The organism is Streptomyces sp. NPDC047453 (assembly GCF_040643155.1).
In the GTDB taxonomy this organism is placed as follows: Bacteria; Actinomycetota; Actinomycetes; order Streptomycetales; family Streptomycetaceae; genus Streptomyces.
In genome coordinates, this window is record NZ_JBEYTS010000007.1 from 1 (window position 1) to 57240 (window position 57240).

Below are 57240 nucleotides of genomic sequence, written 5' to 3' on the forward strand. Positions count from 1 at the left end.
TTCCGCGCGCACCGTCACGTCGACCTTGGGCGCGTCGGCCAGGGCATAGGGCTCGTGGAACCAGTTCCACCACACCCCCGCGGTGATCCCGACGATCAGCAGGCCACTGCCGAGCGAACCAACCAGCTTCCTCATATGCACCTTCCTTCAGTACCAGTTGGACTTGACGCGGTGAACGAGCAGTCGGTTCCCGCATACTGAGACGGCTGGCCGGCTCCGGAGCCGCTGTAGTACAGCACAGATGTACAGCAACCGTGGCGTCCGCAGCCGACCGTCACCAGCGCTCGACGACCGATTCACCAGCCCGGCAGACCTCAACGACCGTCCCGCCCAAAGTTCGCATCGAGGGGAAACTCGACGCAGGGCATCTCAGGCCGCGGGCAGGGGAAGCGCCACCCGTTGCCCCAGGCCGAACTCCTCAGCCTCGTCGTTGCTGACGACCGCGAAGGTTCCCGCAGGCACTCCGGGCAGCCTGGCCACGCGGGAAGCTGCCGCCAGGAGACGGTCTTCGCCGGCTCCGGTGATGAAGAAGACGTGGGCGCCCTCGTCCTCCTCTCCGTCGTCGAAGACCTCTACCTCGCCTTGGTCTTCGAGATCGGTCAGGAACTCCTCAAGCTCCTCGATCCATGGGAACGGGTAGGCGCCGTCCGCCAGGTTCGGCGTCGGCAGCAGCGGTACGTGGATCTCAACAACCATGGTGGGCACGGCGCCCATCCTGCCCCGGGTGCCCCCGTCTGCCCCAGCCAGGGGTGATCTACGTCAGCGATCCTGCCGAGGTTGGAAAGAGCTCACTGGTACAGCCATGCCTAAGCCCGGAGAACTGACCAGGGCCACCCTCGCTGTACAGTCCGCCCATGGACAAGGGCGCCGTGGGAACTCCCGAGCCGTGTGATTGGTGCGGCCGTCCCGGTCAGGTGATCGAGCACAGCTACTGGGAGGAGGATGGGCGTCTGGCGTATCGCGACCCGGCATTGTGCTCCGTGTGCGAACTTTTGCACGACGCCGATGTGGGCGATATCGCGGATGCCTACTACGAGCAGGTACCGGACTTCGACGTACGCCTTACAAGGTTCGAGGCCGGCCTTGCGGACCGTTGGCGCGAGAAGGTGCGCCGGGGACAGCGGCCACCCCAGGCTGCCGACGAACGACCCCCGGGCTTCGGTTACTCCTGGTCCACCGAGGCTGAAGCCGAGCTATAGGGACGGCACGCGGCTCTGGGTCCGAGAGCTCAGACAGACCCGTAGGATTCCCCTCATGGTGACTGCGACTGTCCGCGAGTGGAACGATGAGGAAGGGTGGGGAGTGCTCGACTCCCCCGAGACGCCCGGTGGCTGCTTCGGCCACTACTCCGACATCCAGGCGACCGGCTACCGCACACTGTCGCCCGGGCAGCAGGTGGACCTCACATGGGAAGCCCCCGGCTTCAAGCGGGATGGCTACGACTACCGTGCGGAAAGCATCGTGCCCCAGCCCGCCTGACATCCACACCTGACATCAACGTCGGCGAACGCTGCCACACCGAAGCGGCCACAGCCGGACCAACGACGAGCCGTTCAACGCCGTTTCCGCACCCTGCACCGCACGGTGATCGAACTCCTAAAGCGGTGCTCACCCTACGGCGAGTTCAAAGCGAGGGAGAGAAGCCGGCGGACTGGTCGAGGTGGAACGGTGATCCCGCACGCGTGGGAATCCAACCCTGCCGTAGGGCGGCCCCGATGGCGTCGGCAACCCCGGAGGGCAGTACCGGGCTGCCCGGGCGTCGGAGCCAATTGCCAGTGTGAGGCTGATTCGTGGTGACGACGAGGGTCGTCCCAGGGCGCTCCGCATGCTCCACGGCGTAAGTGCACGGCGACCAGCAGCCGTACGACCCGACGCCGCCGGGCCTGACCGATGCGGGCGTCGAGCAGGTCGCGGACGGCGTCGCAGGGGGTGTGCCGCCACGGCGGATTTCCAGGACTTCGCGGACGTCGTCGAGGTGGAGACCGAGGGCGCCCGGCGGATGAAGGTCAGCAGCTCGACGTCGGCCGGGTTGCACGCTCCGTGACGGACTGCCACAGAGGTGCGGCCGGGCCCGGGAACAGGTTCACCGGGCGTGCCTGTGCGGGCCGAGCACGATGCGCCGGCTCGGCCGGCAAGAGGAATCAGTTCCGGCCGCTGCCGCCCACGATGACCGGGGTGCCGTTGCCCGAGCCGCAGGGCACGGCGTAGACCGGGTTCTCCTTGGCCGCTTCCCTGTACGCGTCGATGCACTGGTTCATCAGAACCTTGTCGGTGAGAGAGTCGTTGAGGATCTTGTTGGCGCGGGCGATGCCCTCGGCCTCGATCTTGCGGCGCTTGGCCTCCTCTTCCGCCGTGCGGGTTGCCTCGGTGGCCCGCTCGGTGGCCTCCTTTTGCTGGATCTTGCGGTCGATCTGCTTCTGAAGGGCGTCCGAAGGCTTGACGTTGCGCAGGTTCACGGCGGTGATGTGGATACCGCGGGGCGCGAGTCGCTCCTTGATCAACTCGCCGATCTCCGCGTTGATCTTCTCCCGGGCCGAGGCGTAGCCCTGCTCGCTGGTGTAGCGGGCGAAGACGTTCCGGACGATCTCCCGGCTGTCGGGGTAGACCAGTCGCTGCTGAATAGCGTCCTCGCTCCCTGCCAGCCGGTACAGCTCTCCCGCCTTGTCCGGTGTGACCGCCCACTTCACGGTCAACTCCGCGTACATCACACCGCCCTGGGAGGACCGCACCTCGACGACATCCTTGTCGGAGAGGTTGAGGTCGACCGGACGGGTCGAGAAGGGCGTGACATCGGTGAATGGCGCCTTCAGATGCATCCCGGACGTCATCGGCGCACCCACTTTGCCGAACGTCACCGGCACGCCGACCTCGTAGGCGCTGACCACGTACACAGTGCTGGCGATGCCACAGAGCACGCTGCCGAGCAGTGCGGCGCCGGCACCCAGCCGAAGCGGGAACGAGTTTTGGGCACGGGCGACGAAGTACATCACCACGGCGGCGAGAACGAGTAGGCATGACAGTACGAGCACGGTGACTCCCCCCTGAGAGACCCTGAGCGGTACCCCCCGGTACCGCGCGCCAGTGGAGGATATGACATCCGAAGTGCGGTGAGATCAGCGGGTGTTCGCAAGCGGCGTTGCTGCCACTGCGCCGGCCTGCGTGCTGTTGTCCCGCACCTGCGTCGGCATCCTTCCCAACCACATCGCCTGGCCCGCCGCTCCGTTCCCGGTGCCCGCCGATCGCCCGTCCGTCGCCCGCCCCCCAACGCGGGAAAGGCCCGCCTGCTGGCGGATGCAGGGTGGGCGGCTTGCGGCCGAGCCAGTCGACCTGGTGGCTCTAGGATCCGCACGGCTCCAGTTCAAGGGGCCAAACGGCATGAACGATCGGCGACGGTTCTGGACGTCCACGGACGATGACCACGGTCAACTCCCGGGCCAGCTAAGCGGCTGGGAAGGTCAGGCATGGGGTTGATCGCGTTCGGGACGAAGAGGTCGCTCCGTTAGGGTGCGCTACGTGACCGACGCCCCGGCCTGGCCCGAGTACAGCCAGCCCATGAAGTTCGGCGGCTTCGTCCTCGTCAAGCGCAAGGACGATGGCCGGCGGACCTGCCGGGCGCTGTGGACGTGTACCGGTTGGCATGTCTGGTGGCGCTGGGCCGACCGGCCGGAGGAGCCGTTGGAGGCCTGCCCGATGCCCGAACTGTTCCGCTGACATCCATCGCTGGCGCCGCCATCGCCGTACCCGCCGCCTCGGCCGCCGCGGCCGTTCCTGGTCAGCGAAGTCACGATCGGAGAGTCTGGGGGCATGCTGCTGCCGCTAACCCATGGGAAGACCGAGCTCATCGAGGTCGTCCGCATCACCGACCCCGTCAGGCACCTCAGTTCGGAGGACCTGGCCGGCGTCACTGCCGCGATCTGGGAGGGAGACCAAGCCCAGCAGGCCCTGTCCCTGATCGCCGACCTACCAGGAAGTGAGCTGTACCGCTGCTTCCTCCCAGGCTGGGGAATCCGGGCGCACAGCTCCACCGCTCAGCTTTTCGAGATCGCCTTCTGCTTCCGCTGTCACGGTGCCCGCATCTGGGGGCCGGGTCCTCCTGTCGAACAACAAGGTCAGACCTCGACGCAGAGAGCCCTGCCGCACTTGAACTGCTCCACCGATTCCGCTCCTGCCTGCCGGACTGATGAACAGGGTCTCGGCAGCTTCGGGACGAAGAGGTCGCCGTGCCATAGTCGTGCCAGATGCCGGGGTCAGCAGCGGTCAACGAGGGGGGGTGGAGGGCGCTTCGGTGCCCGCCAGCTCGGCCGCCGAAGCGGCAGGTCACCGGCCCGATGCCCCACCCGCTCTCCTAAGAAGTCATCTCATTTGGCGAGTCGGCGATAACAGATGAGGGTGCAGGCGATGCTGGTGAAGGCAAGGAAGTGCTCTGCCTTGCGTTCGTAGCGACGGTGGGGCCGTCGGCAGCCGGCGAGCCAGGACATGGTGCGTTCGATGGTCCACCGGTGCCGTCCGAGCCGCTGCGAGGTCTCGACGCCTTTGCGGGCGATGCGGTGCCGGATGCCCCGCTGGGACAGCCATTTCCGCAGGTGGCGGTAGTCGCAGCCCTTGTCGGCATGGAGCTTGCCGGGCCTGCGCCGGCGGGGACCCCGGCGGGAGCGGATGGGCGGTATGCCCTTCACGAGTGGGATCAGGGCTTGGCTGTCGTGGACGTTGGCGCCCGAGATTCCGACGGGCAGGGGCAGACCGGTCCGCTCGGTGATCAGGTGGATCTTCGAGCCGTACTTGCCCCGGTCGACAGGATTCGGACCTGTCAGGTCCCCTTTTTCAGGGCCCGCATGTTCACCGAGTCGATCGCGCACCGGGACCAGTCCAGCTCGCCGCGGGCTCCGAGTTCGTCGAGGACCAGGCGGTGCAGCTTGGCCCAGACCCGGACCTTCGACCACTCGGTGAACCTGCGGTGGGCCGTCGCTCCGGACGGCCCGAACGATGCTGCGGGAAGCTGCTGCCACGTGCAGCCCGACGTCGCCACGAACACGATCGCGGCCAGCACTTCACGGTCACCGTGTCGGCGTCGGCCGCCGCCCTGAGGCCGCGATGGCGCCTCCGGCACCACTCGCTGGAACAGTTCCCACAACTCGTCCGGCACTAGCCGCTCAACAACCCCCACCATGACCAACATCCCACTGAGCCAAATGAGATGACTTCCAAAGCGGGTGTCGCAGGTTCGAATCCTGCGGGGGCACCGGCACTAACGGCCCGGACCGATCATGGTCCGGGCCGTTTTGATGGCAGCAGTGGACTGCAGGCGGCCTGGACCGCCCTCCTAGGTCGCTCGGCAGCGCCCGTATCAGGCTCCGTCTCACGCACCGCGGTTTCATGGCCGTCAACGGCAATCCGACGACCTCGACCGGCAAGTGGTAGCCCTGACTTGTACACAGGTGGCCGACTCGGGCCCCTCAGCAGGGCTGTAAGGCGCCCTGCTCAGCCGGCTCACCATAGGCCTTCGCTTGCAGTGAGTGGAGTTCGTCAGACAGTCGCCTTGGCGATGATGCGTTCCATCTCCCCTTGGCCGAAGGCCCGCAGAGTCGTGGAACGGATGTTGCCCACCCCGCCGAGATGCAGGAGTGCTGCGGTGGCAGTTTCGTCGTCGGGTGCCTCGACGACGGCCACGAGGTCGTATGGACCGACGGTCCAGTAGATGTTCAGGAGCTTCGCCCCGATCTTCTGTGCCGCTGCGCCGAAGGTCTCAGCGCGCTTCGCGGTGTCCTTGTAGTCTCGGACCCCCTGATCGGTCCAGTTCAGCAGCGTGATGTACGTCGGCATGTTCTCTCACCTTCACGAGGAACCACATCGCGAGGTCAATCCTGGACATCGGGGCTGGCACCCGCACGGGATACGCACCCGAACGAGCGATACGAGCACCTACAGGCGGTTGATCACGGTGGTCGGATCCAGGAGAGGTGCTCGCACAACAGCCACGCCGACCTGCGGTGGGACAGTTGACTGCTCCCGAGGTCCGGCCCCCGGCTACCCCGATCCACCGGTCCGCCGGAGTGCGCGTCGGGGGGCAGGCTGACATCCACGGCGCCGGGCGGAGGCGCACACCAGCGTCTCCGTCCGGTTGCCGCACCAGTCGACGGCGGCAGCCGAAGCGGACTCGGATCGAACGCCGGTGGCCGTTCGTCCATGCGGGCCTCACCCAGACGCAACCCGCCTGCGTGTCTCACTGCGTGACAACGCCCGCGGCCCATCGGCCCAGGTACGCGAGACCAGCCCAAGGTCAAGCGCTCGCCCAAGTTGCTTCAGCACGAAGAGGTCGCAGGTTGGAAACCCGCCACCCCCGACAGTGCAGTATCAGGTCAGCCACCTACTGGACGTCAGGAGGTGGCTGACCTGTTTGGCCTGCCCGTCTACGGGGCGAGCCGGGGCCTCTGGCGTTTGTCGTGGATCACTTGAGGACGTTCAGGAAGTTGGTGGCGTCGTCGACGAAGTACACGGCGTCACGATCCCGGTCGACCGCCAGGCCGAACAGCGCGCCCGCGCCGGGCGGGGTGCCGCTGTTGTCGAGCTGGCGGAAGGCCACTTGGCGGCCTGCCGGTGTGGTCTCGACGATGTTGCCGTCACCGCCGTTGACGGTCAGGATATGACCGTTGGGCGCGATGGCCAGGCCGAGGGGGCCGTTGAGCCTGCCGCCCCTGCTGACCACCCGGCCAGTGCCGGCGCTGGATTCGCGAGTCACCGCGCGCGGGATGACGGTGATCCGGTTCTTGACCGTGTCGGCGACGTAGAGCGAGCCGTCCTTGGCGAGGCCGACACCGGTCGGGCCGATCACCAGGGCCGCGGGGTCGGTCTTCTGGGCGAAGCCCGAGCCGATCTTGGTGGTCTTCAGCCGCTGCGGTGGCTTGTTGTGATGGCGCTTGAGGGTGATGCGCAGGACGGTGCCCCGGTCCACTTCGCTGCCGTCGCCCGCCACGGTGCCGTTGAGCACGTTGGTCACGAACAGGTCGGTACGGTCGCCGTAGCTCGCGGCGGTCATGTCCCACGGCCCGTTGATGCCGCCTCCGGCGAGCGTCTCGCGGACCTTGCCGTGGCTGTCCAGTACGAGCAGGCAGCCCGCCTTGGCGGTGGCGGAGGTGCCATCGGCGGTCGGGAGACTGCCGACCACCACCCACCCGCCGGGCAGGATGCTCAGGGCGGTCGTGAGACCCACACCGCCGGGGCAGCGGCCGGGCAGGTGGGCCGGGTCGATCCGGGCGAACAGCGCGGCGGTGCCGCGCGGGCTGATCTGGACCAGGGTGGTGCCCGTGCCCTGCTGGTTCTGGCTGTTGTTGAAGTTGCTGACCAGTACGTTGCCTTTGTGGAGCTTCCCGGCGTCACGCGGGACCACGGCCGTGCCGTAGGGGTTCACGTCGCCGTTCGCGGGGACCGTGGAGGCGATCTCACGCACCGTGTGCAAACGGCCGAGGAACGTCCCACCGGCCGAGGCCGCGCCTGCCGCAGAAGCCACTGAGATCACCACGGCGGCTGTCAGCGTTGACAGCCTTCGCGCCAGCGGTGACAGAAAGTTAGTCCTCATAAGCGGTACGTTAAAAGTGATGATGGGACTTGGTGCGCACGGACACGCTCTGCCTTCGGGCATTTCGCTCCACAGGCAGCCGAAGTGCGTCAACTTGGAGGACGTCGCACAGTCGGCCATTGCTACCGAGAACGGGTACGTCGTGGCCGGGGATCGGCATCCTCGCGCCCTGAGCGGCCTCCGCTGATCGCTGACGCGGACCGCCCGTTCGAACTGCTGATCGACCATCGATGCCACCACGCGGCCGCCTCGGCTTCCGTCTCGTTCAGTCGCGTTCACCTGCGTTCAGACCAGACCCGGAGTCGCCACCATGACCACAGCCAGCCGCCCATGACCGCACGCGAACGCCCCCGAACACCGCCCAGCGACCCACCGACAGACCTGGAAAGCGTGCGCCTGCGCACGGTGTGCGGACCTGATGAGTCAGGCCGCGCCGGGCAGACGGCCGCGGCGGACCCGTGCCGGACCCGTGCCAGATCGCGTAGGTAACTCGGCTCGCCAATTCAAAGTTCATCACAAGACGGTCGCGAAAACTTCATACGACCTTCACCCTCTCTCCACCTACTGCGCCAATTGACCCTGCGGCACTGGGCGCTGTCCCAGCCACGCAGCCAGCGACCGGAGGAGAGGCGCACCGACACGGCCTCACACGCCAGCAATGGCACAGAAACTGACGGCACGACGAAAGAGCCAGTACATGCGCACTCGCGGCATTCTCATCAGCAGCGTCGCGGTCTCTGTGGCGGCGATAGCTCTCGGCACCACCCCCGCTTCGGCGTCGGTCAACTTCGACCCGACCACGGGCGCCGGCTTCATCGGCAAGGGCGACGTCCAGTCCGCCCTCGGCTACAACAACGCGGCGCTTCAGAAGGCCGTCGACAGCAAGAGCCTCGCGTTCACGGCCAAGCAGCCGGCGTCCCAGTCGCTGTCACAGGAGGCCACCCAGGCCGGCGCGCAGATCGGCTCGCAGGTCGGCGTCCAGTTGGGGACCCAGACCGGCGCCCAGGTAGCCACCCAGGTCGTGTCGCAGGATCTGACCTGCACCTACACCAACGGAAACGGCACCAAGACGTTCCACCGCGACGGCGTGCGCGACGGCGAGCGCACCGGCACCCGGACCGTCTCGCACGTCGGCATCCGAGAGGGCAGCCGGGACGCCTCCCGTGAGGGCACCCGGACCGGCAGCCGAACCGGCGTCCTCACCGGCATCCTCGGTTACGACCTCAACGTCGAGGCCCGCAAGGCCAACCAGTACACCGGCTTCATCCTCAACGGCTGGAAGGGTGAGCCGTCGTACGAGACCGGGGCCACCAGCTGGAACTCCCCGGTCTCCTTCGGTGACTGGTCGTTCGGTGACTGGTCGTTCGGCAACTGGTCGTTCGGTGACTACAAGTTCGGTGAATACCGGTTCGGCGACTATGCGTTCCAGCCCGTGACCGATGTGCAGTGGGGCAAGTGGGACTCGGCTCCGGGCGAGAACCCGGACGACTGCCTGCGCAGCGCCAACGCCGGCAAGATCACGGCTCTCAGCAACGTCATCACGCCCGGCGCGATCACCGAGGGCCCCGTCACGGACGGCGCCATCATCGACGGCTCGATCACGCCAGACAGCATCACCGACGGTACGACCACGTACGGCAACATCGAGACCGGCGTAAGGACCTCCAGCGGCCCGGCCAGGCTCTTCGTCAACGACAAGGCTCTCTGAGCCGTCGCACCACAGTAGCCGCCCCCGGCCCCACTCGGTGGTCGGGGGCGGCTCCGTGCGGCGCCACTCGAGACCCACGAGCGCCGTTCAGCGGCCGCCGTCGGTGCGGCTCGCGGCAGCGGCACCTGCGTCGCCGCGAGATCGGGGATTCCTGGATCTGAGGCGCCGTACCTCCGCCCACGTCCCCACAGCCGTACAACCAACACCCCTCCTCGCAAGTCGTGATCAGGGCGGCCTCATCCGCCGTCCCGATCCTGACCAGAGGACCGAATGAACGCAGACAGACGCACGACCGCCGCGACCGCGACCGCGATCGTGCTCGCCACCGCGGGCGGCCTGCTCACCGCCGTCGCCACGCCCGCCTCCGCCGCGACCACGTGCGCCTCGCCGGTCTACAAACGGCAGTTCTTCGCGAACACCACCTTCTCCGGTACGCCGAAGAAGACCGACTGCGACTCGAAGATCGACGAGAACTGGGGCACGGGAGCCCCGGCTTCCGGCCTGCCGTCGAACTACTTCGGTGTCCGCTGGACCGTGACCCGCGACTTCGGCTCCGGCGGCCCCTTCTCCTTCCCGGTCGAAGCACGTGACGGCATCCGCGTCCACCTCGACGGTGTCCGTAAGGTCAACCTGTGGAAGGACGTCTCGACGACGGTGAAGAAGACGGTCAACGTCACCATTCCGTCCGGCACCCACACCCTCCGTATCGACTACGTCAACTGGACCGGTGCCGCCGCCGTCAAGTTCGCCTACGCGCCCCGCACCGGCGCCGCCGTGGACCGTGTCGCCCCTCTCACACCCACCGGGCTGTCGATAGCCCGTGACGCCGGCCCCGGGCGGAACGTTCTGCGCTGGTCGGCGAACAAGGAGATGGACATCGCCGGTTACCGCGTCTACCGCCGTACCCCCGACCAGACGTCCTTCGGCGCTCCCGTCGCCACGGTCACCGGCACGTCCTTCACCGACACCACCGCCGGGGGCACCACCCACCTCTACGAGGTCCGCGCCGTCGACAAGTCCGGCAACATGTCCGCCGGGACCTCCGACGTCTCGGTCACCGGGAACCCGGTCTTCCTGCGCCAGTTCTTCGCGAACACCTCCTTCTCGGGCGCGCCGAAGCGGACGGACACCGACACCGTGATCAACGAGAACTGGGGCACCAACTCGCCCGGGGTCCCCGGCGTCGGCAAGGACAACTTCGGCGTCCGCTGGCAGATCACCCGCGACTTCGGCTCCGGAGGTCCTTTCGCGTTCACCGCCTCCGGCCAGGACGGCATCCGTGTGTACCTCGACGGCGCCCGCAAGATCGACCTGTGGAAGAACGGCTCCAGCACCGTCTCCCGGACCGTCAACCTGACCATCCCGCGCGGCACCCACACCCTCCGCATCGACTACGTCAACTGGACCGGTGCCGCCGCCGTCAAGTTCGCCTACGCGCCCCGCACCAGCGCCACCGTGGACCATGTCGCCCCTCTCGCACCCACCGGGGCGAAGGTGGTGTACGACGAGGGCACCGACTCCGCCACCTTCTCCTGGGCGCCCAACAAGGAGATGGACCTCGCCTCCTACCGGGTCTACCGGCAGACCGCGGTGGGTGACTGGATCCCCATGGTCCTGACCGACAGGACCGCCTGGACCGACACCAAACTGCCCCGCAACGGCAAGCCCATCCGCTACTACATCTGCGTCACCGACCGCGCCGGGAACCTGTCCGAGAGCACACCCGTCCTGACGGTCACCCCGGTCGACACCGTCGCCCCGACGGCACCCGTCATCGCCGTGTCCCACAGGGCGAACACCCCCAGCTCTCTGAAGATCAACTGGGACGGCCGGACCGAGGAGGAGATAAGGATCGGCGGCACCATCAGCATCTACCGGTCCACCGGCGACACCCTCGGCGACAGCCCCGAACTCATCGGCACAGCGTCGAAGGACTCGTCGCCGACGTGGTCCTACGCGTACGTGGACGAACTGCCGGCGTTCGACGGCACCACCTACACCTACGCCGCCGTGGTGACCGACGCCGCCGGCAACGCGTCCCCGATGTCCGCGCCGCGTTCGGTGACCCCCGACAGCGTTCCCCCGGCCCCGCTCACCGGCCTGACCGCCACGCCCCGCGCCGACGGCGTCCTGCTGAGCTGGGACGCCCCCGCCGAGAGCGGACTGAGCTACGCCGCCACCCGCGTCGTACGGCGGCCGGACGGCAGCACCGGCTACAACAGTGACGGGTGCTCCGACGCCGTCGACCCCAAGAAGCCCACTGCCCTGCCGAACGCGATGCTGTGCGCCAGCCCGGCGGACGGCGAGACGGTGACCTTCCTCGTCGTAGCGATCGACGAGTGGGGCAACCACATCGGCCTCGACCTGGCCCCCACCGTCACCACCACCGAACTCGACAACAGGCCCGACGACGCCCTCGGCGAGGACTCCGGCACGCTCACCGTCCTCAACCCCGACGCCGTGACCAGAACCGGTCGCTTGGAGTGGGCCTGCTCCGACATGACGGCCTGCGCCGGCATCACCGAGCACCGCGTGGAGCGCTGGAACGTGACCACCAGGACGTACGAACCGGTCACCTCCATCGCCGCGGCCCCGAACCGCATCTACCGCGCCCTCGTGCGCCTGCCGCTCGGCGAGACGTCGTACTTCCGGATCACCGGCATCCTCGCCGACGGCACAACGGCCGCCGTGGTGCACTACTCGGCGGCCAGGGGCGACTACGTATGAGACGCTGCCGCTTCCGTGGTCCGGCAACGGAAGCGTTGACCGTGGTGCGCGCCGTCTCCCACCCGGGGGCGGTGCGTCTGCGGGCAGCGCACGGCTTCCGGGCGTACAGGCGTCGGCCCTCAGGGCGGCGGCCCGTACCGTCGTTGAGCTTCGCGTCCGTACTCGGCGTCACGAGCCGCAGCGGAACGTCGACGTCCGGGCGAAGGCCGTACCAAGGCGGCATCAAGTGCGCGTAAAGATTGCCGGGGGCAGGCAATGTATTGCCACCCGATCGCATGGCAATATGCAGGCCGGGGAGATCGCCGAACGAAAGCGGGGCCCGAATGAACTGGTTTGTGGGTCTCGGTATCGCGGGACTGGTCCTGCTGGTGCTCTCGCTGATCTTCGACGGGATCCTGGAAGGCCTGTTCGGCGGGGTGCTCGACGGGTTGTTCGACGGGCTGCTGTCGCTGCCGGTCATCGCCGGATTCGTGTCCATGCTCGGCTTCGGCGGCGCGATCGCGCTCGGCACCACCGGTCTGGGGGTCACGGGGGCAACGGCGATCGGCGTGGTGGCGGGCGTCGCCGCGGGCTGGTTGACGTGGAAACTCAGCCGCGTCCTGATGCGGGAGCAGGGCTCGGCCGCTCCACAGGGCGGCGATCTCGTCGGCGGCTCTGGTTCCGTGGTGACCGCTATTCCGGCCGAGGGGTACGGCGAGGTGCTGGTGTATCTCGCCGGGCAGCCACTGAAGTTGGCCGCGAAGTGTTCGGTGCCGGTGGCGCAGGGTGCCGAGGTCTGGGTGGAGTCGGTACTGTCCGCGACCTCGGTCGCGGTCCGGCCGGTCGAAGACTGACCGTCGGAGCGGCGCGCCACACCACGCGGCCCACACGCCCGCCCCTTCATCTTCCTTCATCTTCCTTCCGCGTCCGTTCCTGATCCGTTCCAATTCGCCGTCCCCCGGGGAGGGCTGAGGGGATTCCACACATGAGCCCTGTACTGATTGCCGTGATAGGAGTCGTCGTACTCCTGGTCCTGCTGGCCCTCACCGTCGTCACCCGCTACAAGGTCGCGGGTCCCAGCGAGGCGTTCATCGTCACCGGACGGCGCGGCAAGAAGTCCACCGACCCCGAAACCGGCCGCGTCTCCACCGACAACAGCGGCCAGAAGGTCGTGGTCGGCGGCGGTGTCTTCGTCGTGCCCTTCGTCCAGCAGAAGTTCACCCTCGACCTGTCCAGTCGGCACATTCCGGTGGCCGTCCGGGGCGCGGTCACGCTGCGCGGGGTGAAGGCCAACCTGGAGGGCGTCGCCATCGTCAAGGTCGGCGGCACCGAGGACTCGATCCGCGCCGCAGCCCAGCGCTTCCTCCAGCAGCAGGACGGCATCGTCGGGTTCACCCAGGAGGTGCTGTCCGGCGCGCTGCGCTCCATCGTCGGGCGGATGTCCGTCGAGGACATCATCCGGGACCGGGCCGCCTTCGCCGGACAGGTCGCGGAGGAGGCCGAGGCCAGCCTGTCCGGGCAGGGTCTGGTGCTGGACGCCTTCCAGATCCAGGACATCACCACCGAGGGCTCCTACCTGGAGGACCTCGGCCGGCCTGAGGCGGCCCGCGCCAAGCAGGAGGCCGACATCGCCGAGGCCGTCGCCCGACGCGCTTCCGAACAGGCCCGTCTCAAGGCGGAGGAAGAGATCGCGATCGCCCAGCGCACCTACGCCCTGAAGCAGGCCGAGATCAAGGCCGAGACGGACGAGGCCGCCGCCCGCGCCAACGCCGCCGGCCCGCTCGCCGAGGCCGCCCGGCAGCAGGAGGTCCTGCAGGAGCAGGAGAAGGTCGCCGCCCGGCAGGCCGCGCTGACCGACCGCGAACTGGACACCCAGGTCCGCAAGCCCGCCGACGCCGCCCGTTACCGGGCCGAGCAGGAGGCGGAGGCCCACCGCATCGCCCTGGTCAAGGAGGCCGAGGCGGCCGCTGAGCGGGCACGGCTCACCGGTGAGGGCGAGAAGGCCCACCGTGCGGCGCTCGCCGAGGCCGTTCGTATCGAGGGTGACGCCGAAGCGGCCGCGATCGCCGCCAAGGGCGCGGCGGAGGCCGACGCCATGCACAAGAAGGCAGACGCCTTCGACCGGTACGGCGACGCGGCGGTGCTCCAGATGCTGGTCGAGGTGCTGCCGCAGGTCGTCGGCAAGGCGGCCGAGCCGCTGTCGGCCGTGGACAAGCTGACCGTCATCTCCACGGACGGCGCGGGCCAACTCCCGCGCGCGGTCGCCGACAACGTCGCCCAGGGCATGGAACTCCTCAGCTCCACCACCGGCGTCGACCTCGCGAAGCTCCTCCAGGGCCTCTCCGGACGCGGCACGACGAAGATCCCGGCGCAGGTCGAATCATCGGCTCCGGCATCGGCCGAAACGTCCCACGGCAAGATCGACATCACCGAATAGAACACAGAACGGGGGGGACACCGCTGACCACGGAGCCCGGACGCCTGAGTGGCGCCCGGGCTCCGCTGTTTCCCGGCCCTCCTGCACCGCAGGCTGTGCCTGAGGAACGCTCGATGAGTTGACCCGCGCGCGATGCCCCGGTGCCGCCCAGGTCAGCGTCTCCCTCTGTTACTTGTCCGCTCGGTAGAGCTGGATGTCCCTGTTGACGAAGAGGTGGACGTAGCCGCACCGCCAGCAGATCAGCCCGGTGGCGCTCTCGTTGGCCCAGGCCAACTTCATGAACTCCATGCCGGTGCTGTTGAGCAGGACTTCCCGCTCTCGGAACAGGTCTCCTTGGCAGACCTGGCAGGTGAGCCAGACTTCCCCCAGTGCTGCACGTACCGGCTTTGCCATCGAGTGAACGCCCCCGTCCTTGCCGTGCTGACGGAACGAGACTACGAGGCAGTCCGAGCCGTGCACAGCCGGGCCCTTCGGTCAGGCGGTGACGGTGAAGCCGTGCTTCTTGCCGAGCTTGGTGAGGGAGTCCTTGCCGGGGATGCCGTCGGCGGGCTCGCCGGGCTTGCGGCCGCGGTACCCGCACCGCTCCTGCCAGCCGCTCATGGCGTCCTTGGTGGCCGTGCCGTAGTGGCCGTCCAGGTAGGTCTTGGCGAGCAGGCCCTCGTTGACGAGAGCGGCCTCCACGGTGCGCACCCCGGCGTAAGTGACAGGCGTGCCCTTCGCGGCCGGGTTCGACTTCGCCGCGGCGATCAGCTTGGACAGCGACACCTTCGGCTTGGCCGGCGCGGGCGGCTTGGTGGTGGGCGGCTTGGTGTCGAGCCGCTTCGCGACGCGGTCGAGGACCTGCTCCCAGTCCATACCGGGCCCGCGCGGGTCGACCTTGCCGGGCTGCCAGTCCAGGTGCCGCAGCGCCGACCGGGCGCCCCACCCGTGCTGCCGGCAGATCGCGGCCGTCACGCGGACGATGGCCTCGATCTGCTCGGTCGGCCACGGGTCCTTGTCGTCACCGAGGTTCTCGCACTCGAAGCCGTAGAAGGCCCGGTTGCCGTCGACGGTGGCCTCGTCGTCGACGGGCGGCCGCCGCTCTGCGATGACCGCGGACAAGACGTCCGGGTCTCCCAACCCCGCGTGGTTGGCGCGGCCCCAGCCGACCACGTGCACGCGCCCGTCCTTGGCGATCATGCCGTGGCAGAGCGGGCCGGGCAGTCCTGCGTACCCGTCGCGCACGATCTTCACCGTGTTCGCCGTGCCCTTGGTGACGGTGTGGTGGATCATCACCCCGTGCACCGGACCCCACGGGCCCTTCGCGTTGCGGTTGTGGTTCTTCCAGTCGCCGACCTCGACGACGGTCACGCCCTCAGCCTTCAGGGCCATGAGGAACTGGGCAGCAGTAAGTGGCGTGGCCACGGGTACCTCCAGGTGTGAGAGACGACGGTGATCCAGATGCGGTCGCCGGCGGCAAAGACCTGAAGGATCGTCCCCGGATACGGCGACCGCCGCTGTCGGATTGCCAACGTAGGCGCTCACGTCCGCGTTTGACCCGGAAATGCAGTTGGTGATCAACGGGTTGGCGTCGGGCGATGCTTGACCGGATGTGTGCGCACGGTGGAGTTGGAGGGGGACATCCTGCGGGTCACGTTCGACCCCGAATCCCTGGAAGCCCTGTTCCTGGACGACCCGGTGGTCGAGGTGTTCAGGACGCCCGCAGGAAGGCCGATCGCGCCGCCTTGCCGAGGTACGTGAAGCGCGTGTCGCCCGCGACGTGCTTGTCGAGCGCTTCTTTGATGCCCGGCCACTTCGGGTCGCGGTAGTCGTCGAGGACGACGATCCCGCCGGGTGCCGCGATCTCCTCCGCCCACTCCAGGTCCTTGGCGACGCCCTCGGCCGAGTGGTCGCCGTCCACGATGATCACGCCGTAGCGGCGGTCGGAGACGGCCGCGCGGGTCTCGGGGTCCTCCGAGAAGCCCCGCTGGATCCGGGCGGCGACGCCCGCGGGGCCGGCCAGCGCCAGATTCGTCCGGACGGCGTGCTCGTCGACCGGCGTGCCCGTGGGGTCGGGCCGCTGCTCGGTGCCGGGCTGCAGCTGCACGCCGGCGAAGGGGTCGACGATGGTCAGGCTCGGGCTGCGGCCGTCGCGCTCCAGCATCCGGATGAGTCCGGCGGAGAACATGCCGTACAGCGTGCCGATCTCCAGTACCTCGTCGTTGGGCGGGTCGAGCAGCGGTATCGAGCCGAGCTTGCCGCAGATGTTCATGGTGCCGCCCGCGATCCGGCCCACGCCCAGCGACTCCAGTGCGACCAGCAGCCGGTAGGCCGCGGTGACGTTGCGCTCGGCCGCCTGGCGGTCGCCGCCGCCGAGCGCCGCGACCTCGGCCTGGAGACGGTCCATGGCGCCGGGCACGACGATCCGGGAGACGCCGCGGGCGCGGGGGCCGACCAGCAGGTCGAAGGTGTACTGATGCTGTCTCAGCACCTGGATGTCGCGCTGGAGCTCTTCGTTCTGCGCCTGCGACCGGGCGACGGCGGAGCGGACCTGCCGCTCGATCCGCTTGTCGAGCAGCTCGGCGACGGGACGGAGCAGGCGCCGGGAGGCCGAACTGCGAAGCAGGGAGCGGCTTTTCATGAAACCGATGACCTCAATCATCTCGCGACGAATTGACCCGGGTCAGCACGGATCACAGGTAAGGAAAGAAAGGCTAGGCGTGTCCCTTTCGGACGGAAGGCCACGGAGTCGTCCGGCGGGAGAACTTCTGCCGAACTCCGCATTACGGTGATGTGGAGACAGGATGCAAAGGACGTTCACCCGGACGATGACCCGCCCCGGAGCAAGCGCGTCTTTCCTGCGACGTGCACGGCCGCCTCCGCGCCGAACCGGTACGGCCCCGCGGGTCGGGAGCCGTACCGGTTCGGCTCGGGCGGGGTTCAGTTGGTGAAGGTGAAGTACTTCCAGGCGCCGTGGGTCGTGGAGTTGACGTTGTCGCCGGAGGAGCCGTTGATGTACGACGAGCGCATGCGGGCTCGGATGCCGGACGTGCCCGGTGCCTCCAGGCTCACGGACGACTTGCCCTTGGTGGACAGGGCGAAGTACTCGGAGCCCGAGTCGTACCAGGAGCCCTGGTAGTACACCTGGAGCTGGAAGCGCTGCTTGCGGCCGGGGTAGTAGGTCATGGTCGTGGTGAACAGCGGGTCGGTCTTCTTGCGGAAGTAGTAGTACGTCGTGGAGCCGATCTTGCCCGTCTTGTAGTGCCTGGAGACGGCGGTGGAGACGTTCACCCGGGCGTACGCGGTCGACTTCACGGTCTTGGCGGTGTAGCGGGCGTCGCCGCTGAAGACGGCGGTGACGGTGGTGTCACGGGTCATGCCGACGGTCGCCGACAGGTTGCCCTTGGAGTTGACCTTGGCCGTCTTCAGCAGCTTCTTCGGCTTGTCGGGGCCGAAGGGGTCCGCGTAGATCGAGACGGTGCGGTTCTTGTACGTCGTGCCGAGGTGCGCGGTGAAGGTGACCTTCTTGCCGTACGAGTACAGCTTGCCGTTGTTGTTCAGGGTCAGCGCGGGCGCCTTGCGGGAGACGTCCACCACGCCCGAGCCGGACGCGGGCATGTGGGCGGCGTCGCCCGCGTAGGAGACCTTGTAGGTGACCTTGCCGCCGGCGGGCGGGGTGTCCGTGAAGGAGAAGCTGCCGTCCGCCTTGGTCTTGACGGCGGCCAGCGCCTTGCCGTTCGGCGACTCGACGTCCGTGCGGGTCACCTTCAGGGCGGTGCCCGCGGCGGGCAGCGTCTTCGAGGTCAGTTTGCCCTTGACGGTGAGCTGCTTGGCGCGTTCCGACTTGGCGGGTGCCGACACCTTGAGGGTGGGCAGTTCCTTGGTGGGGTCGGTCAGGGCGCGCAGGGTGTGGGTGCCGTAGGAGTTCACGGAGACGGCGAAGACCCGGCTCGAGTCGGGCGCCCAGGCCAGCGCTCCGTCCACGAGAGTGTCGGCGCCGCTGTCGTTGCCGGTGTTGGGGAAGTCGTACTCCCGCACCGGCACCCGGTCACCCGGCCGGTGGATGTGGACGTCGGGGTCGTACCAGGAGAAGCTGCCGCCCGCGATGGTGCCGTCGGGCGCGATGCGCACGGCGTTCGGGTACGCGCCGACGGGGTAGCCGGCCAGCTCGGTGAGGTCGGTGGTCGAGTAGGCGCCGAGGCTGTAGCCGGGGCCCCACGAGGTGAGCACCTGGCTGCCGTCGGGCATCAGGTCCAACTGCTTCACGCCGCTGCCCATGTCGCCCTCGGCGCGCAGGGTGGCGCCGTCGGCAGAGACGTCGTACACGGCGAGCATGGAGCCGTTGCCCGCCACCAGGACGCCCGGGACGGCCGGGTCGGCGGCCAGCAGCGTCCCGGCGCCCGGGTAGGAGTCGGTGTCGCCGCGCTGGGCGAGGTGAACGACGGGTTCGGGGCCGGAGACGTCGAGCGAGCCGAAGTCGCCGCCGTAGGAGAACCAGATCCGGCCGTCCACCTCCTCCAGGTCGCCGGGCGCCGCGCCGACCGGGTAACTCGCGGTCTGGGTGTACGTCCCCGTCTCCACCGAGACGATCCGGTTGCCGTCCTTCACGGCGGCGTACACCTGCCCGGAGTCGGCGGACAGCGCGAGGCCGGTCACGCCGGAGAGCCCGGTGAGCGTCGCCTTCACGGTGCCCGTGTAGTCCGTGACGACGATCTTGCCGGCGGTCGGGTCGGAGACGTAGACCCGCTGGTGGGTACCGTCCACGATCATGTCGCCGACCGACTTCACCGGAAGGACCTTCGCGGAGTCGGCCGCCGCCGGACCCGCCACGCCCGTGGTCAGGGCCACGGAACTGAGGACGACCGCGAGTGCCGTCGCGGTCGAGATGCTACGCCTGCGCACAGTGATGGAACCCCCACGGAAGAAGCCCGGTTGTCACCGGGCGGAAACGGACAGGCCGCGTGCCCCCCTCGCACCGACGACGGGTGCGTGGACGGGCAGCGTATGGCATGCCAGTGACAATTGAGGACTGAAATACCGCGCCGCGACGCGACCGGACCAGTTGGGAGCCGTACGGCCCTCGACCCTCGCGGTTTCCCGAGCTCAGGGCGGTTGGGGATGCAGTGGGCCGGCTGTCGTCAGCCCGTGCTCGTCCATGCGTCCGGGCGAGGCGCCAGCACCGCGGAGACGACCGCGCCGGATGAGGTCACGACATCGGCCACGAAGCGCAGGCGTCCGATGCCGAGGCGTCGTAGCGCCGGGCCGTGGTCGGCGGCGACGACGAGGGAGGCCGCGAGCAGAAGAAGTTGCCACAGGGCCATCACCGGGCGGCGCGTCACGCGGGGCAACTCCGCCAGGGAGGCGTGCAGTCGCTCGCAGTGGAAGGGGACGTGGCGCTGCTCGTCGGACAGGATCCGCCCTGCCGCATCCGAAGTGAGCGCGTCGTCGGTGCCGTCGCGCAGGGCCCGGTAATAGCGCAGAGCCACCACTTCCGCGATCATCAGCACCAGCAGTTCCATGCGCAGGCCCATGAGACGCCGCAGCCGTACGAAGACCGTGTCGCTCCAGTGGCCGGGCAGGGTTGGTACACCACCCGCCGCCAGCACACGGGCGAGTAGACGGGCGTGGTTCTGCTCCTCGGCGACGAAGAGCCGGACTGCCTGCGCGTAGTCGGGGTCACCGGCCTCATCCGCTTTGCCGACGAGGTTGGCGCCGTCGCCGTCCTCGCCGACCTGGAAGCGCTGAATACTGGCCCACACCGCCGGGTGCAGCGTCGCGCTCTGCCCCCAGTCCGGGTCGCCCTGGGCGCGCCTGCGCTCGCGCTCGTCCTCGAACTGCCTTGTCGTGGCGAAGCCGTCCGTGTGCACCCGGTCTCCCCTCCCCGGGGCACGGCCACCGTGCCCCGGGGAGGGACGACGCCGGCGGACGCCGAACCGTTCCACCGCTGCCGGGAGCCGCGAACCATGGAGGGCGCAGGCGGCCGGGCGCGCTGGTCCAGCCCACGCACCAGCTCCGGCTCCGGCTTCAGTTCCTCGGGGCCGGTCGGACGCCACAGGGTCGTCCACCCAGGCGATGGTGCTTCAGCGCAGCCGCACATCAGGCCGTGCGGATCCCCCAACCCGGCTTCCTGTGCGCCAGGTTGGGGGATCCGCCAGTCGGCCTTCCCGTTACGAACCGGTCGTGACGGTGATGGTGCCCGTCAGGGTGAGCGGGGCGCCTGTGCCGTCCTCGGGGGTGGCCGTGAGTTCCCAGGTGTAGGTGCCGGTGGCGGCGGGCTTGCCGTCCGTGAGGGTGCCGTCCCAGCGGACCGTGAGGGCGGTGCCGTGTGCGGGGGGGTGAGGGTGCGCACGACCTTCTTCTTGCTCTTGATGAGCAGTTGGGCGTCGGTGTACGGCTTGGACAGCTGCCACGCCGGGTTCCACGTGGCGCCGGCCCTCGGGGCGAACGCGGCGTCGGTTCGCGTGGCGGTCGCGGTGAGGGCCTGGGTGGGTACTCCGCTCGGTGCGACGTGTGCCGCTCCGTCCGCGTCCAGCCAGGCGACGCCGCCGCCGTACTTGTCGACGTCGTAGTTCTTCACCCAGGGCACGGTGGGCAGGTCGGTGAGCACCCGTGGCGCGGCCGCGGTACGTCACACCCGTCCGCCGAGCCTCGTCAGCCCAGTGGTTCACTCAGCTCGATGGAGCGCAGGGCTGCCGCCAGAGCCCGTTCGTCGCCGACGTCGAGAGCCGTGTCGGTCAGTTTGATGACGTGTTCGTCGCCGTGCTCCAGGGCTCGTTCGACGACCTCTTCGGGGGTAGGGGTGCCCGGTGGGGTGTATGCGGCAGGGGCGTCCGGCGCGTACATCGCGGTCACCGCCGCGGAGGCCGTCCAGGCGGCCCGCAGGCTCGGTGCCCACAGGGGGCGCGGGAGCGCGGGCAGGACGCGCAGGACGGCGTTGGGCGCCGTGGCCGCGTGGACCAGCATCGTCGCTTCGCCATGGCCGTGGGTGGCATACCGGTGGGTGGCCGCCCGCACCAGCTCGGTGAGGTGGTGATGCGCCGCGTCGGGATCCGTGACCGTGGCCGCGGTCGCCCAGGTCGGCAGGCCCCTGACACGCGCGAGCCGGGTGGGGAAGCCGCCGTCCCGTTCGGCGATGGGCGTCACCGCGTCGAGGGCGGCGGCCGCGCTGTCGGCGCCGGGCAGCGGGACGAGGGCCGTGACGGGGTGGTGTCGGGCCGCCCAGTAGCCGAGGCCGTGGGCGAGTTCGGTCAGACGTGGCTCGGTGGCCTCGCCGGCGAGGAGCGTGCGGACCGCGTGGCCCACCCGGATCACCGGGTGCGTCGAGCCGCCGTACATGCCGGGCAGGAGCCGGGGCCACCACTCACCGAGCACGTCGCGCCAGGGGCGCTCGGCGACCTCCCGCCCGAAGTAGCCGATCCAGTCGGCTGCGCGGCGCGGATCACCGAGCGCGCGCCGCCAGTCGGCGGCCGTGACCGGTTCGACGCCGGACGGGAACTCCTCCAGCCTGGGTGCGTACAGATCGAGCCAGCGGTGCACCGAACGCGCCTGTCCGTGGGCGGCCAGCGCCTCGACGGCCATCGGCGCGTGATTGGTGAGCCGCCCCAGCCGCTCCGGCCCCGAGCTGTGCAGTCGTTGGAGCGCCTCGTCGAGAATTCCCGTCGTATCCATGGCAGGGAAGGTAGGCGGGACTCCGCGGCGGCGTAACGGGCTGAAGGCTTAGGCCCGGACCTAGGACCGGTGCGAAGTGGCCTTCGCCGGTGGTCCGGGCGGCAACGGCGGAAAGGGGAGAAGGCGGTCCCGGCCAACCAGCTGCCCGGCCACCCACCCGCAGGCCCGGGTCACCCCAGACGGCGTACCGGCTTGCCCGCCAGGTACGCCTGAATGTCCTCCACGGCGTCGCCGTAGTACGTCGCGTAGTTGGCCTGCGAGACGTAGCCGAGGTGGGGCGTGGCGAGCAGGCGCGGGGCGGTGCGCATCGGGTGGCCGGCGGGGAGCGGTTCGACGTCGAACACGTCCACTCCGGCACCGGCGATCCGGCCCTCGTGCAGGACGGCGAGCAGTGCGTCCTGGTCGACGATGTCGGCACGCGAGGTGTTGATCAGGTACGCGGTGGGCTTGAGGAGGGCGAGTTCGGCGGCGCCGAGCAGGCCGCGCGTGCGGTCGCTCAGCGCGAGGTGGACGGAGACGAAGTCGCTGCTCGACAGCAACTCCTCCTTGGAGGCGGCGAGTTCCACGCCCACCTCGTCGGTGCGCTCCTTGGTGAGATTCCGGCTCCAGGCGCCGACCCGCATCCCGAAGGCGAGGCCCACCTGCGCGACCCGACTGCCGATCTTGCCGAGGCCGAGCAGACCCAGGCGGCGGCCCTGGAGATCGGCGCCGACGGTGGACTGCCAGGGACCGCCCGCGCGCAGCGCGTTGTTCTCGGTCACCAGGTCGCGGGCGAGGCCGAGCAGCAGCGCCCAGGTCAGTTCCACCGGCGGGGTGGAGGAGCTTCCGGTCCCGCACACGGTGACGCCGCACCGCTCGGCGGTGGCGTAGTCGATGACCGAGTTGCGCATACCGGAGGCGACGAGCAGCTTCAGGCGGGGCAGGCGGTCGAACAGGGCGGCCGGGAAGGGGACGCGTTCGCGCAGGGTGACGACGATGTCGAAGTCGGCGAGGGGTTGGCGAGTTCGCCCTCGTCCGAGATGTGCTCGCGGAACGCGACGATCTCCCTCGACCGGCCTCCAGTCGGCGGAGGCGAGGGCGGCACCCTGGAAGTCGTCGAGCACGGCGCAGCGCAGTGGCATGTCGGTGGTCTCCGTCCTCGGTTCGGACTGAGCCAGAGCTCGAAGCCGGGGACGGCCGTCACGTGCTCACCGGGGCGACGACACGGGGCGTCGGGGCGGTCTTCTTCGCCGTCGCCTGCACGGCCGTGGCGGCCCGGGCCTTCGAGACCGAAGCGGCCTGGACCTGCGCCGCCCCCGCCTTCGTGACCGTGCCGTGCGGCGCCTTCGCGGGTACGGCGTACGACACCGTGGCCATCCCCGCCACGGCGGCGGTGACGGCGGCGCAGGTCAGATACTTCAGCGTCCGTTTCATGAACGGGCAACTCCTAGCGGAACACGGACCCTTGGGGGATCCAGGCTGGCTGTGGGAAGGAGGGCGCCTCTCCACCCGTTCACCCCTCCGGGTTCCCTTCCGGATGACACCCCCCGCGGAATTTCTTCGCGAGCGGCGTTCCGGGCCGACGCGCGCCGGGCGCTGTTCCCGCTCCGCTCGGCGCCCGGCGGAGATAATCGGGGCATGATCCCCTCACGGTGCGCCGCGGCCGAGTGCTCGTGTTCCCGGTCCGGGCAGGGACCGTTCGCGGACGGCGGCAGCGCCGGATGAACGCCGGTGAGGTGCGGCGGCGGCTGCTGGGCGACCTGCTGGCGGTGGGGGCTCCGTACGGGCTGGCGCTCGCCGGTGGGGACGCGGTGCGGGCGCACGGACTGGTGGACCGGCCCGGCCGGGACGTCGACGTGGCCACCGAGAGCCCGGTCGAGACCGGGGACATCGTCGCGGCGGTGCGGGGCGGCCTGGAGGAGCGCGGCTGGCGGGTGCGGGCGTCGGGGACGGAGCCGCTGGCGGCCCGGCTGGTGGTCGGTATCCCGGAGGCCGGGGGCGGGGCTGGGGCCGGGGAGGAGTACGCCGTGCAGGTGCTCAAGGAAGTGCTGTGGCGGCCGCTGGAGGCGGGCGAGTTCGGCCCGGTCCTCTCCGTCGAGGACCTCGTCGGCACCAGGGTGCGCGCACTGGCCGGTCAGGGGCTCGCCCCCGACCTCGTCGACGTCCACGCCGCCGCCGACCGGTGGAGCCACCCGGAGCTGGAGGAACTCGGCCGCCGCCACTCCGGTGACGCCCTCGACCTCACCGATCTGCAGACCCGGCTCGTCGGCGCCGAATGGATCGACGACCGCGAGTTCGCGGCCTGCGGGCTCGACGACCGGGCCATCGCCGAGCTCCGCAGCTGGGCCCAGGAATGGGCGGACGACATCGGCGAACGGCTCGCGGAGTCCTCGGCGCCACCCGACGACGAGTGACGCCACCTCGCCACCCGACGACGAGTGACGCCACCTCCTACGACCGACCGACCGCGCGCCGCCGCCCGTCCCCTCCCCCGCCCGTACCTACCGCGACCCACAGCCCGCCGCCCGCAGCCGGGCCCCTCGCCAAGGGATCAGCCGGTGATCACCGCCAGCCCCTCCGGAGCCGACACCTCCGCCGATCCGTCGGCCCTCACCGTGATGTCCAGGCGGCCTCCGGCGACTTGGAGCCCGGTGAGCGTCAGCGGGCCGTACGCGCCGGAAAAGCCCGGGGTCATCGTGAGGGTGCCGGCCGGGACGTCCGCGCTCAGGCCGAGGGCCGACTGAAGCACGAGGACCGAGGACGCGGCCGCCCACGCCTGGGGCCGGCAGGACGCCGGATAGGGCGCGGGGCGCGGGCCGGCCTCGATGCCGTGGCCCGCGAAGAGTTCGGGCAGCCGGGCGTCGAAGCCCGCGGACGCCGTCAGCAGGCCGTCCGCCAGCGACGCCGCGGCGTCCGGGAAGCCGGACCGGACCAGGCCGTGGACGGCGATCGCCGTGTCGTGCGGCCAGATCGAACCGATGTGGTAGCCGTACGGGTTGAAGCCCACCGCCTCGCTGCTCAGCGTGCGCAGACCGTGGCCCGCGTCCAGGTCGCCGCCGGAGAGCCGCGCGGCCAGGAGCGCGCTCTCCTCGTGGTTCAGCAGCCCCGTGCCCAGGAGGTGGCCGAAGCCCGAGGTGACCGTGTCGGCCGGCCTGCCGTCGCCGTCCAGCGCGACCGCCGGGTACGGGCCCCGTTCGTCCTCCACCCAGAAGCGCTCGCGGAAGCGCGCGGCGAGCCGGTCCGCCCACTCCTCCCACTCGTCGGCCCCCGGGCGGCCGAAGGACCGCAGCAGCGCCGCTCCGCCGCGCGCGGCCTCGTAGGAGTACGCCTGCACCTCGCACAGCGCGATCGGCGGCTGGGCGAGGCTGCCGTCGCGGTACCGGATGGAGTCGCCGGAGTCTTTCCAGCCCTGGTTGGCCAGGCCGCGGCCCGACAGGTCGACGTACTTGAGGAAGCCGTCGCCGCCGGCGTCCCCCTGATCGCGCATCCACGCCAGCGCCGACTCGGCGTGCGGCAGCATCCGCTCCACCTCCTCCGGCGCCAGGCCCCAGCGCCAGGCGTCGTGGAGCAGCGAGATCCACAGCGGGGTGGCGTCCACCGTGCCGTAGTACACCGGCGGGAGCGAGAACGTGTCGCTGAACGCCGAGGTGTCGCGCCGGACTTCGTGCAGGATCTTGCCCGGCTGTTCCTCGGAGGCCGGGTCGGTGACGCCGCCCTGACGGCGGGCGAGGGTGCGCAGGGTGCCGGCCGCGAGCTCGGTGCCGAGCGGGAGCAGCATACGGGCGGCCCAGAGCGAGTCGCGGCCGAAGAGGGTCAGGAACCAGGGAGCGCCCGCGGCGAGGAACTGGTCCGGCCGGTCCCCGGGCGAGCGCGGGTCGGTCAGGCGCAGGCGGTCCAGGTCGGCGAGGGACTGCTCCAGCCACCGGTCGAGGCCCCGGTCCGCGCTGCGCAGGACGGGGGTGCGCCACGGTAGGGAGTCGGCGGGGGGCGCCGGGAACTGGTCGCCGTCCGCGTGGGCAGCGGTGCAGCGCAGGGTGACCGTCCACGAGGTGCCCGGGGCCAGGGCGATGTCGTACGACAGCCGGCCCGCCGGGACGTCCAGCGCGTCGGGCGCGGGCTCGCTGGTCAGGCGCACGGCGAACCCGTCGCTCTCCCAGGACAGTTCGCTCCCGCCGTAGTTCGTGGCCTGCGGGGGTGCCGTCTCCACCAGGCGCCCCGACTTGACCTGCTCCATGGTGGCGAGGTCGGTGGCGGCCGTGACCGTCAGCCGGAAACGGACCGGCTGGGTGCCCGCGTTGGTGACTTCGAGGACTTCCTCGAGCCGGCCGGCGGCCGTGGTCCGGCGGCGGTGCAGGGCGACCGCGGGGTCCGCCGTCACCTCTCCGAGCCCCCGCAGGATCGACCGGAAGTCCGCCCGGTCCGCCCCGCGCAGCCCGTGCCCGACCGGCGCCAGCGGGATGCCGTCCGCCGCGACGGTCAGCCGGGAGAGCGCCCGGCGGTCGCCGTGGAAGAAGCCGTCCGCGCCGCCGCCGAGGGCCCCGTCGGCGCGCGAGATCACGAAGGTCGGGGCGTACAGCGTGACGACCGCGTCGTGCAGAAACGGCTGAAGGCCCTCGGTCACCGCGGGGGGCGGCGTGACCGAGCCGTTGGTGTCGGGGGTCTTGACAGTCGAGTCCAAGGGAGTAGAACCTCTCAGCGTTTGATCGTTCCAAAGACACTAAGTGACTCGTCAGAGCGCTGACAATGCTTTTGGAACGCTAAAACACGCTCATCGTTCCCTCTGCACGCCGGAGGCCCGCAATGGCCCGCTCCAGCAACGACCCGCCCGCCAGGGGCGGCCCGGTGACGCTCGCCATGGTCGCCCGCCGGGCCGGAGTCTCCCCGCAGACCGTGTCGAACGCGATCAACTCGCCCGACCTGCTGCGCTCCGAGACCCTGGAGCGGGTCCGCCGGGTGATCGACGAGATGGGCTACCGCCCCAGCCGGGCCGCGCAGACGCTGCGCACCCGCTCCAGCAAGCTGATCGGCTACGGCATCCTGCCCTCCCCGGCCAGCAGCCCCGTCCTCGACCGGTTCCTGCACGCCCTGTCGCAGGCCGCCGACGAGGCCGGCTACCGGATCCTGCTGTTCGCCTGCCAGCCCGGCTCGCCGACCCTGGACGGCTACGAGGAACTGCTCGACCAGCACGAGGTCGACGGCTTCGTGCTCAGCGGCACCGAGCACAACGACCCGCGCCAGGCATGGCTCGCCAAGCGGGACGTGCCGTTCGTCGCCTTCGGCCGGATGTGGTCGCGGCGGCAGATCGGCGACTGGATCGACGTCGACGGCGCCTCGGGCACGGACGCCGCCGTGGAGCACCTGATCGGCCTGGGGCATCGCAGGATCGCCTTCCTCGGCTGGGGACGCGGCTCCTCCGGCGCCGGTGACGACCGCGCCGAGGGCTGGCAGCGGGCCATGAAACGGCACGGGCTGCCGACCCGCGGGCGCCGCGCGCAGAGCGTGAACGACATCGACGTGGCCCGCGCCGCCGTGAAGCCGCTGCTGGACGCGGGGGCGACCGCGGTGGTCGCGGCCAGCGACATGCTGGCGCTCGGCTGCTACCAGACGCTGCGCGAGCGCGGATCCGTCCCCGGCCGCGACGTCGCCGTGGTCGGCTTCGACGACTCGCCGACCGCCGAACTCCTGTCCCCCGCGCTGACCTCCATCGCCCAGCCGCTGGAGGAGGTCGGCCGGGAGTGCGTACGGCTGCTGCTGGCGCGGATGGCCGCTCCCGACGCGCCGCCCGAACGCATCCTGCTGCCGCCGTCCCTGGTCGTCCGGGACAGCACCCGCGCATCCGCTGCGGGCGAGGTCGCGCCCGCCGTCTGACGACGGTCCGGCAGACGCCGGGCACCAGGGTCGGCGCCGTCCCAACTGGCGCCGTCCCAACCCGAGTTCTCTCCTCCTCCACCCCCCGGCCGTGTTGCGCGCCGCCGGGCGGAGCCGCCACTCACATCCCCGATCACCGGAGGAATCCATGTCCCACCGTACGGCCGCCACGGCCCTCGCCACCTGCGCGGCGCTCCTGGCCACCGCGGGCTGCTCGTCGAGCTTCGGCGGCGGCAGGAAGACGGAACAGGACACCGGCTCCAGCCAGCACCTGACGGTGCTGATAGCCAGCTCCGGCGACGCCGAGACCAAGGCCGTCAAGGAGGCGGCCGCCGCGTACGCCAAGGAGTCCGGCAACAAGGTGACCGTCGACGTCGCCAAGGACATGAACCAGCAGCTCGCCCAGGCGTTCGCCGGGCACAAGCCGCCGGACGCCTTCTACGTCAACTCCGACCAGTTCGCGAACTACACCAGAGGAGGCTCCCTTTACGCCTACGGCGACAAGGTCAAGGACGCCGACGACTTCTCCGAGCAGCTGCGTGCCTCCTTCACCCACGACGGCAAGCTGGTGTGCCTGCCCAAGGACACCTCCACGCTCGCGCTGGCGGTCAACACCGGCCTGTGGCAGAAGGCGGGGCTGACCGAGAAGGACTACCCGACGACCTGGGACCAGCTGAAGAAGGTCGCGGGCAAGCTGACCGGGCACGGTACGACCGGGCTGGTCGTGGGTGCCGAACACGCGCGGCTCGGTGTCTTCATGAAGGAGGCCGGCGGCTGGATGACCAACGCCGACCAGACGGAGATGACCGCCGACAGCGCACAGAACGTGCAGGCGCTGACCTACGTGCAGTCCCTGCTGAAGTCCGGCTCCATGAAGTACGCCAACCAGGTCGACACCAACTGGGGTGGCGAGGCCTTCGGCAAGGGCAAGGCCGCCATGACCATCGAGGGCAACTGGCTCGACGGCGCCATGAAGGCCGACTACCCCGACGTCAAGTACAAGGTGGTCCCGCTGCCCGCCGGTCCGGCCGGCCAGGGCACGCTCGCCTTCAGCCAGTGCTGGGGCGTGGCCGCCGAGAGCGCCCACCAGGCGGCGGCCGTGGACCTGGTGACGTACCTCAACTCCAGCACGCAGCAGCTGAAGAACGCCGACGCCTTCGGCGTGATGCCCTCGCGCACCAGCGCCCTGGCCGAGTACGCGAAGCAGAACCCCGGTGCGAAGGCGTGGGTCGACGGAAGCGCCTACGCGCAGGGCCCGGTGACCCTCGCCGGATTCGACAAGGTGCTCGGCCAGTTCAACACCGACCTCGCGGGCCTGGCCACCGCCGATCCGAAGAAGATCCTCGCCGACCTGCAGCGCAACGGCGAAGCGGCGCTCACGAAGGGCAACTGACCCACCGTGTCCGCGCGTACGCCACACCACCCCCGTCCGGAGCCGCGCTCCCGCGCCGGCCAGGGGTCCCGTACGGCCGGCCCGCCGGGCGAACCTGACACGCCCGGCGGGCCCGGCCCGAAGTCTGCGGCGCCCGCCCGGCGGGTGGGGCGCCGCGCGGAGGGCGCGTGGGGCTGGCTGTTCGTCAGCCCCGCGGTGCTCGTCCTCGGCCTCTTCCTGGTCCTCCCGACCCTGATGGCGCTGTGGGTGAGCCTGCTGCACTGGGACGGGCAGTCCAACCCGTTCAGCACACAGGCGGATTTCGTCGGCCTGGACAACTACCGGGCGCTGCTCGCCCACGACGGGCTCGACCGCACCCTGTTCGCGACCTCCCTGCGCAACAACGTGTACTACGTGCTGCTGACCGTGCCGCTCCAGACCCTCCTCGCCCTGAGTCTGGCACTCATCGTCAATCAGCGGCTGCTGCGCGCCCGGGGCGCCCTGCGCACCGCGTTCTTCTTCCCCTCGGTCACCAGCTCGATCGCGGTCTCCACGATCTTCCTCTTCCTGTTCCAGGGCAGTGGAGCCGTCAACACCGCGCTGTCCTGGATCGGGGTGAAGGGCCCGAACTGGTTCAACGACCCGCGCGGAGTGCTGTCCCTGCTGCTCGGCGGCCTGGGCATCGTCGACACCGGCCATCCCTCGGGTGCGCTGGCCGACCACTCCTTCATGGGGCTGTCCTGGTTCGAGTGGCTGTCCGGGCCGTCGGTCGCGATGTGCACGATCATCCTGCTCGCGGTGTGGACGACCTCCGGCACCTTCATGCTGATCTTCCTCGCGGCCCTTCAGGACGTCCCGCGCGAGTTGGAGGAGGCAGCAGCGATCGAAGGCGTCAGCCGCTTCCAGATGCTGCGGTACGTGACGCTGCCCGCGCTGCGGCCCGTGCTGTTCCTCGTCCTCACGCTCGGTCTGATCGCCACCTGGCAGGTCTTCGACCAGGTGTACGTCATGAGCCAGGGCGCGCCCGGCAACACCACGCTCACGCCGGCGTTCCTGTCCTACTCCACCGCTTTCGACGACGCCGACTTCGGCCAGGGCGCGGCCATCGCCTTCGTCCTGCTCGTACTGATCCTGACCATGACGGCCGTCCAGCGCTTCCTGCTGCGCGAGCGCGCCGCCCGTCCCCGGAGGAACCGATGAGCGCCCCTTCCACGGCCGCCCGGGCGCAGGGCCGTCCGGTGCTCGGACGCTTCCCCCGGCCCGTGCGGATCCTCGGGTACGCGCTGGTGGCGGCGCTCGGGCTGCTGTATCTCATGCCGTTCGCCATCCAGTTGGTCACCGGGTTCAAGACGGACCCGGACGCGGCGGCCCATCCCCTCGGGCTGTTCCCGGTCACCCCGACGACCGCCGCCTACCAGCGGCTGTTCGGGATCAGCCAGGCCGGGGACGGTGTGCCGTTCCTGCGCTGGCTGGGCAACTCGGTGTTCGTCGCGGTCGTCGTCACCACCGGGCGGGTGCTGTTCGCGTCGATGGCCGGGTACGCGCTGGCCCGGCTGCGCTTTCCCGGCCGCACGCTGCTGTTCGGGTTCCTCCTCACCGTGATCGCGGTGCCCCCCATAGTGCTGCTGATCCCGAGGTTCCTGGTGCTCAACACCTTCGGGCTGTTCGACACCTACGCCGCCATGATCCTGCCGCTGCTGGTGGACGCGGCGCAGGTCTTCATCATGAAGCAGTTCTTCGAGTCGATCCCCCGGGAGGTGGAGGAGGCCGCCCGCGTCGACGGCGCCGGTGTCTTCCGCACCTTCTGGTCGGTCGTCCTGCCGATGGCCCGGCCCGCCCTGATCACCGTGACGATCCTGGCGTTCCAGGGCTCCTGGAACGAGTTCACCCACTACCTCGTGGCCACCCAGTCCAGCCAGTACGAAACCCTGACCACCGGCCTCGCCCGCATGGTCTCCGGCAGCCTGGGCGGCGGCACCCAGTACCCCCTGAAACTGGCCGCGGCCCTCCTGTCGACCCTCCCCGTGGCAATCCTGTTCTTCTGCTTCCAACGCCACTTCGTCCGGGGCGCGAACGCGGGGGCGGTCAAGGACTAGACCAACCACACCAACCCACCCACCGAACACCGCGGCCATCCGCGCCGCGGCGGGTGGTGCAACCCGCCGCGCCGTCCATAACGTTTCTGCAGGTCAGCAGGGGTGTTCCGTGGTCACCTGGGACGGTGAAACAGGTCGGAGTCCCGCAACTCGCCCTGCCTGGGCGCGGTTGTCCCCCGTGATTGGCAAGGGGCCATCAGGAGGGGATCACCATGGCCATTCCTCAGGTCGCGCGGCTCATCACCGCCATCGGTGCCGCCGGCACGCTGGTTTTCACCTCGGCGACGGGTGCCAGCGCCTCGGCAGTCGGCTCGACCCCCGTGCGGACCTTCGAGTACAGCGTGGGCGGCGTGACCATGAAGGTCCCCACGGGCTGCATGTTCACGCACATCATCCGCGGCAGCGCACTCCGGATCACCTACCAGAACGCCGGCGTCGACTGCGCCTTCGTGGGAGCACTCAGCAGTGGCTTCTGCAACTGGCGTATCGACTTCACCTACGCGGACACCGGCAACCGCACCTATCGCACTTCGCGCGGCAGGACGCACGACGAGTGCAAGATCGACCCCATGCGGAGCAACTCTCCTCAGACCCTGCCTCGTTATGGCAAGACATGCGCCCACCTCCACGTCAATGGCGTGCGGCGGGTGAGTCAGTGTCATCACGTCACGAAGTGAGCCGAGTATGAGCGAGCAGCAGCGGCAGCAGGGGAAGGCGGATGGGCCGGCGGAGGAGCGGGCCGGCGTCATGCGGCGCTGGGCCGGGGTTTGTGGGTTTGGGGTTGGGTTTGGGGTCGTTGTTGCGTTCTTCGCGTTCTTTCCCGGGTTGCCGCATGTCATCGACTGGGGTGCTCTTCTTCTTGCGCTGGCGGTGGGGCTGCTTGGGCGGTGGGGTGGGAGGGCCTGGGTGAAGAGGGTTCGCGCTTATCGGTGTTAGGGCGGCGGGACGCGATGGCCAAGGTCAGGGTCACCGCTGTCGAGGCCGCCGCCGTCGCCGTCATCGCCGTTGTGGGGGACGTGAGTTGGGCGATCGTGCCGGCCAGGGTGGCGCCGACGCCCTGGAGGGTGAGCATGCCCGCGGAGTGCAGACCCAGGGCGTGGCCGGCCAGTTCGTCGGGGGTCGAGTTCATCAGGTGCTCCTGCTGGACCAGGCTCGCGCCGAAGCCGACGGAAGCGAGGGTGACCAGGCAGGCGGCCACCGGCACGGGCGGGTGGAGAGCGAAGAGCAGGTACGGACCGGCCAGGAGCAGAAGCAGCGGCGTGGCCGCCCGGCGCCGTACCGCCGGAGGCAGCAGGCGGCCCACCGTCACGTCGCCGGCCAGCATGCCGAGCGCCGCGCACGCGAACAGCGTGCCCGCCGCGGCGGGGGCGTAGGAGACGTAGAGGGACTCGCAGCCGACCACCAGGCCGTTGGGGAGCCACAGGCCCAGGTAGGTCAGACGGCGCCGGCGGGACGACCACAGCAGGGCGTTGGTACGCCAGGTCGCCGAGACCGAGGGGCGGCCGGAGGCACGGGGCCGCCGGTGGGTCAGGCCGAGGCGGAGCACCGCGGCCGCCACGGAGTACAGCATCGCGGACAGCAACAGCGAGGCCCGCGGTGACAGGGCCGCCACCAGCACCCCGCCCGTCGCGTACCCGGCGATCTGCATGACGCCGCTCATCATGTTGAACACCGAACGCCCCAGCAGATAGCCGTCCTTGGACAGGATCTCGTTCAGCAGTCCCCAGCGGACGCCCCCGCCCAGGGAGGCGACCAGCCCCTGCGCGAGGACCACGGCGAAGACCGCCCACAGCGCCAGGCCGGGCACCGCCAGCAGCGCCGTGCCCGCGGCGAAGGACAGGCACACGCCCACCAGCGCACGGCGCGGCGGCAGCCGGTCCGCGCCGGACAGGAAGAGGGTGGCGCCGAGCACCTGGGCCAGCGAGGGGCCGAACATGCTCACCGCGGAGAGCAGCGGCGAGTCCGTCGCCCGGTACACCAGGGTGCCGAGCGCGAGTCCGCTCGCCGTCTGGGCCACCGTCTGCGCGCAGGACGAGAGGAAGAGCGGGGTGAACTCCGGGGTGCGGAAGAGCTGTTGATAACTGCGCATGCGCCGGAGTCTCGGGCGGGCACGGAGCCGGTGGTTATTGTTTCGCACAGGTGCGAAAGGTCGCCGGGAGCGGGAGGGTCCATGGGCTGGTGGCAGGTCAACGCCGACACGCTCGCCGGAAGCCGGTTCCTGCTCTCGCCGCTCGCCGAGACCTTCGCGAGCCTGAAGCTGCTGCACGCTGGCACCGGCGGGCATCCCGGCGAACAGGCGTGGCTGCACGCGCACCTGCCCGCCTACCGACGGCTCCTCGCCGACGACCCCGTCACCGCGCTCCTCGTCCGCGCCGGACTCGGCCGGGACTGGATCGCCGACTTCCTCACCCCCACGCCACGGGACGAGGAGTCCTTCGAGGAGGGTGTCGAGCGGGTGCGCGCCACCGACCCTGCGGGCGCCCGCGCGCACCTGCGGACCTCGCTCGCCGGGTCGCTGCCGGCCGCGCTGGAGCGGGACGACCTGCCCGAGCGCGCGGCCCGGCTCCTGGAGTACGTGTGGGCGGACTCCGTACGGCCCTACTGGGCCCGGCGGCGGCGCGTCCTCGAAGCCGATGTCGCGGCACGGACCGCGCGGGTCAGCCGGGGCGGCTGGGCGGCGGTACTGGACACCCTGCGGCCGGGCACGCGCTGGCTCGGCGAGAGCCGGTTCCAGGTCAACCTGCACGAGTATCCGCCGCGCGAGATCTCCGGCGCCCAGCTCGTCTTCGTACCGGTCACCCCGCAAGCCGGCTGGGTGTCGTGGGACGAAACGCAGCGCCGGTACGCCGTCGTCTACCCCTGCGCCGGTGCCCTCGCCGACACCGACGCGCGCCGCTCCGCCGTGCCCGCGGGCCTCGGCGCGCTGCTGGGCCGTACTCGTGCGCAGGTGCTGATCCTGCTCGACTCGCCGCTCAGCACCACGCAACTGACCGCCGTGACCGGGCAGAAGCTCGGCTCCGTGGGCCGCCATCTGCGCGTACTGCTGGACGCGGGGCTGGTGGAGCGCCGACGAGCCGGACGATCGGTGCTGTACTCCCGGACGGGGGCGGGCCAGGTCCTCATCGAGGCGGCAGCCTCAAGGGCAGGCACGGGGACGAGCACGCGGACAGGCGCAGAGACCGGCGCGCGGACCGACCCGGGTTCCGGCGCAGGAACCGGCGCAGGGTCGAGCCCGGGCAAACGAGAGGCCCTAGGGGGCCGCCGCTCGGTGCTGCCGTCCCCGCGCGGCTAGCATCCGGTCATGACGACTTCAGACAGCAGCGGTGCCACCACCCCGGACTCCCCCCTGGCCGTGGAGATCGGCGCTCTCCAGGGCGGGCCGGCCGGCCTCGGGCAGTACGCGGGGCAGGTCGTGCTCATCGTGAACGTGGCGTCCAAGTGCGGGCTCACCCCACAGTACGCCGGGCTCGAACAACTGCACGAGCGGTACGAAGCGCAGGGCTTCACCGTGCTCGGGGTTCCGTGCAACCAGTTCATGGGGCAGGAGCCGGGCAGCGCCGAGGAGATCGCCGAGTTCTGTTCCGCCACGTACGGCGTCACCTTCCCCATGACCGAGAAGGTCGAGGTGAACGGGGAGGGGCGGCACGCGCTCTACGAGCGTCTGACCGGCTTCGCCGACGCCGAGGGCCACAGCGGGGACATCCGCTGGAACTTCGAGAAGTTCCTGGTCGGCCGGGACGGCAAGGTCGTCGCCCGGTTCTCCCCGCAGACCGGTCCCGAGGCCGCCGAGCTGGTCGCGGCCGTCGAGGAGCAGCTCGCCTGAAGGGCCCGTCCCGCGCCCGACCCACGCCCGTCCCACGGGCCTCGCCCGAAGGGCCCGACCCAGAGGTGTTGACCTTGCCCCTGGGGCAGGGCGGAGCGTCCTTTCCGCCGGGCGGAACAGGCCGCCCGGTGACGGAGGATGAGGGCGTGGACGAGGAGCTGCTCACCATCGGCGCGTTCGCCGCGCGGGCCCGGCTGTCGGCCAAGGCCCTGCGGCTGTACGACCGTCTCGGCCTGCTGGTCCCGGCGCACGTCGACGCGTCCAGCGGCTACCGCTACTACCGCGGGTCCCAGATCGAGCGGGCCCGGCTCGTGGCACTGCTGCGCGAGCTGGACATGCCGCTCGCCCAGGTCGCCGAGGTGGTCGAGGCCGTCGAGGTGGACGGCCCAGTACGCGGCCGACCGGCTCGCCGCGTACTGGGCGGCCGTCGAGACACGGGTGGCCGGCCAGCGGACCCTCGCCGAGTACCTCCGTGGACGACTGTCGGGGAGGAGCTCCGAGATGTACGGCAAGTTCGAGGTGGAAACGGTCGACGTACCCGGCCAGGTGGTGATCAGCGAGACGCGGCACACCCTGGCGGACGAGCTGCCCGCGTGGATCGGGGCGTCGCTGACCCGGCTGCTGGCGGCGGCCGGCGAGTGCGGTGGTGTCACGGCGGCGCCGTTCGTCGTCTACCACGCCGAGGTGTCCATGGAGAGCGACGGGCCCGCCGAGGCCTGTGTGCCCGTCGCCGACGAGGCGGCCGCCCGGGCGTGGGCCGAGGCGCGGGGACGGGCCTGGGAGACGAAGGTGCGGGTGGAGCCGGCGCAGCGGCTGGCCTACACCCGGATCACCAAGGCGCAGGTGGCCCATCCGCAGATCCTGGCCGCGTTCGGCGCGGTGGAGCAGTGGATCGCCGAACGGGGACTGGAGCAGGCGGGACCCTGCCGGGAGGTGTACTTCGCGGACTGGGACGCGTCGGGGCCGGAGGACCCGGTGTGCGACGTGGCGTTTCCGGTGAGGTGAGCGGACCGACCAGCCCGCCCGGCGTCCGAGGACGAGGCCTTCCTGAGGACGAGGCCGTGCAGGCCGGAGCGGGGGTCTGGGGGCAGCAGTCCCCAGCGCCCCCGCACCCGGCAGCGGTCACTTCAACTCGTCCGGGCACGGAGTGCCCCGCGGCAGCTGGTACGGCGCCGCCAGGCGGTACGTGCCCGCCTTCGGCGCGACCAGCACGGTCCACTTGTCGCCCTCGGCGTCCCGCTCCGTCTCCATGAGGCAGCCGTTGACGTTGTCGTACGTCTTCGGCTCGCCCTCGGCGCGGTGCTTGGAGGCGTCGGTCTCCTGGGGCGGCTTGAGGCTCTTGCCCTGGTCGTCGACGAGGCTCAGCCATGGCGAGTACGGGATGCGGATGAGGACGCGGCCGGCCTTGCGCACCTGGAGGGTCATCTCGCCCTGCTCGGCGCGTTCGACGACCGCGTCCGGCTCGGCGAGCGACGCCGGGTCGGTGACCTTGAACAGCTGCCAGTTGGCGTCGCCCCAGACCTGCTTGAGGTACGGCATGCCCTCCTGCACCAGCGCGCGCTCGCGCTCGCCGCCGTTGCCGTCGACCTCGCCCTTGGGCAGCACCACGTAGTGCACCGCCCACCGCTGCAGCCAGTCGTGGTAGTTCGCCGAGTTGAGCGTGTCGTCGTAGAAGAGCGGGTTGCGCTGCATGTCGGCCTGCCGGTTCCAGCCGCGGGCCAGGTTGACGTAGGGCGCCAGCGCGGAGGCCTCGCGGTGGGAGCGGGCGGGGATCACCTCGACGCGGCCCTTCTCCGCGCCCACCTGCTGCAACTGGTTGACCAGGGGGGCCAGCTCGCGCGCCCAGGAGGCGGCGGGCGTGGTGTTGACGATGTCGTCGACCGACTTGAACCCTATCCAGCCGACGAAGACGGCGACGGCCAGCACGATCGTGTACCAGGTGCGCGAGCGCGGGACCGCGAACGGCAGCGCAGCCACCAGGACCACCCCGCCGAACAGCATGGCCAGCCGGGTGATGTTGGAACCGATCTGGGAGCTGATCAGCCAGACCAGGACGACCGCCAGGCCGTACACCGCGGACGTGATCCGGACCGTCTTCCACTCCCGGGGGACGAGGACGACGGCGAACACGGCGTAGACCAGGGGCAGGATCACCGAGGCGAACGACATCGGCTGGGTGCCGGAGAACGGGAACAGCCAGGCCGACGCGGCCACCACCGCGGCCGGCGCCAGGCCCAGCGCCCAGGCGCCCGGGCGGCGCTTCTGGAAGAACAGCGCGACCGCGACCAGGCCCACGAACAGGCCCGCCACCGGCGAGGACATGGTGGCGAGCGCGGCCAGCGGGGCCGCGACCAGCGCCTTCGCCCAGCGTTTGAAGCGCCAGCGGTGCGGCCAGCAGAACACGGCCGCGACCGCACCCAGCGCGAACATCGTCCCCAGCCCGAAGGTCACCCGGCCCGACACCGCGTTGCACAGCAGCCCGAAGACGCCCATCAGCGCGGCCCACAGCGGGTTCCTGACCGAGCGGCTGCGGATGAGGACCAGCGTCAGCAGGCCCGCCGAGGCCGTGCCCGCGATCATCATGGTCGTACGGACGCCGAGGAGGGACATCAGATACGGCGACACCACGCTGTACGACACCGGGTGCATGCCGCCGTACCAGGCGAGGTTGTACGCCGAGTCGGGGTGCCGGCCGACGAACTCGGCCCAGGCGTCCTGCGCCGCGAGGTCGCCGCCACTGTTGGCGAACGTGAAGAACCAGACGATGTGCAGCAGACCGGCCAGGACGGTGACGGACAGGACCGGGTGCCGCAGCATCCGCTCCCTCAGCGCCATGACCGCCGACCGGGCGCGGGACCGTTCGCCGTCCCGATCGCCCCCGGGGTCGCCCACCGGGCCGTCCGGCCGCCCGCGGTCACCGTCCGTGTCAGTCGTGGACGCGCCTATTCGCGCACCGTTCCCCGGGCCCGGCTCGGCGTCGTCGGCGCGTGTCGGATCCGCTGTGGCCACCTGACGGCACTCCCCGTGTCCTGTTCTCTGTTCGCGGCCGCGTCCCGCGACCGGCGACATGCCCGTTTCGTGACGCTAGCACGCACCCCGCCGGATCAGCTCCCGGGTGGGGCTGGTCGACGGGGTGCGCGGGTACGGCGACGGCCGCCGGATGACGCGAAGGTCAGCCGAGGCGCGTCAGCTTGGCCGGGAAGCCCGGCTCGGCGAGGTCCTCCTGGAGGGCGACGGGGACCTGTACGGCACCGTCCCCGCCGTCACCGACGGTGAGCATGCCCACCTCCGTGCCGGCCTTCGCGGTGTGCGGCAGTACGTCCTTGGTGACCAGGGACAGCTTCACCCGCAGACCGGCCCAGCCGACCGCGGTGACGTCCTTGGTGACGACGACCGGCGTGTGGCCGCCGAGCTGGTCGTCGACGTACCCGACGACATCGCCCTTCTTCACGATCTTCGCCGAGGTCGGCACGTCCTTCGCGGCGAGCAGCGCGGTCTTGCTGACCGCGTTGACCGTGTCGAGGATCGACTGTCCCTTGTGCTGGCCGAGGATCGCGCCGACGATCGTCACCGTCCGGCCGCCGACCTGCTTGTGAGCGGCGAAGAGCAGGTTGCCGCCGGCCGCGGTGGTGGAGCCGGTCTTGATGCCGATCGCACCGATGGCGTAGGGCAACTCGTTGTAGTTGTTCCAGTACTTCCCGGTCGGATCCGTCCAGCTGGCCGCGCTGGTGATGGCCACCATGGCCGGGATCTTCATGGCCGCGTTGCCGAGCTTCACCTGGTCCTCGGCGGTGGAGACGGTGGTCTCCTTCAGACCCGAGGGGTCGGTGTACGTGGTGTTCGCCATCCCGAGTTCCTTGGCGGCGGCGTTCATCTTCTTGACGAACTCCGCCTCGGAGCCCGCGTCCCAACGGGCCAGCAGACGCGCGATGTTGTTCGCGGACGGGATCATGACCGCCGACAGGGCCTGCTTCTCGGTGAGGGAGTCGCCGACCTTCATGGTGTTGAGCGTGGACTCGCCGGCCTTGTCGTAGCCGCCCTCCTTCTCCGCCGTCGCGTCGATCTCGATCTTCGGACCTTCCTCGCCGGCCTTCAGCGGGTGGTCGCGCAGGATGATGTACGCGGTCATGGTCTTGGCGACCGAGCCGATGGCGACCGGCTTCTGCTCGCCGAAGTGGTCCATCGTGCCGACGCCGTCCACGTCCATCCAGCCCTGGCCCTCGTCGGGCCACGCCAGCTTCACCTGGTCGCCTTGGAAGGTGTAGGTGTCCTCGGCGGTCAGCGCGAAGGCGGGGTCGGGCAGCGGGCGCACGGCCTGCACGACCGCAAAGACGATCAGCAGGAGGATGACCAGCGGGGTCCAGATCTTGACGCGGCGCACCGCGGTGCGCAGCGGGGTCTCCGGGGGCGGCGGAGTGTTCGTCAGCTCGGCCAGCAGGTCCAGCGGCGGCTTGGGAGGCAGCGGCTGCTGCGTGGTGCGCTCGGGACCCACCTGAGGAACGGCGGCCGTGGCGTCCGCGGGTACGGGCTTGGACGTGGGCGTGTCCGGCTGCGCGGGCTGCGGCTTGCGGGGCTGCGGGGTGTCGAGGTGCTTGAGCGCGACGAACTTGCTGGTCCGCTCGGCGTCGGACTCGGGCGCCCGCTTCTTGTCGCCGCCCAGCTTGAGCATGGTCGTGGGCTGGTCGACCTGAGGCTTGGCGGCGCCGCCGATCTTCAGCATGGTGGTGGGCTGGTCCACGGGCGGCTTCTCGTCCGGGGCCACCCCCTCCGAGCCGCTGTCACCGGCTTCGGGTTCGTCGTCCTCCGCGACCTCGTCGGCTTCGGCACGCTTGCCGTCACCGGAGCCCTCGGCGCCGCCGTCACGCTTGGCATCGCCGTCATCGGCGGCGTCCTCGGCGTCGTCAACGTCGGCGTCGGGCCCCTCGGCGTCAGCCTCGGGCTCAGCCCCGGCCTTCGTACGCTCGGCAGCCTCAGGGGCGGCCCCGGCCTCGGAACGCTTCGCGTCGTCAGCCTCGTTGACCTCCTCCGCGTCGGGAGCGTCGACCGCGTCGGGAGCGTCGACCGCGGCGTCGTCGGCGGCCTCGGGCTCAGCCCCGGCCTTCCCACGCGCGGCGTCCTCGGACCCCTCGGCGTCGGCCTCCGGCGCGACCCCGGCCTTCGTAGGCTCGGCGTCGTCGGCGTCCTCCGCCTCGGAAGCGCCCACCGCGGCGTCCTCGGACCCCTCGGCGTCGGCCTCCGGCGCAACCCCGGCCTCCGTAGGCTCAGCGTCGTCGGCGACCTCCGCCTCGGAAGCGCCCACCGCGGCGTCGGCGGCGGCCTCGGGCTCAGCCCCGGCCTTCCCACGCGCGGCGTCCTCGGACCCCTCGGCGTCGGCCTCCGGCGCGACCCCGGCCTCCGTAGGCTCAGCGTCGTCGGCGTCCTCCGCGTCCTTCGCCTCGGAAGCGACCGCGGCCTCGTCGGCGGCCCGGGACTCGGCCCCGGCCTTCCCGCGCTCGGCTGCCTCCCCGCCAGAGGCGCCCTCCGCGGCCTCAGCCTCGGTGTCAGCGTCGGCGTCGGCGTCCTCGGTCCCAGACGCGGCCCCCGCGGCCCCCGCGTCCTCCGAGCGCTTCTCGTCGTCCCCGGCGTCCACCCACGCGGCCACCGCCGCACGCAGGCGCGCGTCACCCGGCGCCCCGGCCCCGGCCCCGTCACCGTCGGCGCCGGCCCCTGCGGCAGCGCCCGTAGTGTCATCGGCATCGCCAGCGTCGTCGGTGTCGTCGGTGTCGTCGGTCTTCGCCGTCGTCTTCACGTCCCGCGTCGAAAGCACCCGAGTGGCCGTATCGACCCCGCCGCGCCCCTCGGAGCCACCTGCCGAGCCCGGCTCACGTGACTTCGCCGACTCACCGAACTCCCCCGTCAGCGCGAGCCGCGGGTCGCGGGCCTCGTTCCTGGACTCGGGAACCGGACCCGCGCTCCCCGACGTCTTTTGTACCGACGACTCGCGCTGCTTCGACCTGTCGGGGGACTCGCCCGCCACCGATGCCTCCTCATGTGCCGCACGCCCAACGTGCCGCTACCGAACCGTGAATCACGATCTGAACCGCCACCCGGACGACGCAGCCGGACCCTTGGCCGTACCACTGTCCGAACCATGTACCAGTGTCCTGTGTACGGACCAAACCCATGCGGTAGACGAGAACGACATACCTACCGGTTCCCTTACGAACCGGTCACGCACCCTCGACAGACCAATGTGAGAGGGGTCACCCTGTCATTCATCCACGCGGGGAGGCATGGATGGGCAGGAGCCGCAGAACACTTCCGGAGGAGCTTCTGTTGCTGGCACTGGACCCGGCCACGGGTACCACTGCACAGCCGCAGTCGCTCGACCTAGGTCTGGCCGGAGCACAGCTAGTGGAGCTGGCGCTGGCCGGACGGATAGCCCCAGACGGGGATCGTATCGCCGTGGTGGCACCACGGCCGACAGGAGATCCAACTCTGGACTGCGCGTTGGAGTTGCTGCGAAGGCGCGGCGCTCCGGTACGGGCCGTCCACTGGATCGGCGGGCCGCGTCTCGGGCTCCGCCAGACCTACCTCTCGCATCTGGAGCGGTGCGGCATGGTGCACGCCGTGGCCGGCCAGATGTGCGGGGTGCTGCCGACGACTCGCTACCAGGCGACGGACACCGCCATCAGCCGGGAGATCAGGTCCCGGCTGGACTCGGCGATCCGCACCGGCGTACCGCCGGACCCGCGGACGGCGGCGCTCGCCGCGCTGGCGCACGCGGTCGGCCTCGGCAAGCACCTGTACCCCGGCAACGAGGGGCGGTCGTCACGGTCCCGGCTCAGGGACCTGATCCGGCACGACCCCATGGGCGGCCTCGTGGCGCACGCCGTGATGGACGTCCAGAACGGCGTGGCGGCACAGCCACGCCGCAGCGCGGCCTCGGCACCTCGCCAGGGCGGGGCGGGCGCCAGGCCCGCGGCGGAACCCGCTCGCGGAGTTCCGATGCAGCCACGCCACGGCTCCATGGCCCGTGCCGTGGCCCACTGAGCCGCACGGTTCGGAACGCCGCACCGTACAGATCAACGCCGCACCGCAGTCCCCAGCCCCGGAGCGACGGTCCGGGAGCCGCAGGATCGACAGGGGCGGCGGGAACGTACACCTCGTACGCGTCCCGCCGCCCATTCGGCCATGTCCCGGTGCGGAGTACGTGCCCGAACTGACGTGTACCCGCTGCATATCCGGCGTTTCCCAGCGGTAGTAAGCACCTTGGTGGCAGTCTGCTCAGCAGCAGATACGCAAAGTAGAGGCATGCGGCCGGAGGTGCACGTCCCGTGGCGTCCAATGTCAATCCCACTGTCAGGCGGCGCCGGCTGGGCCAGGAGTTGCGCAGGCTGCGCGAACTCAAGGGCATGACGGCCGAGGAGGTGGCCGAGCGACTGCTGGTGTCGCAGTCGAAGATCAGCCGCCTGGAGAACGGCCGGCGCAGCATCAGCCAGCGCGACGTGCGCGATCTTTGCGGGGTCTACGAGGTGGAGGACCACCGGATCGTCGACTCGCTGATGCAGATGGCCAAGGACTCGCGCCAGCAGGGCTGGTGGCACTCCTTCGGCGACATCCCCTACAGCGTCTACATCGGCCTGGAGACGGACGCGGCGAGCCTGCGGATCTACGACCCTCAGGTCGTCCCGGGGCTGCTTCAGACCCACCAGTACGCGGAGGCGCTGATCGCCGGCGCCCTGCCGGAGACGGCGCCCGCCGACATCGAGAAGCGGGTGCAGGTCAGAATGCGCCGGCAGGAACGAATCTCCGCCGCCGAGAACCCGTTGCGGCTGTGGACGGTCCTGGACGAGGCCGCCCTGCGCCGGATCGTCGGCAGCCCCGCCCTGATGCGGGAGCAGTTGGAGCACCTGGTCGAGCAGTCCCGACTGCCGCACGTGACCGTGCAGGTCATCCCCTTCGACATGGGCGCGCACCCGGGCCTCAACGGCCAGTACGCGATCCTGGAGTTCCCGGACACGGCGGACTCCAGCGTCGTCTACATCGAGGGCGTCACCAGCGACCTGTATCTGGAGAAGGCGAACGACGTCCAGAAGTACAGCGTGATGTACGAGCACCTGCGGGCGCAGGCCCTGAACGTGGAGCAGTCACGTCAGTTCATCGCGGACATCGCGAAGGGGCACATGCGCTGAACGGAGGGCATGCTCCGGGGCGTTGGGCGGAGGAAATCATTCCGCGGCTGGAAAAGGCCGCACCGTACACCTCCACCAAGCCAAGGCGGAAGACTCCCTTGGAATATGCCATCCGTAAGGATGAATCGTCACTTCGGACTTGGAGTGCGGCAGGTAGCGTCGATCACGCCATCAAGCACAACGTTGGCGTAAACCACTCCACTCGCAATCCGGAGCAGAAATGGCAATTCGTCAGGGCGTCACGGAGACGTGGACCAAGTCCTCGTACTCCACGGGCAACGGCGCGTGCGTCGAAGTCAAGTCACCGGTGGTCGCGGCCATGGCGGTCCGGGACTCCAAGGTCCCCACGGGCCCGGTGCTCGGCTTCCGCGCCGACACGTGGAACACCTTCGTGGCGTCAGTCAAGGCTTGAGAAGACGACACAACCGCACGACAACTGCAACAAGCGCCAATTGATGAGCCCTCTCGACGAGTTCGCCGTCCTTGCCGAGGGGGCTCCGCTTGTGCCCGGACCCCGACTCCGCCCAGGACCTGACCCCGTCCACCCCTCATTCACATACATGAACCAAGGTCGGTGAGCCGAGAAGGTCAACACGGACGGGGACGGCGACCTGGCGGCGGCCGCGGTACCGGCTCCGGCGGGCGCGGGCGACGACGTGGTGGGGAAGCAGCCGTAGCGGCGCGCGGCCCGGGCGGCTACCGGGCCCCGCGCGGATAGCGTGCCAGCCACCCCGGGGAGGACCCGGTGGGCCCGTGCAGTGCGGGCCCCTGGGTCATCTCCATCGCGAAGTCGTCCGCCAGGACCAGCAGAGTGGGACGGCCCTCCAGCTCGGCCAGCCAGCCCGGCGGGAGGGCCGTCTCGCCGTGCAGGACGCCGAGCAGCCCGCCGGTGAGGGCACCGGCCGCGCCGGAGGACCCGCCGTGGTTCACCGCCAGGCACAGCCCGTGGCGTACGTCCTCGCTCACCAGCGCGCAGTACACGGACACGGCGAGCAGCCCCGCCGCCGTCCCCTCCCCCGCCAGCTCCTCCACCCGGTCCGGGGTCGGCATGCCCTGCCGTACCGTGCCCAGCGCGCGCTGGAGGGCGTCCGACACCGGCTGGTGGCCGGGGTACGCGGCGAGCAGCGCCAGCGACTTCTGCACGGCGCCGTCGAGACCGTCGCCGCGGGCGAGGGCGTGCACGATCACGGCGTAGGCGCCGGCGGCGAGGCAGGCGGTGGGGTGCCCGTGGGTCTGCGCCGCGCACTCGACGGCAAGCTGCAGGACGAGATGCGGCTCCCAGCCGACGAGAAGCCCGAAGGGCGCCGACCGGGCGACCGCCTCCGGACCGGCCTCGGCGGGGTTCTTGGGCGCCTCCAGGGTGCCCATGGTGTCGTCCCCGAACCCGATCAGCAGCGGCCGGCTGGGGCTGCGCCGGGCGTACAGCCACTCCTCGCGGGCCAGCCAGCCGTCGTCCTTGCGCCGCTCGTCGGGCCCCCAGTCCCGCTGGGTGGCGGCCCACCGCAGGTACGCGCGGTGCACATCGGTGGGCGGATGCCAGGCCCCGGTGTCGCGGCGGACCTGCGCGCGGATGAGCCCGTCGACGGAGAAGAGGGTGAGCTGCGTGAAGTGCGTGACGGCACCGCGGCGGCCGTGGGCGGGCTCGAGATCGCGGATCCCCTCGGGTCCGTGGGCCTCCCGGATCGCTCCGAGATCCAGGGACTCCACCGGCGCACCGAGGGCGTCCCCCACGGCCACCCCGAGCAACGTCCCCCGCACCCGGCTCCGGAAGTCCTGCTGCTCGCCACGCCCCCAGACGACCCCGGACGTCGCACCCACGCTGAGACCTCCTGCCGTTACCCGTCCGTACGGTCCCCAGTTCAGCACTGTATTCGAACGGGAACGGTCTGTTCAGGGGATGGACTGGTGAGGAAGGTGTGGTGAAAGTGATCCGAAAGAGTCGGAGAGCGTCTGGGCACGGACCTCAGTCGACCACCTGTGGGTCACGGAAGTAGTAGACGACCGTCACCTCCGCATCCTCCGGCTCGAGCTTCCTCAAGAGCCGCCATGGAGACGCGGTGCGAGTTCGGCCCAGACCGTCTTGCCGTGGGCGGGGGCCTCGGCGACGCCCCAGCGCTCGGCGAGCGCGGCCACCAGCAGCAGGCCCCGTCCCGATTCCGCGTCCGCTGGCACCGGGTCCGCGATCCTCGGGAGCCGGTCGCCGCGCGCGTCGGTCACCTCGATACGCAGGACGCCGTTCCCGTGCAGCCTCAGCGCGAGCCGGAAGTCCCTTCCTTTGACGCGCCCATGGAACGCCGCGTTCGCCGCCAACTCCGCCACGATCTGCGCCGCGTCCACGAAGTCCATACCCCAGTCGTCCAATTGGCGTTCGGCCAGCAGGCGGGCCAGTCGCGCACCTCTGCGCGTCGCGGAGAGCTGCACGGCGAAATGGGCCAACGGAACAGCGATCCGGAGGGACAATTTCTTACTCATGTCACCCAGAGTCGTCATCTGTCCCTACGCTGAACAGCCATCACCTCGGTACGCAACGCGGCTGTACGAACGCGGGGCGGAGTCGTCCGGCTCGTACGTCGGGAGGGGAAGGCATGGAGGACGAAGAGGCCGAGGCCGTACTCAGGACGGTCGGCCGGCAGATCAAGATGTGGCGGGAAGCCGCCGGGCTCAAGCAGGCCGAACTCGGCGCCGCCATCGGGTACGGCGACGAGATGGTCTCGTCCGTCGAGCGCGGACGCCGCATCCCCAAGCCCGACTTCCTCGACAAGGCCGACGAGGTGCTGGGCGCGGGCGGGAAGCTGTCCGTGATGAAGGCGGATGTGGAGCGGGCGCGGTACCCCAAGAAGGTGCGGGATCTGGCGAAGCTGGAGGGGGAGGCCGTCGAGTTGGGTGCGTTCGCGGCTCTTCATATCCACGGGCTTCTTCAGACACCGGAGTACGCAGAGGCGTTGTACGGGATGCGACGGCCTGCCTACACGGAGGACGAGATCGAGCGTCACGTAGCCGCCCGCATGGCACGCAAGGCCGTCTTCGAGCGAGTGCCACGGCCGCTGATCACCTTCGTACAGGAAGAGGTGACGCTGCGGCGACCGATCGGAGGCAGAATGGCGCTACGGCGACAGCTCGAACACCTGATGGAGATGAGCGAGTTGCGGCACGTCGAGATCCAGGTAATGCCCACCGACCGGGATGATCACGCGGCCATCATGGGCTCGTTCCGGCTGCTGAAGCTCCAGGGTGGCAAGACACTGGGGCACTCGGAAGGCCAGTTGCACGACAGAGTGATCAGCGATCCACGGGAAGCCCAGACCCTGGAAATGCGCTATGGATTGATCCGGGCGCAGGCACTCGCGCCCCGGGAGTCACGGGCGTTCATCGAAAAAATGTTGGGAGAACTGGCATGACCCCCGCGCTGGAGTGGTTCAAGAGCAGCTACAGCGGCAACGACGGCCCCGATTGTGTCGAGGTCGCCATAGCCACCCCCTCCCCCACCACCGTCCACGTCCGTGACTCCAAGGACCGGGACGGTGCGCGGCTCGCGTTCGGGGGCGCGTCCTGGAGCGCGTTCGTCGAGGGTGTCGCTATTTGACGACCTCGACCCTCGTGCCCTTGGCCGCGAAGGTCCACAGGGCCGTGCCGTCGGGCTTGCCCATGCGGATGCCGCCCGTCTTGGCGTCGGCGGCGGCCGGCGGGGGTGAGGCGCCGTCCACGGCGTTGCTGAAGGCGATGAAGATGCCGGACTTGCCCGCGAAGTACATGATGTGCTCGATCTGCACGCCGTCCGAGCCGGTCGTCGTGGGCACGCGGTTGGAGATCACGTAGGCGCCCGGGTCGGGGCTCACCGTGCCCGGCCACACCGGGAAGGTGAGGGTGGGTTTGTCGCTCTCGTCGACCAGCCACACCCGCTTCTGGGCGAGGGCGTAGACGATCCGGCGGCCCACGCCCGAGTCGGCCGGGACGGCCGGCGGGGCCGGGGGCTTGGGCTTGGCGGAGGGGCTTGCGCTTGCCGAGGGGGCGGGTCGTTGGTGGGCCGTCGCGGCCGTGGGGTGGGGACCCTGGTCGGCCTTCACCGCCAGTACGGCCACTGCCGCGACCGCTCCCACGGTCAGGCCGCTGACCCAGGCCCACGAAGGTATTCGGGCCGCCATGGGCACGCATCTCCTCGGCTGCTACTCGACCCCTCCAGCGGGGGTCGGATCATCGTACTGTGAGCTGCGTCTTCCTCGGTTCAGTCCAGAACCGGGAGCAGGTCCGGCAGGTGGCCGTCCGACGCGGCCGCCGCCCGCCGCCGTTCCTCCGGGACCTCGCCGTAGAGCGTGGTCCTCGGCTTCGCCGGGCGTCCGGCCGCCACCGCCACCGCGATCAGGTCCTTGACGGACTTGTACGAGCCGTAGGAGGAGCCGGCCATGCGGGAGATCGTCTCCTCCATCAGCGTGCCGCCGAGGTCGTTCGCGCCGGAGCGGAGCATTTCGGCGGCGCCCGCCTCGCCCAGCTTCACCCAGCTCGTCTGGATGTTGGGGATCCAGGGGTGCAGCAGGAGGCGCGCCATCGCCGTGACCGCCCTGTTGTCCCGTACGGAGGGGCCGGGCCTCGCGATGCCCGCCAGGTACACCGGGGCGTTGGTGTGGATGAAGGGGAGCGTCACGAACTCCGTGAAGCCGCCGGTCTGCTGCTGGATGCGGGCCAGGGTGCGCAAGTGGCCCAGCCAGTGGCGGGGTTGGTCCACGTGGCCGTACATCATCGTCGACGAGGAGCGGATGCCCAGTTCGTGGGCGGTCGTCACGACCTCGATCCAGGTGGCCGTGGGCAGTTTGCCCTTGGTCAGGACCCAGCGGACCTCGTCGTCGAGGATCTCGGCCGCCGTCCCGGGGATGCTGTCCAGGCCCGCCGCCCCGGCCTCGGTCAGCCACTCGCGGATCGACATGCCGGTGCGGGTGGCGCCGTTGACGACCTCCATCGGGGAGAAGGCGTGCACGTGCATGCCGGGGACGCGTTCCTTCACCGCCCGCGCGATGTCGAAGTAGGCCGTGCCCGGCAGGTCGGGGTGGATGCCGCCCTGCATGCAGACCTCCACCGCGCCGACGTCCCAGGCCTGCTGGGCCCGGTCGGCGACCTGGTCCAGGGACAGGGTGTAGGCGTCCGCGTCGGTGCGGCGCTGGGCGAACGCGCAGAAACGGCAGCCGGTGTAGCAGACGTTGGTGAAGTTGATGTTCCGCGTCACGATGTACGTGACGTCCTCGCCCACCACCGACTTGCGGACGTCGTCCGCGATCCGGCAGAGCGCGTCCAGGGCCGGGCCGTCCGCGTGCAGCAGCGCCAGGGCCTCGCCGTCGGTCAGCTTCACCGGGTCGTCGGCGGCCGTGCGCAGGGCCTGCCGTACGTCCGTGTCGACGCGCTCCGGGGCCATGCCGGGGGCGGCCGCCTCGCGCAGGGCGCCCCAGTCGCCGTACACCTCGTCGAAGTCGCCGCGACGGTCGGCGGTGCGGCCGTCGGTGTCGATGGTGCGGTGCAGGTCGGTGCGGCCGGTGGCGGTGAAGGCCTCGTCCGGCTCCTGCCAGGGGCGGCCCTCGACCACCGCGTCCGTGCGGGCCAGGCCCGTTTCGGGGTCGGCCAGGGCGCGGACGTGCGGTAGCAGCCGCGGGTCGAGCCAGGGCTCGCCGCGGGTGACGAACTCCGGGTAGACGCAGAGCCGTTCGCGCAGCTCGAAGCCCGCCTCCGCCGACTTCTCGGCGAGTTGCTCGATCCGGGGCCAGGGGCGCTCGGGGTTGACGTGGTCGATGGTGAGCGGGGAGACGCCGCCCCAGTCGTCGATACCGGCGCCGATGAGCCGTTCGTACTCCGCGTCCACCAGGTTGGGCGGAGCCTGGAGGCAGGCGGACGGGCCCATGATGTGCCGGGCGACGGCCACCGTGGCGACGAGTTCGTCGAGTTCGGCGTCGGGCATGCCGCGCATGGCCGTATCCGGCTTGGCGCGGAAGTTCTGGATGATCAGTTCCTGGATGCCGTGGTGGGCGCGGGCGACCCTGCGCAGCGCGAACAGGGACTCCGCGCGCTCCTCGTAGGTCTCGCCGATGCCGATCAGGATCCCGGAGGTGAAGGGGACGGAGGAGCGGCCGGCGTCCTCCAGCACCCGCAGCCGCACGGCCGGTTCCTTGTCCGGGGAACCGTGGTGGGGGCCGCCCGGCTCGGACCACAGCCGCCGCGCGGTCGTCTCCAGCATCATGCCCATCGACGGGGCGACGGGCTTGAGGCGCTGGAAGTCCGTCCAGGTCATGACGCCCGGGTTGAGGTGGGGCAGCAGGCCGGTCTCCTCCAGGATGCGGATGGAGACGGCCCGTACGTAGGCGATGGTGCCGTCGTAGCCGTGCGCGTCGAGCCACTCGCGCGCCTCCGGCCAGCGGTCCTCCGGTTTGTCGCCGAGGGTGATCAGGGCTTCCTTGCAGCCGAGTTCGGCGCCGCGGCGGGCGATGTCGAGGACCTCGTCGGGGGACATGAACATCCCGTGCCCGGCGCGGCGCAGCTTGCCGGGCACGGTGACGAACGTGCAGTAGTGGCACTTGTCCCGGCACAGCCGGGTCAGCGGGATGAAGACGCTCTTGGAGTAGGTGATGACGCCGGGGCGGCCGGCGGCCTCGAGGCCGGCGTCCCGCACCCGGGCCGCGGAGGCGGCGAGGTCCCGAAGGTGCTCACCGCGGGCCTGGAGCAGCACCGCCGCCTCGGCGACGTCGAGCGCGACCCCGTCCCGGGCACGTTTGAGGGCGCGACGCAGGGAGTTCTCGGTGGGGCCGGTTCCGGAGGTCGCGGAGGTCGTCATCCTTCGAGCATACGGTCGCGGTCACCAGGGCCGATCGAGGAAGGACCGGCCGGCGGGGCCGGTGGTCCGGCCGCGGACCCGGACGGCGCACTCCGGTCGTGACGGCCGCCTCCGTGGCGCCTACGTTGGGAGGCGTGACCTTCGCGAGCGGCGCCGGGACCGCGGACGGCGGGCAGGAGACCCGGACGATCCGGGGCACGCTGCCGCCGGGCGCCCCCGACTACGTGTACGTTCCCGTCGACGTCCCGGCCGGGGTGCGGGAGATCAAGATCTCGTACACGTACGACAGGCCGGCCGTTCCCGCCGGCACCCCCGGCAACGCGCTGGACATCGGCATCTTCGACCAGCACGGCACCGAACCGGGCGGCCAGGGCTTTCGCGGCTGGTCGGGCGGGGCGCGCTCGGAGTTCTTCATCCGCGCGGACGACGCGACACCGGGCTACCTCGCGGGGCCGGTCGACGCGGGTGTCTGGCACATCGCGCTCGGGCCCTACACGGTCGCGCCGCAGGGCCTTTCGTACGCGCTCGACGTCACCCTGACGCACGGCGTCCCGGGCACGGCCGCACGGCCGGTGTACCCGCCGCAGTGGGCCAGGGGGCGGGGACAGGCCTGGTACCGGGGGGACTGCCACCTCCACTCCTGGTACTCCGACGGCCGCCGCACCCCCGCCGAGATCGCGGCGCGGGCCAGGGCGGCCGGGCTGGACTTCATCAACAGCTCGGACCACAACACCCACGCCTCCCATCCGCACTGGGCGGACCATGCGGGCGACGACCTGCTGATCATGCTGGGCGAGGAGGTGACGACGAGGAACGGCCACGTCCTGGCCCTCGGCACCGACCCCGGCACCTTCGTCGACTGGCGCTACCGGGCGCGGGAGGGCCGCTTCGACCGCTTCGCCCGCGAGATCCGCCGTGCGGGCGGCCTGGTCGTGCCCGCCCACCCGCACGCCACCTGCGTCGGCTGCGCCTGGAAGTTCGGCTTCGGCGAGGCGGACGCGGTGGAGGTGTGGAACGGCCCCTTCACGCCGGACGACGAGACGGCGGTGGCCGCGTGGGACGCCACGCTCGTGGCGGCGGCGCGGGGGGAGCGGCGCTGGCTGCCCGCGATGGGCGGCAGCGACGCGCACCGGCCGCCGGACGCCGTGGGCCTGCCTCAGACGGTCGTCCTGGCCGACGACCTCACCCGGGAGGCGATCCAGGACGGCATCCGCGCGGGCCGCTCGTACGTCGCCGAGTCCAAGAACGTGTCGCTCGCCTTCACCGCGACGGGGGCCGGGGGCGAGCAGGCGGGCATCGGGGAGCGGCTGCGGGTGGCCGCGGACACCCCTGTGACGGTCCGCCTGGAGGCCTCCGGTGTGCCGCGCTGCTCGGTCCGGCTCGTGACCGACCAGGGGGTGCTCCTCACCAGCGGCCCGTTCCCGGTGTCGGGCTCGGGGGTCGTCGAGTGGCGTACGACCCCGGCGTACGCGGGCTATGTGCGCGCGGAGGTGCGTCACGAGACGGCGGCGGGACCGCTGCCGGGGGTGATGACGGCGCTCACCAATCCGATTTTCCTGGGGCGTGGGTGACAGACTTGTCCGTATGTCCCGCTACGCCGACATCAAGCACCGGGTCGTCACGACGTTCCAGCGGCGCGTCGCCAACCCGGTCCTGCGACGACTGCCGCTCCAGACGGTTCTGGAGACCACGGGCCGCACCTCCGGCCTCCCCCGCCGTACACCGGTGGGCGGCCGCCGCGTCGGCGACTCCTTCTGGCTGGTCTCGGAGTTCGGGGAGCGCTCCCAGTACGTCCGCAACATTCGTGCCGACCCCGAGGTTCGGGTACGCATCCGTGGCCGTTGGTACGAGGGCACCGCGCATCCCCTTCCCGACGATGACCCCGTCACCCGCCTGCGCTGCCTGCCCCGGCTGAACAGTACGGCGGTACGGGCGCTGGGAACGGATCTGCTGACGGTGCGGGTGGACCTGAGGGAACGCTGAGGCGGTCGGTCAGGTCGGTGTGGCGAACGCCCTTCGGCGCGCGCAGAGAACGTGCGGAGAGGTTGTGTGGGCCTTGTGCCGCGGGAAGTGCGGGGCTGTGATCGCGGTCTCGGGAGCTGACGCATCTGCCGTGAACAAGGCAAACTGGCTCTGATTGTTGACGGTGCGGCAGGGGGCCAGGGGGCAGCAATGGAAGGTGTACCGCGGGTGCCTGAGCAGCGGGGTCCCGCGCGATCGGGGACACTGCGCTTCAGCGTGCTCGGTCCGGTGCGCGCTTGGCGCGGCGAGCAGCCCCTCCCCACCGGATCCCCGCAGCAACGCGCTCTGCTGGCCGCTCTGTTGCTGCGCGAGGGCCGCACCGCGACCGCGGCCGAGCTGATCGACGCGTTGTGGGGCGAGGAGCCGCCGTCGCAGGCGCTGGCGGCGGTGCGGACGTACGCCTCCCGGCTGCGGAAGGCGCTGGACCCCGGGGTGCTGGTCAGCGAGTCCGGTGGATACGCCGTGCGCGGGCCGGGCGAGGGCGCGCTGGACCTGGCCGACGCGCAGGAGCACGCGGCTCGCGCCGACAAGGCCCGGTCGGCCGGGGACCTGTGCCGGGCGCGCGAGCTGCTGCGGCGGGCGCTCGCCCTGTGGGACGGGGAACCGCTGGCCGGCGTGCCCGGTCCGTACGCGGAGGCGCAGCGGGTGCGCCTGGAGGAATGGCGCCTGCAACTCCTCGAGTCCTGCCTGGACATGGACCTCGAACAGGGCTGCCACGCGGAGGCCGTCTCGGAGCTGACCGCGCTGACGGCGGCGCACCCGCTGCGGGAGCGCCTGCGCGAGCTGCTGATGCTGGCGCTGTACCGCAGCGGCCGGCAGGCGGAGGCGCTGGCGGTGTACGCCGACACCAGACGCCTGCTGGCGGACGAGCTGGGCGTGGACCCCCGCCCCGGACTGCGCGAACTGCAACAGCGCATCCTCCAGGCCGACCCGGCCCTCGCCGAGCCGTCCTCCCCGGTGGCCGAACCGGCGGTGGTCGCGGTGCGCCCCGCGCAACTTCCGGCGACCGTACCGGACTTCACGGGCCGCAGTTCCTTCGTGGCCGAGCTGAGCGAGGTGCTGGCGTCGGCCGAGGGGCGCGTGATGGCCGTGTCGGCGCTGGCCGGGATCGGCGGCGTGGGCAAGACGACGCTGGCCGTCCACGTGGCGCACCAGGCGCGGGCCGCCTTCCCGGACGGCCAGTTGTACGTGGACCTCCAGGGCGCCGGCCCGAGAGCGGCGGAACCGGAGACGGTGCTGGGGTCCTTCCTGCGCGCCCTCGGCACGGCGGACTCGGCGATCCCGGACTCCCTGGAGGAACGCGCGGCCCTGTACCGGTCGGTGCTGGACGGCCGCCGGGTCCTGGTCCTGCTGGACAACGCGCGGGACGCGGCCCAGGTCAGGCCCCTGCTGCCGGGGACGGAGGGCTGCGCGGCCCTGGTCACGTCCCGGGTGCGGATGGTGGACCTGGCGGGCGCGCACCTGGTGGACCTGGACGTGATGAGCCCCGACGAGGCGCTGTCCCTGTTCACGAGGATCGTGGGCGAAGACCGGGTGACGGGCGAGCGCGAGGCGGCCCTCGACGTGGTCGCCGCCTGCGGCTTCCTGCCCCTGGCCATCCGTATCGCGGCGTCCCGGCTGGCGGCGAGGAGGACCTGGACGGTCTCGGTCCTGGCGGCGAAACTCGCGGACGAGCGACGGCGGTTGGACGAGCTCCAGGCGGGCGACCTGGCGGTGAAGGCGACGTTCGAGCTGGGCTACGGCCAGTTGGAGCCGGTCCAGGCCCGGGCGTTCCGTCTCCTGGGTCTGGCCGACGGCCCGGACATGTCCCTGGAGGCGGCGGCGGCCGTACTGGACCTGCCGGTGGACGACACCGAGGACCTGCTGGAGTCCCTGGTCGACACCTCGCTCCTGGAGTCGGCGGCCCCCGGCCGCTACCGCTTCCACGATCTGGTCCGCCTCTACGCCCGCGCCTGCGCGGAACGCGACGAACACCCGCCGAGCGAACGGGAGGCAGCGATGTCGCGCCTGCTGGACTTCTATCTGGCGACGGCGGCGGGCGTCTACGCGATCGAACGACCGGGGGACCGGCTGGTGGATCACCTGGAACAAACGGCGTTTCCAGGCCTGCGGTTCAGCGACCGCCATGCGGCACGAGACTGGTTGTACGCGGAGGCCAACTGCCTGTTGGCCTGTGTGAGTCAGTCGGTCGGCAACAGCGGACTGCGCCGAGCCGTCGACCTGCTCTGGGCCGCGAAGGACCTGGCGGAGTCCGGTGCGAACGGCCTTGGCTACGGAGCAGCCGCGACAGCGGCCCGCGAAGCCGCGCAGGCCCGCGATGACGGGCGTGCCGAGGCCAGGGCGCGCATCACGCTGACCGAGGCACATCTGGTGGCCGGTCGTTTCGCGCAGGCCGACGAAGAGGCCAGGCATGCGGCATCGTTGATCGCCGACTTCGACGACGCGGCCCTGAACTGCTGGGTGCCGAATCACTGCGGCGTGATCGCGGTCTATCGGAATCGCCACGCCGAAGGCGCCGCCTTCTTGCGGCAGGCCATCACCAACTTCCGCGTGGACGGGAACCTGGCGGGCGAGGCGAGCGCGCTGTGCAACCTCTCCCGGTCACACCTCGCCATGGGAGACACCGCGATCGCCATCGACCTCGCACAGCAGGGCGTCGACATCTACGACCGTCTGGGCCACACCCTGCGCGGTGCGAACGGACGCTACGCTCTCGGGCTCGCTCTGGCGCAGGCCGAGGAACTCGACGAGGCGGCAGAGCAGTTCACCCAAGCCCTCGGCGGATTCCGTGAAAGCCGGCAGCGGCTCTGGGAGGGCATGACGATCTTCCGCCTCGCCGAGGTGGGTCTCGCCAAGAACAGGCCGGCGCAGGCCGCGGCCCTCGCAGAGCAGTCCCTTGCCATGCTGCGGGGAATCGGTGGCGACTGGCGTCGCGGCAACGTGCTGACCCTGCTGGGAATGGCACTTCACCAGGTCGACCAGGTCGACCGTGCCAAAGCCTGCTGGCATGACGCGCTGTCGCTCTACGAGGCGATGGGGGCTGCCGAGGCGGCCGACGTCAAGGAACTGCTTCTTCCCACGCGCACTGCCCAAAGCGTCCGTTGAGGCGTTCATCGTTTGTTTATGCCCTTACGGCACTCTCGTCCTATCAAGCCGTCGCGTCGGGGGGCAGACGGCTCGAATCGGGCCCGCCACTAGGGTGAGCGGTCCCTACCAGTCCGTCCGGCGGCCCTCGGGGGAGTCGCCGGACGGGCCTCACGACCACAGAGCCACAGGAGTTGAACAACGATGGCGGAAGCGAAGAAGTCCGACGGCACCGTCAAGCCGCTCGACACCCACATCACGGACGCCCCGCTGAAGGACGGCACCGTCAAGCCGCTCGACACCCACATCACGGACGCCCCGCTGAAGGACGACACCGTCAAGCCGCTCGACACCCACATCACCGACGAAAAGGCCTGACGGCCCTAACAAACGGGGGATCGGCCGCGGTGGCACCGAGGGGGGCCGCCGCGGCCGAAGTGTGTTCGGGGGCGGTCAGTTCCTGGGCGAGGCCGTGGGGTCCGCCTCGCAGTGGTCTACCGATGACAGGAAGCTTTCGCCGAGCTTCACCTCGGTGGTCGCCGTTCCCTTCGCGGGTACCGAGACCACCGGGGACGAGTTCTTCAGGAGCAGGGTTCCCTCGGTGTCGTAGAAGGTGACCCAGGCCTGGAACTCGGCCTTGCTGTCGTTGGGGTTGGTGACCTCGACGGTCGCGTACGGCCTCTTCACCGTCGCGCAGTTGATCAGCCTCACCGTGGCGTCCCGCAGATCGCGGCTCTTGCCGGTGCCGCTGGAGGAGGTGGGCGTCGAACGGTAGCCGGGGCGGCGGTTGTACGTCCCGCCGGTGCCGCTGGTCCCGCCGTCGTCGTCCGAGTCGCCGTAAGAGCCGCCGTAAGAGCCGCTGGACGAACCGCCGTACGAGCCGCTCGATGTCGAACTGTCGTGATTCTGGTGCGAGTTGCTGCACCCGCCTCCTCCGCCGCCGCTGCCGTGCCGGCTGCGCCCGTGCCCGTGGCCCTGGGAGAAGCCCGTCAGCGCGAGCACCACCACCGCCGACACCGCCGTGAACCTGATCCTGCGCCCCCGCGTCTGCATGCGATCACCCTATCGGCGTAGCGGCGGCTCACCGGGACTCGCGTGGCGACCGACCCGCACGCGGCGTAGCGCCAGCTGCGTGAGCGGTGACGAAAGCATCGCTGACCAGGACCGACGGCCGTCGTCCGAGGCCCTTTCCGTGTATCCCGTACGACGGCCGTCACCACACCGCCCTGGCGCGGATCAGGTGGTGCGGGCGGTGCCCGTCCCCTTCTCCGCGTCCAGGGCGTACACGCAGCGGTCCTTGCTGCACGCGTACACGACTCCGTCCCTGACCACCGGGGAGCCGGTGATCTCGCCGCCGGTGGCGAGCTTCCAGCGCAGCCGACCGTCGTCGGCCTTGAGCGTGTACAGCAGGTGGTCGGTGGAGCCGAAGTGGATACGGCCCTCGGCGACCGCCGGGGAGCCGACGATCTCGCCACCCGCCTGGAAACGCCACTTGGGCGTGCCGGTGACCGCGTCCAGGGTGTACAGGCCCCTGCCGCTGCCGACGTGGACGTGTCCGGCGGCGACCAGGACCGGGGCGACGGAGGCGCGGGACTCGGTGGCGATGCGCCAGCGGTCGCGGCCGTCGGTGGCGTCGAGGGCGTAGACGGTGCCGAGGTAGTCGGCGAGGTAGATGCCGCCGCCGCTCACCGCCGGGCCCGGCGCGAAGGCCGGCGGGCACAGGAAGACCGCGGGGGCCTCGAAGTGCCAGCGCACGTGGCCGCTCGCCACGTCCACGGCGAGCACGCGGGTGCCGGCGCAGATGTAGACGTAGCCGTCGGGGGCCGGGGTGACGCGCACCGGTACACCGCCGCAGGAGGCCGCGTCGCCGATCGGGTAGGACCAGCGCTCCTCGCCCGTGCGGGCCTCCAGGGCGCGCAGGCGGGCGTCCTGCCAGACGTACA

The 57240-nt window shown here is 70.7% G+C and carries 48 protein-coding genes and 1 pseudogene (1 of these 49 only partly in view); 25 read left to right on the forward strand and 24 right to left on the reverse strand.

What is annotated here, in order from left to right:
• Positions 1-369: 369 nt before the first annotated feature.
• A complete protein-coding gene (locus tag ABZ818_RS08950) occupies positions 370-714 on the reverse strand; it encodes a hypothetical protein (RefSeq protein ID WP_361412488.1) in 345 nt (114 codons plus the stop codon).
• Positions 715-854: 140 nt separating this feature from the next.
• Here ABZ818_RS08950 and ABZ818_RS08955 point away from each other — a divergent pair, with 140 nt between their 5' ends.
• Both ABZ818_RS08955 and ABZ818_RS08960 read left to right on the forward strand, forming a co-directional pair.
• Complete coding sequence (locus ABZ818_RS08955; protein ID WP_361412490.1) at positions 855-1199, forward strand: hypothetical protein; 345 nt, start codon at positions 855-857, stop codon at positions 1197-1199.
• Between the two features lie 55 nt (positions 1200-1254).
• Positions 1255-1479: a cold shock domain-containing protein gene (locus ABZ818_RS08960; RefSeq protein ID WP_361412492.1), complete on the forward strand. Its 225-nt coding sequence runs from the start codon at positions 1255-1257 to the stop codon at positions 1477-1479.
• 662 nt (positions 1480-2141) lie between these two features.
• On the opposite strand, the gene ABZ818_RS08965 is transcribed toward ABZ818_RS08960, so the two are convergent.
• On the reverse strand, positions 2142-3029 hold the full coding sequence (locus tag ABZ818_RS08965) for a prohibitin family protein (RefSeq protein WP_361412494.1): 888 nt from the start codon (positions 3027-3029) through the stop codon (positions 2142-2144).
• A 484-nt stretch (positions 3030-3513) separates the two neighbouring features.
• Between ABZ818_RS08965 and ABZ818_RS08970 the strand changes: the two genes are divergently transcribed.
• A complete protein-coding gene (locus ABZ818_RS08970) occupies positions 3514-3711 on the forward strand; it encodes a dehydrogenase (RefSeq protein WP_361412496.1) in 198 nt (65 codons plus the stop codon).
• Between the two features lie 647 nt (positions 3712-4358).
• Here ABZ818_RS08970 and ABZ818_RS08975 read toward each other — a convergent pair.
• The 3 genes from ABZ818_RS08975 to ABZ818_RS08985 all read right to left on the reverse strand — a co-directional run bounded on the left by ABZ818_RS08975 (position 4359) and on the right by ABZ818_RS08985 (position 7504).
• A protein-coding gene (locus tag ABZ818_RS08975) for an IS5 family transposase (protein ID WP_361412498.1) occupies positions 4359-5176 on the reverse strand; the annotation gives its coding sequence in 2 pieces (ribosomal slippage) (positions 4359-4820 and positions 4823-5176; 816 coding nt in all).
• Between the two features lie 347 nt (positions 5177-5523).
• Positions 5524-5820, reverse strand: coding sequence for a GYD domain-containing protein (locus ABZ818_RS08980; RefSeq protein WP_361412500.1), 297 nt, complete (start codon positions 5818-5820; stop codon positions 5524-5526).
• Between the two features lie 625 nt (positions 5821-6445).
• Positions 6446-7504, reverse strand: coding sequence for a hypothetical protein (locus ABZ818_RS08985; RefSeq protein ID WP_361412502.1), 1059 nt, complete (start codon positions 7502-7504; stop codon positions 6446-6448).
• A 766-nt stretch (positions 7505-8270) separates the two neighbouring features.
• Here ABZ818_RS08985 and ABZ818_RS08990 point away from each other — a divergent pair.
• The 4 genes from ABZ818_RS08990 to ABZ818_RS09005 all read left to right on the forward strand — a co-directional run bounded on the left by ABZ818_RS08990 (position 8271) and on the right by ABZ818_RS09005 (position 14424).
• Positions 8271-9281: a hypothetical protein gene (locus tag ABZ818_RS08990; protein ID WP_361412504.1), complete on the forward strand. Its 1011-nt coding sequence runs from the start codon at positions 8271-8273 to the stop codon at positions 9279-9281.
• Between the two features lie 270 nt (positions 9282-9551).
• Entirely contained in the window at positions 9552-12008 is a 2457-nt protein-coding gene (locus ABZ818_RS08995; RefSeq protein WP_361412506.1) for a PA14 domain-containing protein, read from the forward strand.
• Between the two features lie 323 nt (positions 12009-12331).
• A complete protein-coding gene (locus ABZ818_RS09000; RefSeq protein WP_361412508.1) occupies positions 12332-12841 on the forward strand; it encodes a hypothetical protein in 510 nt (169 codons plus the stop codon).
• A gap of 131 nt (positions 12842-12972) precedes the next feature.
• Positions 12973-14424: an SPFH domain-containing protein gene (locus ABZ818_RS09005; RefSeq protein ID WP_361412510.1), complete on the forward strand. Its 1452-nt coding sequence runs from the start codon at positions 12973-12975 to the stop codon at positions 14422-14424.
• Between the two features lie 168 nt (positions 14425-14592).
• On the opposite strand, the gene ABZ818_RS09010 is transcribed toward ABZ818_RS09005, so the two are convergent.
• From ABZ818_RS09010 to ABZ818_RS09050, 9 genes are all read right to left on the reverse strand, one after another.
• A complete protein-coding gene (locus tag ABZ818_RS09010; protein WP_361412512.1) occupies positions 14593-14817 on the reverse strand; it encodes a hypothetical protein in 225 nt (74 codons plus the stop codon).
• A gap of 81 nt (positions 14818-14898) precedes the next feature.
• The gene (locus ABZ818_RS09015; protein ID WP_361412514.1) at positions 14899-15828 is read right to left on the reverse strand and encodes a peptidoglycan recognition family protein; all 930 of its coding nucleotides are present in this window, start codon (positions 15826-15828) and stop codon (positions 14899-14901) included.
• A gap of 286 nt (positions 15829-16114) precedes the next feature.
• Complete coding sequence (locus tag ABZ818_RS09020) at positions 16115-17044, reverse strand: class I SAM-dependent methyltransferase (protein WP_361412516.1); 930 nt, start codon at positions 17042-17044, stop codon at positions 16115-16117.
• Between the two features lie 299 nt (positions 17045-17343).
• Positions 17344-19305, reverse strand: coding sequence for an Ig-like domain repeat protein (locus ABZ818_RS09025; RefSeq protein WP_361412518.1), 1962 nt, complete (start codon positions 19303-19305; stop codon positions 17344-17346).
• Positions 19306-19541: 236 nt separating this feature from the next.
• Positions 19542-20270, reverse strand: a complete 729-nt coding sequence (locus ABZ818_RS09030; RefSeq protein ID WP_361412520.1) for a ferritin-like domain-containing protein — start codon at positions 20268-20270, stop codon at positions 19542-19544.
• A gap of 332 nt (positions 20271-20602) precedes the next feature.
• On the reverse strand, positions 20603-20980 hold the full coding sequence (locus ABZ818_RS09035; RefSeq protein WP_361412522.1) for a hypothetical protein: 378 nt from the start codon (positions 20978-20980) through the stop codon (positions 20603-20605).
• 74 nt (positions 20981-21054) lie between these two features.
• Positions 21055-22071 carry a questin oxidase family protein gene (locus tag ABZ818_RS09040; protein WP_361412524.1) on the reverse strand — a complete coding sequence of 339 codons (1017 nt, stop codon included), beginning with the start codon at positions 22069-22071 and terminating at the stop codon, positions 21055-21057.
• A 170-nt stretch (positions 22072-22241) separates the two neighbouring features.
• The gene (locus ABZ818_RS09045) at positions 22242-23192 is read right to left on the reverse strand and encodes a D-2-hydroxyacid dehydrogenase family protein (RefSeq protein WP_361412526.1); all 951 of its coding nucleotides are present in this window, start codon (positions 23190-23192) and stop codon (positions 22242-22244) included.
• A gap of 58 nt (positions 23193-23250) precedes the next feature.
• Positions 23251-23484, reverse strand: coding sequence for a hypothetical protein (locus ABZ818_RS09050; protein ID WP_361412528.1), 234 nt, complete (start codon positions 23482-23484; stop codon positions 23251-23253).
• Positions 23485-23771: 287 nt separating this feature from the next.
• Between ABZ818_RS09050 and ABZ818_RS09055 the strand changes: the two genes are divergently transcribed.
• Positions 23772-24464, forward strand: coding sequence for a hypothetical protein (locus ABZ818_RS09055; protein ID WP_361412530.1), 693 nt, complete (start codon positions 23772-23774; stop codon positions 24462-24464).
• A 137-nt stretch (positions 24465-24601) separates the two neighbouring features.
• Here ABZ818_RS09055 and ABZ818_RS09060 read toward each other — a convergent pair whose 3' ends face one another.
• On the reverse strand, positions 24602-26728 hold the full coding sequence (locus tag ABZ818_RS09060; RefSeq protein ID WP_361412532.1) for a glycogen debranching N-terminal domain-containing protein: 2127 nt from the start codon (positions 26726-26728) through the stop codon (positions 24602-24604).
• A gap of 122 nt (positions 26729-26850) precedes the next feature.
• On the opposite strand from ABZ818_RS09060, the gene ABZ818_RS09065 reads away from it, so the two are divergent.
• From ABZ818_RS09065 to ABZ818_RS09085, 5 genes are all read left to right on the forward strand, one after another.
• Positions 26851-27918: a LacI family DNA-binding transcriptional regulator gene (locus tag ABZ818_RS09065; RefSeq protein WP_361412534.1), complete on the forward strand. Its 1068-nt coding sequence runs from the start codon at positions 26851-26853 to the stop codon at positions 27916-27918.
• Positions 27919-28066: 148 nt separating this feature from the next.
• Positions 28067-29311, forward strand: coding sequence for an extracellular solute-binding protein (locus ABZ818_RS09070; protein WP_361412536.1), 1245 nt, complete (start codon positions 28067-28069; stop codon positions 29309-29311).
• A gap of 144 nt (positions 29312-29455) precedes the next feature.
• A complete protein-coding gene (locus ABZ818_RS09075; RefSeq protein WP_361412538.1) occupies positions 29456-30490 on the forward strand; it encodes a sugar ABC transporter permease in 1035 nt (344 codons plus the stop codon).
• Positions 30487-31386, forward strand: a complete 900-nt coding sequence (locus ABZ818_RS09080; RefSeq protein WP_361412540.1) for a carbohydrate ABC transporter permease — start codon at positions 30487-30489, stop codon at positions 31384-31386. Before ABZ818_RS09075 ends, ABZ818_RS09080 begins: the two co-directional genes overlap by 4 nt.
• Before the next feature lie 212 nt (positions 31387-31598).
• Positions 31599-32063 (forward strand): hypothetical protein, encoded by a 465-nt coding sequence (locus tag ABZ818_RS09085; RefSeq protein WP_361412542.1) that lies wholly within the window; start codon positions 31599-31601, stop codon positions 32061-32063.
• Between the two features lie 158 nt (positions 32064-32221).
• On the opposite strand, the gene ABZ818_RS09090 is transcribed toward ABZ818_RS09085, so the two are convergent.
• A complete protein-coding gene (locus ABZ818_RS09090) occupies positions 32222-33475 on the reverse strand; it encodes an MFS transporter (RefSeq protein ID WP_361412544.1) in 1254 nt (417 codons plus the stop codon).
• 81 nt (positions 33476-33556) lie between these two features.
• Between ABZ818_RS09090 and ABZ818_RS09095 the strand changes: the two genes are divergently transcribed.
• The 3 genes and pseudogenes from ABZ818_RS09095 (at position 33557) to ABZ818_RS09105 (ending at position 36214) form a co-directional block, all read left to right on the forward strand.
• Entirely contained in the window at positions 33557-34678 is a 1122-nt protein-coding gene (locus ABZ818_RS09095) for a winged helix-turn-helix domain-containing protein (protein WP_361412546.1), read from the forward strand.
• 9 nt (positions 34679-34687) lie between these two features.
• Positions 34688-35209 carry a glutathione peroxidase gene (locus ABZ818_RS09100; protein ID WP_361412548.1) on the forward strand — a complete coding sequence of 174 codons (522 nt, stop codon included), beginning with the start codon at positions 34688-34690 and terminating at the stop codon, positions 35207-35209.
• 128 nt (positions 35210-35337) lie between these two features.
• Positions 35338-36214, forward strand: a pseudogene (locus tag ABZ818_RS09105) (MerR family transcriptional regulator).
• A gap of 117 nt (positions 36215-36331) precedes the next feature.
• On the opposite strand, the gene ABZ818_RS09110 reads toward ABZ818_RS09105, so the two are convergent.
• The gene (locus ABZ818_RS09110) at positions 36332-38218 is read right to left on the reverse strand and encodes an MFS transporter (RefSeq protein WP_361412550.1); all 1887 of its coding nucleotides are present in this window, start codon (positions 38216-38218) and stop codon (positions 36332-36334) included.
• Positions 38219-38381: 163 nt separating this feature from the next.
• Positions 38382-41225: a D-alanyl-D-alanine carboxypeptidase gene (locus tag ABZ818_RS09115; protein ID WP_361412552.1), complete on the reverse strand. Its 2844-nt coding sequence runs from the start codon at positions 41223-41225 to the stop codon at positions 38382-38384.
• Positions 41226-41485: 260 nt separating this feature from the next.
• On the opposite strand from ABZ818_RS09115, the gene ABZ818_RS09120 reads away from it, so the two are divergent.
• The 3 genes from ABZ818_RS09120 (at position 41486) to ABZ818_RS09130 (ending at position 43795) form a co-directional block, all read left to right on the forward strand.
• Positions 41486-42241 carry a GPP34 family phosphoprotein gene (locus tag ABZ818_RS09120; protein WP_361412554.1) on the forward strand — a complete coding sequence of 252 codons (756 nt, stop codon included), beginning with the start codon at positions 41486-41488 and terminating at the stop codon, positions 42239-42241.
• A gap of 284 nt (positions 42242-42525) precedes the next feature.
• The gene (locus ABZ818_RS09125; RefSeq protein ID WP_361412556.1) at positions 42526-43383 is read left to right on the forward strand and encodes a helix-turn-helix transcriptional regulator; all 858 of its coding nucleotides are present in this window, start codon (positions 42526-42528) and stop codon (positions 43381-43383) included.
• 220 nt (positions 43384-43603) lie between these two features.
• Positions 43604-43795, forward strand: coding sequence for a DUF397 domain-containing protein (locus ABZ818_RS09130; RefSeq protein WP_361412558.1), 192 nt, complete (start codon positions 43604-43606; stop codon positions 43793-43795).
• Between the two features lie 284 nt (positions 43796-44079).
• Here ABZ818_RS09130 and ABZ818_RS09135 read toward each other — a convergent pair whose 3' ends face one another.
• Positions 44080-45201 (reverse strand): ADP-ribosylglycohydrolase family protein, encoded by a 1122-nt coding sequence (locus ABZ818_RS09135; RefSeq protein WP_361412560.1) that lies wholly within the window; start codon positions 45199-45201, stop codon positions 44080-44082.
• 216 nt (positions 45202-45417) lie between these two features.
• Entirely contained in the window at positions 45418-45855 is a 438-nt protein-coding gene (locus tag ABZ818_RS09140; RefSeq protein WP_361412562.1) for an ATP-binding protein, read from the reverse strand.
• 113 nt (positions 45856-45968) lie between these two features.
• Here ABZ818_RS09140 and ABZ818_RS09145 point away from each other — a divergent pair, with 113 nt between their 5' ends.
• Positions 45969-46781 (forward strand): helix-turn-helix transcriptional regulator, encoded by an 813-nt coding sequence (locus ABZ818_RS09145; RefSeq protein WP_361412564.1) that lies wholly within the window; start codon positions 45969-45971, stop codon positions 46779-46781.
• Entirely contained in the window at positions 46778-46966 is a 189-nt protein-coding gene (locus ABZ818_RS09150) for a DUF397 domain-containing protein (protein ID WP_361412565.1), read from the forward strand. Before ABZ818_RS09145 ends, ABZ818_RS09150 begins: the two co-directional genes overlap by 4 nt.
• On the opposite strand, the gene ABZ818_RS09155 is transcribed toward ABZ818_RS09150, so the two are convergent.
• Complete coding sequence (locus ABZ818_RS09155) at positions 46959-47525, reverse strand: hypothetical protein (RefSeq protein WP_361412566.1); 567 nt, start codon at positions 47523-47525, stop codon at positions 46959-46961. The two genes, ABZ818_RS09150 and ABZ818_RS09155, sit on opposite strands and share 8 nt — an antisense overlap.
• A gap of 80 nt (positions 47526-47605) precedes the next feature.
• Positions 47606-50191 carry a bifunctional FO biosynthesis protein CofGH gene (locus ABZ818_RS09160; protein ID WP_361412567.1) on the reverse strand — a complete coding sequence of 862 codons (2586 nt, stop codon included), beginning with the start codon at positions 50189-50191 and terminating at the stop codon, positions 47606-47608.
• A 98-nt stretch (positions 50192-50289) separates the two neighbouring features.
• On the opposite strand from ABZ818_RS09160, the gene ABZ818_RS09165 reads away from it, so the two are divergent.
• The 4 genes from ABZ818_RS09165 to ABZ818_RS09180 all read left to right on the forward strand — a co-directional run bounded on the left by ABZ818_RS09165 (position 50290) and on the right by ABZ818_RS09180 (position 55675).
• Positions 50290-51762 carry a CehA/McbA family metallohydrolase gene (locus tag ABZ818_RS09165; RefSeq protein WP_361412568.1) on the forward strand — a complete coding sequence of 491 codons (1473 nt, stop codon included), beginning with the start codon at positions 50290-50292 and terminating at the stop codon, positions 51760-51762.
• Between the two features lie 13 nt (positions 51763-51775).
• Complete coding sequence (locus ABZ818_RS09170) at positions 51776-52174, forward strand: nitroreductase/quinone reductase family protein (protein WP_361412569.1); 399 nt, start codon at positions 51776-51778, stop codon at positions 52172-52174.
• 189 nt (positions 52175-52363) lie between these two features.
• Positions 52364-55318, forward strand: a complete 2955-nt coding sequence (locus ABZ818_RS09175) for a BTAD domain-containing putative transcriptional regulator (RefSeq protein ID WP_361412570.1) — start codon at positions 52364-52366, stop codon at positions 55316-55318.
• 183 nt (positions 55319-55501) lie between these two features.
• Positions 55502-55675, forward strand: a complete 174-nt coding sequence (locus ABZ818_RS09180) for a hypothetical protein (protein WP_361412571.1) — start codon at positions 55502-55504, stop codon at positions 55673-55675.
• A 75-nt stretch (positions 55676-55750) separates the two neighbouring features.
• Here ABZ818_RS09180 and ABZ818_RS09185 read toward each other — a convergent pair whose 3' ends face one another.
• A complete protein-coding gene (locus ABZ818_RS09185; RefSeq protein ID WP_361412572.1) occupies positions 55751-56350 on the reverse strand; it encodes a hypothetical protein in 600 nt (199 codons plus the stop codon).
• A 183-nt stretch (positions 56351-56533) separates the two neighbouring features.
• Positions 56534-57240, reverse strand: the final stretch of a protein-coding gene (locus tag ABZ818_RS09190; protein ID WP_361412573.1) for a serine/threonine-protein kinase. It continues 1639 nt past the right edge of the window; 707 of the gene's 2346 nt are visible here — the last part of the coding sequence; its start codon lies off the right edge, out of view; its stop codon occupies positions 56534-56536.

What these genes read in the sequence shown, in the direction of transcription:
- ABZ818_RS08950 (WP_361412488.1), bottom strand. Translation starts at nt 714, where the DNA reads ATGGGCGCCGTGCCCACCATGGTTGTTGAGATCCACGTACCGCTGCTG.
- ABZ818_RS08955 (WP_361412490.1), top strand. Translation starts at nt 855, where the DNA reads ATGGACAAGGGCGCCGTGGGAACTCCCGAGCCGTGTGATTGGTGCGGC.
- ABZ818_RS08960 (WP_361412492.1), top strand. Translation starts at nt 1,255, where the DNA reads ATGGTGACTGCGACTGTCCGCGAGTGGAACGATGAGGAAGGGTGGGGA.
- ABZ818_RS08980 (WP_361412500.1), bottom strand. Translation starts at nt 5,820, where the DNA reads ATGCCGACGTACATCACGCTGCTGAACTGGACCGATCAGGGGGTCCGA.
- ABZ818_RS08990 (WP_361412504.1), top strand. Translation starts at nt 8,271, where the DNA reads ATGCGCACTCGCGGCATTCTCATCAGCAGCGTCGCGGTCTCTGTGGCG.
- ABZ818_RS08995 (WP_361412506.1), top strand. Translation starts at nt 9,552, where the DNA reads ATGAACGCAGACAGACGCACGACCGCCGCGACCGCGACCGCGATCGTG.
- ABZ818_RS09000 (WP_361412508.1), top strand. Translation starts at nt 12,332, where the DNA reads ATGAACTGGTTTGTGGGTCTCGGTATCGCGGGACTGGTCCTGCTGGTG.
- ABZ818_RS09005 (WP_361412510.1), top strand. Translation starts at nt 12,973, where the DNA reads ATGAGCCCTGTACTGATTGCCGTGATAGGAGTCGTCGTACTCCTGGTC.
- ABZ818_RS09010 (WP_361412512.1), bottom strand. Translation starts at nt 14,817, where the DNA reads ATGGCAAAGCCGGTACGTGCAGCACTGGGGGAAGTCTGGCTCACCTGC.
- ABZ818_RS09020 (WP_361412516.1), bottom strand. Translation starts at nt 17,044, where the DNA reads ATGAAAAGCCGCTCCCTGCTTCGCAGTTCGGCCTCCCGGCGCCTGCTC.
- ABZ818_RS09040 (WP_361412524.1), bottom strand. Translation starts at nt 22,071, where the DNA reads ATGGATACGACGGGAATTCTCGACGAGGCGCTCCAACGACTGCACAGC.
- ABZ818_RS09045 (WP_361412526.1), bottom strand. Translation starts at nt 23,192, where the DNA reads ATGCCACTGCGCTGCGCCGTGCTCGACGACTTCCAGGGTGCCGCCCTC.
- ABZ818_RS09050 (WP_361412528.1), bottom strand. Translation starts at nt 23,484, where the DNA reads ATGAAACGGACGCTGAAGTATCTGACCTGCGCCGCCGTCACCGCCGCC.
- ABZ818_RS09055 (WP_361412530.1), top strand. Translation starts at nt 23,772, where the DNA reads ATGAACGCCGGTGAGGTGCGGCGGCGGCTGCTGGGCGACCTGCTGGCG.
- ABZ818_RS09065 (WP_361412534.1), top strand. Translation starts at nt 26,851, where the DNA reads ATGGCCCGCTCCAGCAACGACCCGCCCGCCAGGGGCGGCCCGGTGACG.
- ABZ818_RS09070 (WP_361412536.1), top strand. Translation starts at nt 28,067, where the DNA reads ATGTCCCACCGTACGGCCGCCACGGCCCTCGCCACCTGCGCGGCGCTC.
- ABZ818_RS09080 (WP_361412540.1), top strand. Translation starts at nt 30,487, where the DNA reads ATGAGCGCCCCTTCCACGGCCGCCCGGGCGCAGGGCCGTCCGGTGCTC.
- ABZ818_RS09085 (WP_361412542.1), top strand. Translation starts at nt 31,599, where the DNA reads ATGGCCATTCCTCAGGTCGCGCGGCTCATCACCGCCATCGGTGCCGCC.
- ABZ818_RS09090 (WP_361412544.1), bottom strand. Translation starts at nt 33,475, where the DNA reads ATGCGCAGTTATCAACAGCTCTTCCGCACCCCGGAGTTCACCCCGCTC.
- ABZ818_RS09095 (WP_361412546.1), top strand. Translation starts at nt 33,557, where the DNA reads ATGGGCTGGTGGCAGGTCAACGCCGACACGCTCGCCGGAAGCCGGTTC.
- ABZ818_RS09100 (WP_361412548.1), top strand. Translation starts at nt 34,688, where the DNA reads ATGACGACTTCAGACAGCAGCGGTGCCACCACCCCGGACTCCCCCCTG.
- ABZ818_RS09120 (WP_361412554.1), top strand. Translation starts at nt 41,486, where the DNA reads ATGGGCAGGAGCCGCAGAACACTTCCGGAGGAGCTTCTGTTGCTGGCA.
- ABZ818_RS09130 (WP_361412558.1), top strand. Translation starts at nt 43,604, where the DNA reads ATGGCAATTCGTCAGGGCGTCACGGAGACGTGGACCAAGTCCTCGTAC.
- ABZ818_RS09140 (WP_361412562.1), bottom strand. Translation starts at nt 45,855, where the DNA reads ATGAGTAAGAAATTGTCCCTCCGGATCGCTGTTCCGTTGGCCCATTTC.
- ABZ818_RS09145 (WP_361412564.1), top strand. Translation starts at nt 45,969, where the DNA reads ATGGAGGACGAAGAGGCCGAGGCCGTACTCAGGACGGTCGGCCGGCAG.
- ABZ818_RS09150 (WP_361412565.1), top strand. Translation starts at nt 46,778, where the DNA reads ATGACCCCCGCGCTGGAGTGGTTCAAGAGCAGCTACAGCGGCAACGAC.
- ABZ818_RS09155 (WP_361412566.1), bottom strand. Translation starts at nt 47,525, where the DNA reads ATGGCGGCCCGAATACCTTCGTGGGCCTGGGTCAGCGGCCTGACCGTG.
- ABZ818_RS09160 (WP_361412567.1), bottom strand. Translation starts at nt 50,191, where the DNA reads ATGACGACCTCCGCGACCTCCGGAACCGGCCCCACCGAGAACTCCCTG.
- ABZ818_RS09170 (WP_361412569.1), top strand. Translation starts at nt 51,776, where the DNA reads ATGTCCCGCTACGCCGACATCAAGCACCGGGTCGTCACGACGTTCCAG.
- ABZ818_RS09175 (WP_361412570.1), top strand. Translation starts at nt 52,364, where the DNA reads ATGGAAGGTGTACCGCGGGTGCCTGAGCAGCGGGGTCCCGCGCGATCG.
- ABZ818_RS09180 (WP_361412571.1), top strand. Translation starts at nt 55,502, where the DNA reads ATGGCGGAAGCGAAGAAGTCCGACGGCACCGTCAAGCCGCTCGACACC.
- ABZ818_RS09185 (WP_361412572.1), bottom strand. Translation starts at nt 56,350, where the DNA reads ATGCAGACGCGGGGGCGCAGGATCAGGTTCACGGCGGTGTCGGCGGTG.